The organism is Caulobacter sp. Root1472, assembly GCF_001426985.1.
Lineage (GTDB): Bacteria > Pseudomonadota > Alphaproteobacteria > Caulobacterales > Caulobacteraceae > Caulobacter > Caulobacter rhizosphaerae.
In genome coordinates this window covers 57346-100564 of sequence record NZ_LMFX01000008.1, presented here as the reverse complement: position 1 = coordinate 100564, position 43219 = coordinate 57346, and the positions used below count along the sequence as shown (strand labels likewise).

Here is a 43219-nt window from a genome sequence, read left to right as displayed (position 1 = left end):
CCCTCAACGAAGCGGCTCAACTCCACCTCCCGACTGCTACTCCAGCATCAGGATTCTAGCCGATTTGGCGGTGTTTTCACACAGCCTCGACCCGTTGCTGACGTTCAAGCGAGTGATCTGGCCGCCAGTTGATCCAGTTCATCAGCGAGGTCGTCATGGCCGCCGTGACGCGCAAAGGCGGCAGCGTTGAACGACCCACACATGATCGAGGGATCGGCCCCAGCTAACAAAAGCCTTGCGACGACATCAGGATCACCGTCTCGCGCGGCCACCATGAGCGGGGTAACGTCATCGGCACCTGCGTTCACGTTTGCGCCCCCAACCAACAAAGCGTCGATCACAGGCACGGCTCCAGCCTGAATCGCCAAGATAAGGCAGTTGCTGTCACCGTTCGTCGTGGCGGCATTTGGATCCGCCCCCGCAGCCATAAGAGCAGCGGCGACGGGAGCCTGCTCGCCCACCGCGCCTCTAAAGCAACTCCACAGTGGTGTGTACCCTTTGTGGTCCCGCTCGAAAGGCGATGCGCCTTTCGACAGGCATGCGAGCACGGCATCTAGATCAGCGTCGTAAGCGGCGGCGTGGAGATCACTCATGGGGTGACGATGCCCGGCCTGATGTCCGACATCCACCCCGAGCTGACCTTCCCGGCGTCCGCACTGAGCGCTAGGCGCAACGGCGGCTTTCGCCGACGGCGCCAGATTCCGGACCCAACGCAAATCCGACGTTCAGCGTGGGTAGTCCTCCGAGGCGCTACTTACTCCGTACGTGAGTTCGCGTGTGAAAACCCCGCCAATCACCATTTCAACCTCGGAGGTTTGACTTCTCAGCACCGCTACCGCAGCGCCTTGTCGGGGTAACCTCAGGATACATGCACGGATGGCCGACAACCACCCGTCTCGGACACGCGGAAGGTACGCTTGCCGATGATCTCCCGCGGACTAAGTTCTCCAGAAAAAGGCGCGTGAGGATTTGCGATGCAGGATGCAGTTAGACAGCTCGTAGCCATCGCACCAACGCTCGATGACAGCCTGGACGAAGATCCTCTCAAAGCGGCGGCGGATCTTCTCGATCAGCTCCTTCAACCACTCTCTGAAGACGATGTCAGAGCACTGTTGTCGCTTTTGCCGCCATCAGGCGACACTGCCTTTGGGCTGAATTGGACAATCCTTCATAGGATTGAAGCTGCGCCGAGTTGGCCGATTTGGACCGCTTTGACCGACACCGATAATGAGTGGACGGCTATGTTTCTAACCCGGCTGAAGAATGGTGGGTACATTCAGCCCCTGTCGAGTCCGGACAGCTGAGGTCCGCCAACCACCGCTTGCGACTCTCGGCGGGTCTGCTTGTCGAAGGCCGCATCCGCCCGGCGGATGCGGCCGCGCCCATGTTGGTCCGTTCATCCCGGCGAACGCCGGGACCCAAGGTCTCGACACCCTGCGTTGGCAAGGGCGGGTGTGAACCAATCCCTACGACCGCGCCGCCTCTGTGCGCCGCCCGGTCTCGTCCCGCACCGCTGCGCAGATCGACGACAGCAGATCGATCGGCCGCACCGGCTTGCCCAGGTGGTCGTCGAAACCCATGGCCAGGAAGCGCTCGCGGTCGCCCGACATGGCCGAGGCGGTCAGGGCGATGACCGGGATCGCGGGGTCGCCGCCCTGGCCGGCCCGGATGGCGGCCAGGGCGGTGATGCCGTCCATCACCGGCATGTTGATGTCCATCAGCACCGCGTCGAACGTCTCGACCTTCAGGGCGTCCAGCGCCGCCTGGCCGTCGTCCACGATGGTCAGGACCACGCCCGTGGCCTCCAGCATGGTGCGGACGACGACCTGGTTGATGGCGTTGTCCTCGGCCATCAGGATCCGCAGGTCGCCGAGATCCGGCCCGTCCTGGTCTTCGGCGGCCTCGGGCGGCGCGGCGGGGGCGGCGATGGGGACCGCGCGCAGGGTGAAGAGGAACGCCGCGCCGCCGACGCCGCTTTCCAGGACCAGGTCGCCGCCCATCTGGCGGGCCAGGGCGCGGGAGATGGTCAGGCCCAGGCCGGTGCCGCCGTGGCTGCGCGAGACGGCGTTGTCCGCCTGGGTGAAGCTTTCGAAGATGCGATCATGGACCTGGGCGTCGATCCCGGCTCCCGTGTCGACCACTCTCAGCCGAACCTCCCGCGCCTCGTCGGCCAGGCCCGGCTCCGACGCCGACAACTGGATCGTGAGGCCGCCCTGGCTGGTGAACTTCAGGCCGTTGGAGATCAGGTTCATCAGCACCTGGCGGATCCGCTGGGGGGCGGCCAGGATCCAGGCTGGGGCCGAGGGATCGATCTCCGTGCGCAATTCCAGGCCCTTCGCGGCGGCGGCGTCCCGCCAGGCGTCGCCCGCGGCGTGGACCAGGTCGTGCAGGTTGACGGCCGCCTGGTCCAGGTCGACCCGGCCCGCCTCGATCTTCGACAGGTCCAGCACGTCGTTGAGCACCTGCATCAGGCTGTCGCCCGACTTGATCATCAGCCGCACATGGCGACGCTGGGCGTCGTCGAGATTGGAGCGGTCCAGGGCGTGGGCCATGCCCAGCAGGCCGTTCATCGGCGTGCGCAACTCGTGGCTGGTGACCGCCACGAAGGTGGACTTGGCGCGATTGGCCTCCAGCGCGCGCTCGCGCTCCTCGCGCAGGTTCTGGGTCAGGGCGTCCAGCCGGTTGGCGGCGGCGCGATTGGCCGCCATCACGTTGATCGCCGTCAGCACCACCGCGATCAGGCTCCAGCGCGCGACATTGGCCGCCACGCCGTGGGCGTCGTAGAAGAAGAGCGGAAACGCGATCAGGCTCGTCATCGGCGCCATGGCGCTGACCGCCAGCAGGGCGACGGGCTGGTGCCGGAAGTTCTGGGTGTAGACGATCTGGCCGGCCCAGATGGCGACGGCCGCCATCTTCAGCTCGGGGCCGGGCGCGAACCACAGCAAGGCGCCCAGCGCCGACCAGATCAGGTTGATCGGCAAGGCCGCCAGAACGAAGCCCGCCCGCAGTCCGGGCGAGGCGCGCACGCCGGGCCTGAACCGGCGGGTCGCCAGCCGGGCCAGGCCCTCGGCCCAGGCCAGGGCGGCCAGCCAGCCCAGGGCGAAGGGCGCCCCGACGGCGAAGATCACCGCCACGGTGGTCAAGGCGGCCGGGATCAGGCGTGACGGCAGCAGGCGATAGGTGTCCAGCGCCACCTCGTCCAGCCGGTCGTCGGCCCATATGGCGAACCTGTGCACCCGATTCCAGCCCGTCCGCCGCTATGTCGGCAAGGCGACATGGTAACCATCGCGCGCGGCCTTCGGGTGAACGCAACCTGCGGCCGATCATCGCGGCCTGACAAGCTCCGGGAGGTTCGCCTCCCGGGCGCGGCGCGTTGCGCGGCGAACGCGGCCCCGCTAGCCTCGCCTGAACAACGATAACGGATCGGGAGCGCGCGGCGATGCAGGGCTTGATGCAGCACGGGGCCTTGACGGTCGACAAGATCATCGACCACGCCGCCCAGTGGCACGGCGCGCGCGAGGTGGTCACCCGCTCGGTCGAGGGCCCGATCGTCCGCACCACCTACGCCGCGATCCACGCGCGCGCCAAGCGGGTGTCCAACGCCCTGCTGGCCCTGGGGATCAAGCCGGGCGACCGGGTGGGCACCCTGGCCTGGAACACCGGCCGCCACATGGAGGCCTGGTACGGGATCATGGGGATCGGCGCGGTGTGCCACACCTTGAACCCCCGCCTGTTTCCCGAGCAGATCGCCTGGATCGCCAACCACGCCGGCGACCGCGTGATCTTCGTCGACCTGACCTTCCTGCCGATCATCACGGGCGTCCTGCAGCACCTGCCCAGCGTCGAGCACGTGGTGCTGTTCACCGATCGCGACCACATGCCCGCCGACTTCCGCCCGACCGGCGAGACGCCGAACTTCAAGGGCCTGCTGTGCTTCGAGGACCTGGTCGAGCAGCACCATGCCGACTGCGCCTGGGGCGGGTTCGACGAGGGCACGGCGGCCGGGCTCTGCTACACGTCGGGCACGACGGGCGACCCCAAGGGCGTGCTCTATTCGCACCGCTCCAACGTCCTGCACACCCTGATCACCCTGCAGCCCGACGTGATGGGCCTGTCGCAGAAGGACGTGATCCTGCCGGTGGTGCCGATGTTCCACGCCAACGCCTGGGGCGTGGCGTTTTCGGCGCCCGGGACCGGCGCCAAGATGGTCATGCCGGGCGCGAAGATGGACGGCGCCTCGATCTTCGAGCTGCTGGACGGCGAGGGCGTCACCTTCTCGGCCGCCGTGCCGACGGTCTGGCAGATGCTGCTGCAGCACCTGAAGGAGACGGGGGCCAAGCTGCCCGTGCTGAAGAAGGTGGTGATCGGCGGGGCGGCCTGTCCCGAGCACATCATCCGCGCCTTCCACGACGATTACGACGTCGAGGTGGTCCACGCCTGGGGCATGACCGAGACCTCGCCGGTGGGCACGCTGTCGGTCATGACCGACGAACTGGAAAAGCTGCCCTACGACCAGCAGATGCCCTATCGGCTCAAGCAGGGCCGGCCGCCGCTGGGCGTGGAGCTGAAGCTGACCGACGACGCCGGCCGGCGCCTGCCGCACGACGGCAAGAGCTTCGGCAACCTGAAGATCAAGGGCCCGATCATCGCCGCCGAATACTTCCGCGGCGCCGGCGGCAGGATCCTCGACGACGAGGGCTTCTTCGACACCGGCGACGTGGCCACGATCGACGACCATGGCTTCATGCAGATCACCGACCGGGCCAAGGACGTGGTCAAGTCGGGCGGCGAGTGGATCAGCACGATCGACATCGAGAACATCGCCCTGGGCCATCCCAAGGCGGCGATGACGGCGGTGATCGGCGTGCCGCACCCCAAGTGGGACGAACGGCCGATCCTGCTGGTCAAGCTGAAGGACGGCGAGACCGCGACCAAGGAAGAGTTCCTGACGTTCCTGCATGGCAAGATCGCCAAGTGGTGGACGCCCGACGACGTGGTCTTCGTCGACGACATCCCGCTGGGCGCGACCGGCAAGATCGACAAGAAGCTGATCCGTCAGCGCATGAAGGACTATGTGCTGCCGGCCCTCTCCGCGGCGAGCGTCGCGGAGGGCGCGGCGGAGTTGGAACCCGAACCCGAGCCTGAGCCGTCGGCCGCCGCCCTGGCGGCCGACGACGGGGCCCAGGCGGCGCGGATCTATGCGCCCGAGCCCGAGGCGCCGCTGTCGGAGGCTCCGCCGCTGCCCGAGCCGCAGGTCGTCCAGGCCCTGGCCCAGGCGGACGGCGAACCGCCCGTCGAAGGCGAGGGTAAGGCGGACGGCTTTCCCCTGGAGCCGCTGGACGCCGCGGGTCCCGCGCCGCCGCTCGAGCCCGTGCCGGAGGAGGCCTTCCACGCCGAGCCGGTGTTCGTCGCCGAGTCGCCGCCGCAGGCCATGCCGTCCGCCGCCCCGCAAGAGGACAGGAAGGCCAAGGCGCAGGCGGACAGGGGCGGCGGAGCCTCGGCCCTGCTCGACCTGGCGCTGGTGGTGGCCGTCGTCCCGGCCGTGCTGGTGGCGGTCGGGACGCTGGGTGGGAAGCTCGGGATCCTCCCGCCGGCGCTCGGCCACGACCGGATGACCCTGGACTGGGCCCCCAAGGCCGCCGTGCTGGGCGTCGTCACCGGCGTGCTGGGCCTGTTCGTCGCCGCGTTCGGCGGTGTTCCGCGCTTCTGGAAGAAGGCGCTGCTGGCCCTGGCGATCACCGTCGCCACCCTGGGCCTGATGGCCGCGGCCAATATCCTGGGCGGCGCGCCGACGCGGTGACGGGGAGGGCGCTTCGCGGCGCGGTCAGGCCAGCCGATAAGCGCTGTCCAGCCCCGCCACGCCCTCGCACGTCACCCGGCCCTGCTTCACCAGCAGCAGCATGTGGGCCAGCACCGACATGGCCGCGGCCGGGTGCAGCCGCGGATCGACGGCCGCGTAGAGCGTCGGCACCATGGCCTTGATCGTGGTCGGACCCTGGGCCAGGGCGGCCAGCACCTGGGCCTCGCGCGCCCGGCGGTGGTCGGCATAGGCCTCCAGGAACGGCGCTGCCTCGCGGACCGGCGAACCGTGGGTGGGCCACAGGGTGTCGAAGCCCTCGGCCCGCACCTTCTCCAGGCTGGCGAAGTAGTCGCCCATGTCGCCGTCGGGCGGAGTGATCACCGTGGTCGACCAGCCCATCACGTGGTCGCCGGAGAACAGGGCGTTCTCCTCCTTCAGGGCGAAGCAGACGTGGTTGGAGGTGTGGCCCGGGGTGGTCACCGCCCGCAGCGTCCAGCCAGGGCCTTCGAACAGGTCGCCGTCGGCGATCTCGACGTCGGGCCGGAAGCCCTCGTCCTCGCCGGCCTCCAGCGCCAGGCCCGGCGCCAGCTCGGCCAGGTGCGGCGCGCGGCGGCCGTGGACCGTCGCCCCCGTCGCCCTCTGCAGCGGGCGGGCGAGGGGCGAATGGTCGCTGTGGTGGTGGGTGACCAGGATATGGCTGACCGTCTCGCCCTCCAGCGCCGCCAGCAGCGCCTGGAGGTGGCTGTCGAGGGCCGGACCGGGATCGATCACCGCCACGGTCCCGCGGCCGACGATGTAGGTTCCAGTGCCGACATAGGTGAAGGGCCCCGGATTGTCGGCGATCACCCGGCGGATGGACGGCGAGACCTGGTCGCAGCGGCCATATTCGAACTCGATCTCGCGGACGAAGGGGATCATGGCGGCTTCCTGGGAGGATGGCGGGGAGAAGCGCGGCGCCGGACTTGCGGTAAACGACCCGTTAATCTCCCGGAGTACGGATCATGACCGCCGACGCAGCGATTTTTGTCTCAAAACGGCTCCAGCGCCCGGCGTTCGCCATCCTGTGTCTCATCGCGGCCCAGTTCGTGCTGGCCAGCTGCGAGCCCGAGCCCTCGCCGATGGCGGCCCGGGTCGCCCTGAGCCACCGCTACTAGCGACCCGGCGGGCGCACGGCCCGCCCCTAGGCCCCAAGCACGCCCGACAGGTCGTAGCCGGCTTCCGCGCCCTGGCGCACCAGGGTCGCGCGGTCGGCCGCGCCCGAGGACGCCTGGCCCAGCGACCAGGTGACGATCGAGCGCGTGCCCGAACGGCAGAAGGCCAGGACCGGCCCTTCCGCGTCCTCGACCGCTCGCCGCACCGCCTCGACCTGGTCGGGAGTCGGTCCGCCGCGCACCGGAACATGCAGATAGTCCAGGCCCGCCGCGCGGGCCGCCGCCTCGATCTGGGCGCTGGACGGCTGGCCCGGCTCCTCGTCGTCGGGGCGGTTGTTGATCACCAGCACGAAGCCTTCGCCGGCGGCGCGGTCCAGGTCGTCGACCGCGATCTGGGGACTGACCGAAAGCGAGTCGGTTACGCGTCGGAATACGGTCATGGGTTTGGATCACTCGCGGAGGGCGGCATGGACGTCGCCGAAGCGACGGCCGCATCATCCCGACACTCGGGCGCCCATGCAACGGTCGGTCGCGGCAAAATGTGTCGGAAATTTGAGCGATGCGGCGGGAAAATCTCCCAAGCATCGTCAGTGTTCGGCATTCGATACCGTTACCGAAGCAGTTTCGAGGGGGCTTTTTCTCGAAAGTCAATCTCGCCCAGGGTATTTTGACCGCCGGGACACCTCTCCGCCCGACGCTTGCCGCCGCAAGGTCGCCATGGGTGGAATTTGCCTTTCAGCCCAACAGGATACGGGGGATGAGACCCGCGTTATCCGCCAGTTTGTGGAAGATCTGAGCGGTGTTCGTCGGAAATGAGGCGATCGTGTTGCGATAATGCGACAGCCTAAGGCGATGTTATTACGGATCGGTAATGGGAATTGACCGGCGCGCGGCGCGCCTCCTAACGTCCGTGCAACCGGGGAAATGTTTTCCGGGACACCTAAGTTCTCGTGGTGGAGTTGGGGCAAAAATTCCAGACAGGCCGAACGTAACGTCCCCGAAACGGGCGCGTGCGGGCGGTCGGGATGCTTCGCCATGCAAGAGGGGATACTATGAAGATGATTTCCACCAAGGGCGGCGCGCGCGCGCGTCTCTTGACGTCGACGCTGCTGGCCGGCCTGGCCACCGTCGCCGCGCCGCTGGCCCTGACCGCGGTCGCCACGGCGATCCCGACCCTGGCCAGCGCCCAGGACTACAGCTCCGGTTCGCTGATCGGCACCGTCAAGGATTCGGCCGGCGTCACCGTCCCGGACGCGACCGTCACGGTTAAGTCGCTCGACCAAGGCTTCACCCGCTCCGTCACCACCGACGGCAATGGCCAGTTCCGCGTTCCCCTGATCCCGATCGGCGGCTACTCGGTCTCGATCGCCAAGGAGGGCTACCAGCCGACCAGCGACGGCAACGTTCGCGTCGCCCTGGGCGGTTCGACCGCCTATTCGTTCACGCTGACGGAAGTCGGCGGTTCGGTCAGCGAAGTGGTCGTCACCGCCACCGCCAACCCGCAGTTGGACTTCGCCGCGACGACCAAGGGTCTGACGGTCGATATGGAGACCCTGACCAAGCAAGCGCCGATCGGCCGCTCGCTGACGGCGGTCGTCCAGCTGGCTCCCGGCGTCGTCGTCGGCAGCTCGGCGCGCGTCGGCACGGCCCCCAACGCCGCCAACTTCGGCGGCCAACCGTCGGTCGGCGGCGGTTCGGTCGCTGAAAACGCCTTCTACATCAACGGCCTGAACATCACCAACTTCGACAACTACATCGGCGCCGCGGAAGTGCCGTTCGACTTCTACAAGTCGATCGAAGTCAAGACCGGCGGCTATCCCGCCGAGTTCGGCCGCGCCACGGGCGGCGTCATCAACGCCGTCACCAAGTCGGGCTCGAACGACTTCAAGGTCGCCGTCCACGGCAACTTCGAACTGGACGGCCTGCACGAAGATTCGCCGGACACCTACATCATCGCGAATCACCAGGGCAAGCGGACGCGCAAGAGCGGCACGTTCGAAGTCAGCGGTCCGATCATCAAGGACCACCTGTTCTTCTACGTGCTGAACCAGCAGCGCGACGACACGGACGCCACGGCCTTCAAGACGACGGGCCAGTACGCCGTCGACAAGTCCAACGACCCGTTCTGGGGCGCCAAGCTGGACGCCTACATCACCGACCGTCAGCGCGTCGAACTGACCTATTTCGACACCCAGAAGACGATCGATCGCACCGCCTACGCCTACAACGCCGGCACCGACACCATCGGCGCTCAACTGCCGTCGACGGTTTATCGCCAAGGCGGCGTGAACTACGTGGCGCGCTATACCGGCACGTTCACCGACTGGTTCACCCTGTCGGCGGCCTATGGCCGCAACCGCGACTCCAACAGCGTCCTGCCGGGCAACACGGTCGACCCGCTGGTCCAGGAAGACTACACCACCGGTTCGCTGAACACGATCAGCGCTCAGAAGCAGGGCACGATCGAAACCCGTAAGACCCTGCGGGAATTCTACCGCGTGGACGGCGACTTCTACTTCAACCTGCTCGGCGACCACCACGTCCGCGTGGGCTACGACCACGAAAAGACGACGCTGAACCACGCCTCGATCGACACCGGTCCCGGCGGCAACGGTATCGCCTACATCTATCACCAAGGTTCGGCGAACGACACGTTCGAGGTCCCGACCGGCGTAAACTACGTCGAAATCTCGACGAACCGCTTCGGCGGCGCCCCGGTTCACGGCGTCAATGAAGCCTGGTACCTCCAGGACGCCTGGGATCTGACGCCGAACCTCAGCCTCCAGCTGGGTATCCGCCACGACAACTTCACGCTGGACAACCTGCTCGGCGAACAGGTCCTGAACCTGAAGGACAACTGGGGCCCGCGCTTTGGCGTGACCTGGGATCCGGTGGGCGAAGGCAAGGACAAGGTCTCGGCCTCGTTCGGCCGTTACTACATCCCGCCGGCGTCGAACCTCAGCTACCGCGGCGCCGACCTGGGCTACAGCACGTTCTTCTACGCTCCGGGCTACGTGGTTGGATCGGGTAACACCGCCGCCAACTTCACCCAGGCCGGGAACAACGTTCCGACCGCCCTCGGCGCGCAGATCACGACCACGACCAATCCGGGCCTGCCCGCTGGCACGCTGGTCGGCTGTCCGACCCAGAACATCATCGCCGGCACCGCCGGCGTGCCGGGTTGTACGGTTTCCTTCGGCCTCGGCGTCGCCGAGCCGGCCTATTCCAAGGCCGCCGTGGGCATCAAGGCTTCGCAGGAAGACGAATACACCATCGGCTACGAGCGCCAGATCAACGACCTGTGGAAGGGCGGGGTCAACCTGACCTACCGCAAGCTGAACCGCATCTCGGAGGACACCACGCTCGACCCGTTCGTCGTGAACTGGTGTAACCGCAACACCACCGGCGCTACGCTGGCGGCCTGTACGCTGGTTTACAACAACTCCTGGCAGTACATCGTGTTCAACCCGGGCGAAGATCTGACGATCAATCTGCGTCAGCCCAACCCGCTGATCCACGACGCGGCGACCATTGCGGCCCTGGCCTCGCTGCCGAAGACCCTGACCTTCACCAAGAGCGAGCTCAACTTCCCGAAGCCGAAGCGCGAATACATCGCGCTGGAGTTCACGTTCGAGCGTGCGTTCGACGGCAAGTGGGGCCTGAAGGGCTCGTACACCCTGTCGGAAAGCAAGGGTAACTACGAAGGCACCGTCCTGTCGGACAACAACCAAGCCGACGCGGGTTCGACCGTTCTGTATGACTTCGTTGGCCTGACCGACTACCAGTACGGCCTGCTGCCGAACCACCACGCGCACCAGTTCAAGGCTTTCGGCAGCTACGCCGTGACCGAGAACCTGATGTTCGGCATGAACGCCGCGGTGATTTCTCCGAAGCACCAAGGCTGCCTCGGCGTGCACCCGACCGACGGCCCCTCGGCCGGCTACGGCTCGGCGTCGCGCTGGTGCACGGACTTCGCCACGGGCCAGAAGCGGCCGGTGCCGCGTGGTTCGGCGCTCGAAACCGACTGGGTCACCAAGGTCGACCTGTCGGTCCGTTACACCGTTCCGGACAAGATCTTGCCCCTCGGCGGCAACCTGGTCCTGCGCGCGGACATCTTCAACCTGTTCAACCAGGATGGGGTGACTTCGTTCGAGGAGCGCGGCGAAACCAACACCGGTGGTCGTCGTTCGCAATACGGCCTGCCGATCGCCTACCAAGATCCGCGCTACGTGCGGTTCGGCTTCGACCTGGACTTCTAAGGTCAAGCACTCAGGCGAAAGCTGGAATGGCGGCGGGCTCCTCGGAGCCCGCCGTTTTTCTTTGGGCGTCGCCCTGATTTCGGGAAAGGAGATCTCGCAAGGGAACTCTATCCTCGGCGCATTGGGCAAAAGGTTGGGTTATTTCAATAGCTTGAACTTTCTCGACCCGATTTGATCCTCACCCCTTCAAACCACCCGTATCCTGATCTCACCTGAGAGTATGGGGAGGGCGCACGTACGGCGACCGATGCGGCTTTCAGGGGTGGACGAGCGGGAAGGCCCTGTCCGCCGTGTCTCCTCGGGGACGTCCGGGTCGGTTCGGAGCAGGTTCGCCTCAGTCGCGACGAAGCTTCGGCGCCCGGATAGGCGGATAAGGCCAGCAGGCCCGGGCTGAAATCGCCCGGGCGGTCCGGAGCACGCCAATGCTCCGCCCGTCGGGGGCCTATCGGAGCGGGTTAAAAATCCGCGACCCGAAGGCTTCCGGATAACGGCTCCACGCGAAGCGCTCGAACTTCGTCGAAACGGTACAACACATCAAAGCTCTTCCGGGCGAGGCCCGGGCGCTTCGCACCCTTCCCATCAGCTCAGCGGCTTTCCGCGTGAGATCACACCCACTTGCCCCCACCTGGCGGCTTCGCGGTCTGTCCGCCCCCAGGGGGGGCGGAGCCGCACGGCGCCAGGCTCAGCGCTCTTCCCCCTCTGGGGGAAGACGACCGCGAAGCGGTCCGTAGGGGGCAAGGGCCTGGGCCGCCAGCTAAAGCATCGCCCGCCGCAGGGCGTCTCGCCACCCCGCCAGGATATGCTCGCGGACCTGCGACGTCATGGCGGGCGTGAACACCCGATCCGCGCCGTCGCCCAGCGCCAGGTCGAACCCCAGGCCCCGGGCCGCCAGCCGGGCCGCGCCCAGGGCGCTGACCTCGGCGGTGTCGGGGCGGCGCACGGGGCGGTCGATCAGGTCGGCCAGGAACTGCATCAGCAGGTCGTTGCGCGCGGCGCCGCCGTCGACGTTCAGTTCGGGCAGGACGCCGCCGAGGTCGGCCTGCATGGCCATGAACACGTCGTGGATCTGCAGGGCGACGGCCTCCAGGGCCGCCCGCGCCAAGTGGGCCGGCGTGGAGCCCAGGCTCAGGCCGCTGACCAGGCCCCGGGCCGCGTCGTTCCAGTGCGGAGCGCCCAGGCCGGCCAGGGCCGGAACGACGCAAACGCCGCCGCTGTCGGGAACCGAGGCGGCCAGGGCGGTCAGGGCCGCCTCGTCCTCCAGGCCCAACAGCTGGCCCACGAAGGCGAACGCCTGGCCGGAGACCGAGATGTTGCCTTCCAGGGCGTGCAGGACGCGGGACGACCGGCTCCAGGCGATCGTGCTGGACAGGCCGTGGGCAGACCGGACGCGGGCCCCGGTGACCGTCATCAGCGACGAGCCGGTGCCGCAGGTGGCCTTGACCCTGCCCGGACTCTCCACGCCATGGCCGTAGAGGGCGGCGTGGGAATCGCCGAGGATCGCATGGATCGGCACGCCGGCCGGCAGGGTCGTGGCGCCCGCCGCCGTCTGGCCGAACAGGCTGTCCGAGGGGGCGATCTCGGGCAGGACCGTCAGCGGCACATCGAACAGCCGCGCCATTTCCGGATCCCAGGCCAGGGTCTGCAAGTTCATCAGCTGGGTGCGCGAGGCGTTGCTGTGGTCGGTGGCGTGGCGGCGGCCCCCGGTCAGCTTCCACAGCAGCCAGGCGTCGACCGTGCCGGCCTTGACCTCGCCGCGCCCGGCCCGCTCCCGGAGCGTCGGATCCTGGTCCAGCAGCCAGGCCAGCTTGCCGGCCGAGAACATCGGGTTGAGGGCCAGGCCGGTGCGGGCGACCACCTCGGCCTCATGGCCCTGGGCCTTCAGCGCCTCGCACCGGCTGGCCGAGCGACCGCATTGCCACAGGACGCACGGACCCAGGGGCTCGCCGCTGGCCGTGTCCCAGATCACGGCGGACTCGCGCTGGTTCGACAGGCCGATCCCGGCGACCGCGTGACCGGCGGCCACGACCTCGTCGATGACCGCCAGGACGCCGGCCCAGAGGCCGCGCGCCGACTGCTCGGCCCAGCCCGGACGGGGATAGGACGTCTCCATGGGGCGCGAGGCCCGCGCCAGGATCTCGCCGTCCGGCGCCACCAGCAGGGCCTTGGTGTTGCTCGTCCCCTGGTCGATGGCGAGGATCGCGCCCGCCATGCCCTAGCCGTGCCCGGCGAGCAGGCCGCGGGCCGCCTGGGCGATCCCGTCGGCCGTCAGTCCATGATGTTCCATCAGCCACTCCGCCGAACCGGTGGGCAGGAAGCCCGGAAAGCCCAGGATCCGCATCGGACAGGGAGCCCGGGTCGCGACCACCTCGGCGACGGCGCCGCCCAGGCCGCCGCGCACCGAGTGCTCCTCGACCGTGACGATCGCGCCGGTCGCGGCCGCCTCCAGGATGGCCGATTCATCCAGCGGCGTCAGGGTCGACAGATTGACCACCCGCGCCTCGATCCCGTCCCTGGCCAGGGCCTCGGCGGCGACGAGGGCGCGATGGACCATCACGCCGTTGGCGATCAGGGCCACGTCGTGGCCGGTCCGCAGGATCTCGGCCTTGCCGATCTCGAAGCGGGGCGTGGCCCGCTCAAGCGCCGGCGTCGGCATGCGGCTGATGCGGACGAATACGGGCCCGTCGAGGGCGGCCGCGGCCTTGATCGCCTCGGCCGTCTCCCAGGGGTCGGACGGCACGATCACGGTCAGGTTGGCCATCGGCCGCAGCCAGGCCAGGTCCTCGATCGAATGGTGGGTGGGTCCCAACTCGCCGTAGGCGACGCCGCTGGAGATGCCGCACAGCTTCACATTGGCCCGGGAATAGGCGATGTCGGCCTTGATCTGCTCCAGGGCCCGGGCGGTCAGGAAGCATGCGGCGCCGCTGACGAACGGGATCTTGCCGCCGTTGGCGAGACCCGCCCCGACGCCGACCAGGGTCTGTTCGGCGATGCCGACATTGATCAGGCGTTCGGGAAAGCGCGTCCTGAAACCGTTCAGCTTGCTGGAACCGACGCTGTCATTGACCACGGCCACGATCCGCGGGTCGCTTTCCGCCAAGGCCAGGAGGGTCTGGGCGTAGGCGTCGCGGCAGTCGAACAGGCCGGCGGTCGACGCGGCCTCGCTCATGCCGCCAGCTCCCGCAGCGCCTGGGCGTACTGGTCGGGGGTGGGGCAGCCATGATGCCAGCCCGCCTGGTTCTCCATGTACGAGACTCCCTTGCCCTTGATGGTCGCGGCGATCACGCACAGCGGCCTGGATCCGGGATGCTCCAGCGCAGCGAGCAGGGCGGCCGGATCGTGGCCGTCGACCTCGACGACGTCCCAGCCGAAGGCGCGCCACTTGTCGGCCAGGGGGGCGAGGGCGACGGTGTCCTCGGTGAGGGCGCCCTGCTGCAGCCGGTTGCGGTCGACGATCAGGGTCAGGTTGTCCAGCTTGCGGTGGCCGGCGGTCATGGCCGCTTCCCAGCAACTGCCCTCCTGCAGCTCCCCGTCGCCGGTCAGCACGAAGACCCGATAGTCGGCCGCGTCGATCTGGCCGGCGATGGCGATCCCCACGGCCACCGGAAGGCCGTGGCCCAGCGGACCGGTGCTGGTCTCGACACCGGGCAAGGCGGCGCGGCTGGGATGGCCGTTCAGCCGCGACAGCGGCTGAAGATAGGTCGAAAGCTCGGCCTGCGGGAAGAAGCCGGCGGCGGCCAGCACCGAATAGAAGGCGCCGGTGCAGTGGCCCTTGCTCATCACGAAGCGGTCGCGATCTGGCGCGTCCGGCCGGGCCGGGTCGTGGCGCAGGATATCGAAGTACAGCGCCGCCAGGATGTCGGCGGCGGAAAGGTCGCCGCCCGGATGCCCTTGCCCGGCGTCGAACGTCATCTTCAGGGCGCTGCGGCGGATCCAGTTGGCGCGTTCGGCCACGCGGGCGGCGCGGTTCTCCAGTCGCTGGCTTGCTTCGCTCATCCTCGACCTTCTCGCTGGGCGCCAAGGAGGTCGGTGCGCCGGACCGGAAGGATCCATTCGCCTGACGTTTTTGAGCCGCCCTCAAGCCCAAACTAGCCGTGGGGTCAACGATCGTGCAATGCGATTTATACGTAATATCTTCGAATTCTATCGTTTTAGCTCGGGCCAGCAATTCGGCGTAGCGAATGCCGCTTTGAGTGGAATGCCGGAAATAGCTGGGAAATATCGAGAAATGGCCAAAATATGAAACCAAGATCTTCAATGTGAGACGTGTGATTGACAGGAAAATCGCGCCGTGACACCGTTTGGCGTAAATTCGAAATTATTCGAAGGTAAGCGCTGCAATCGGCGCGGCGGGAGGGCTGGAGTCTTGGCGCAACGAGGCAAGGCAGCGCGCGACTCGATCGCCCGGCGCCGGGTCGGACTGGCGCTGGCGCTGGTCGGGTTGCCTGTTCTGGCCGGGTGCAAGGTCGTGCCCCTCGCCGTCGATCGCGCAGCCCGCGAACGCCTGGCGGGCGCCTTCGACCCCGGCCGCTATGTTGACGCCCTCTGGGACGCCCAGGCCGCGCCCTACTGGACCAAGATCGCCGCACCGCTTCCGGAACTGGCCGCCGCCATTGATCAAGATCTCGATGCGGCGGGCGCTCGCAACGGCCGCCGGGCCGGGGACGGCTCGCCCTGGACGTTCGTGGCCAAGGGGCGAGGCGTGGTCGCCGGCATCGACACCACGGCGCGGGCCGGTCGGGTGATCGTCGCCATGCCCGCCGCTCGTGGTCAGGCTCGCGACGTCCAGATCCAGGTCGGCCCGGTGGTGTCAGGCTCGACGCTGCGTGACAGCCTGCCGTTCGTCACCTTCAACGACTTCTCCAACCAGATCGCCTATGCCGAAGTTGGCGGCGCGATGTCCCGCCGTGCCGTCGTCCAGGCCCGCCCCGTCGCCCAGGGGCTGAAAGTCGGCGATCCCGTGGCCTTTGTCGGCGCTTTCGCCCTGTCCAAGGCCGATGATCCCATCGTGCTCACGCCCGTGCGCCTCGAGCGCGCCCCGGCGGAGCGTTGAACGGTGGCGGTGTTGCGGGCGGAGAAGATCAGCAAGGCCTATGGCGGCGTGGCCGCTCTGGACGGGGTCGACTTCGACGTCCACGCCGGCGCGGTCAACGTGCTGATCGGCGAGAATGGCGCTGGCAAGTCGACCTTGATGAAGATCCTGGCCGGGGTCGAGCAGCCGACGGCGGGGCGGCTGCTGCTGGACGGCGAGCCGGTGCGCTTTTCCTCGGTGCGCGAGGCCGTCGCGGCCGGCGTCGGGATCGTGTTCCAGGAATTGAACCTTTGTCCCAACCTGACGGTGACGCAGAACATCTTCCTCGGCCGCGACCTGACCACGACGCCGGGCGTTCTGGACCACGCCGGCGAACGGGCGCGCGCTCGCGCCGTCCTGTCGCGCCTGGCCCACGCCATCGACCCCGACGCCTTGGTCGGCGACCTGCGGGTCGGCGAGCAGCAGATCGTCGAGATCGCCAAGGCCCTGGTCGACGACGCTCGGGTGCTGATCCTGGATGAACCGACCTCGGCGCTGAGCGCCGCCGAGGTTGAGGTGTTGTTCGGTGTGATCGGGGAGCTGAAGCAGGCCGGCGTGGCGGTGATCTACATCTCGCACCGGCTGGAAGAGCTGATGCGCATCGGCGACCACGTCACGGTGCTGCGCGACGGGCGACTTCAGGCCTCCAGGCCCGCGTCGGAAGCGTCGGTGAGCTGGATCGTCGAGCAGATGCTGGGCGACAAGAGTCGTGACCGGCCCCGTCGTTCGGGCCCTTCCGCCGGTCAGGTGGTGTTGGCGGTCGAGGGGCTGCGGGTTCCGCGTCCGGGTGGCGGCTGGCTGGTGGACGGGGTCACGACGCGCGTCCGGGCCGGCGAGGTGACCGCGCTCTACGGCTTGCTGGGTGCGGGGCGCACGGAGCTGCTGGAAGGCCTGTGCGGCGCTCGACCAGCCCAGGGTTCGATCGTGCTGGCCGGCGAGGACATCTCGGGCCTGAGCCTGGCCGACCGCTGCGCGCGGCGTCTGCGCTTCGCGCCGGAGGACCGCCAGCGCGACGCGCTGTTTCACAATCTTTCGGTGGGCGGCAATCTGGGGCTCTCCAGCCTGTGGGCCTTCGCGCGGCGCGGCGTGATCGGCGGTCCGCGTGAACGCTCGGCGATCGACGCCATGATGGCCCGGCTGGGCGTCAAAGCCGTCTCGGCCGGGGCGCCGATCGGGACGTTGTCCGGAGGCAACCAGCAGAAGGTGGTGATCGGGCGCTGCCTGATGACCGCGCCCCTGGTGCTGCTGCTGGACGAACCCAGCCGCGGGGTCGACGTCGGGGCGCGGGGCGAATTGTTCGAGACCATGCGAGGTCTGGCGGAACAGGGTCTGGCCGTGGTGTTCGCCACGTCCGACCTGGTGGAGGCCCGCGCCGTCGCCGACCGGGTGCTGGTGATGGCCGGCGGCCGGCTGACGGCCGATCTGCCGATTGATCAGGCCGACGAAGCGGCCCTGGTCGCGGCGTCGAACGGCGTAGGGGATCCCTCGTCCAGGTCCATGGAGCTCGCGGGTTGATGGCGACCGAGATTTCCGCCGTCCAGGCTCCCGTCGTCCCGCAAACCCGCGGCGTCCCGGCTTTGCTGCTGAAGCTGCGGGCGCTGATCGCCCTGGCGGTGGTGGTCGCCTTCTTCTCCGTCGCGGCGCCAAACTTCCTGTCGGCGTCCAACTTCCTGATCATGTTCAAGCATATCGCCATCACGGCGATCCTGGCGATCGGCATGACCTACGTGATCCTGACCGGCGGCATCGACCTGTCGGTGGGGTCGATCGCGGGGCTGGGCGGCATGGCGGCCGGGACCTTGATCCTGAATGGCGTAACGCTGCAGCCGCTGGGCGTGGTGGTTTATCCGGGCGTGCCGTTGGTGATCGCGATCGTGCTGCTGCTGGGCGGTTTCGCCGGCTTCCTCAATGGCGTGCTGGTGGCCCGGTTTCGCGTCGCGCCGTTCATCGCCACCCTGGGCATGCTGTACGTGGCGCGGGGCGCGGCCCTGCTGCTATCGGACGGCGCGACCTTCCCCAACCTGGTCGGCCGGACCGGCCTGGGTAACGAAGGCTTTCCGTGGCTGGGATCGGCCAGCGTGCTGGGCCTGCCGGTGACCGTGCTGCTGCTGGCGGCCCTGGCCCTGCTGGCCGGCTTCGTGGCGCGCGATACGCCGTTCGGCCGCTGGGTCTACGCCGTGGGCGGCAACGAGCGCGCCGCCTTGCTGTCGGGCGTGCGCGTCGACCGGGTGAAGATCGCGGTCTATGTGATCTCCGGCGTCTGCGCGGCCCTGGTCGGGATGATCGTCGCCTCAGAGCTGGTGGCGGCTCATCCCGCCAGCGGCGAGACTTTCGAACTCAGCGCCATCGCGGCCGTCGTCCTGGGCGGGGCGTCGCTGTCGGGCGGTCGGGGAAGCGTGGGTGGCGCATTGATCGGCGCCTGCGTGATCGGGGTGCTGGGCGACGGCCTGGTGATGATGGGCGTCAGCGAGTTCTGGCAGATGGTCATCAAGGGGCTTGTGATTATCGCCGCGGTCGTGCTCGACCAGCTCCAAGGGCGTCTGACGGCCGCGGGGAGGACCTGACATGGTCGCCGGCGTCGCCCCGCGAAGGAGCAAGAAAGCCATGGCCAAGTCTGGCCCCAAGGGACCAAGGACGTCCGTTCCGCCGCCCGCCGAGAAGTCGGCCCGGCAGCGCGCCATCGAGGCCGGGGCCGGTCTGCTGGCCGAACCGCGCCGGATGAGAATCCTGGAGTGGCTGCAGGAGGAGGGCAGCGCCCGGGTGCGCGACCTTTCCGACGCCTTTTCGGTGTCGGAAGCCACCATCCGCCAGGACCTGGAACGGCTGGAAAGCGAGGGCCAGATCACGCGCGAGCATGGCGGCGCCTATCTGCGTTCCGTGCCTCAGCAGGTGCGGGCCATGGCGCTGCAGCACATGGTCAACATGGACGCCAAGCGGCGGATCGGCCGGCTGGCCGCCTCGCTCGTCAGCGACGGTGAGACCATCATCCTGGACTCCGGCTCGACCACCACCGAGGTGGCGATGAACTTGCTGGAACGGCAGAACCTCAACGTCGTCACCAACGCCCTGAACATCGCCCTGGCCCTGGGGGCTTTGCCCTCGTGCTCGGTGCATATGCCGGGCGGCCAATTCAAGGCGCCGACCCTGTCGCTGAGCGGCGAGCGGTCGGCGGCGTTCTTCGAGGGGCTCTATGCCGAAAAGGCCTTCCTGGCGACGGCCGCCGTCTCGTTCGAGGCGGGGCTGACCTATCCGTCCCTGGCCGACCTCCATGTGAAGCGGGCGATGATCGCCGCGGCCTCCCAGGTCTACCTGGTGGCCGATTCCACCAAGATCGGCCGCACCTCGTTCTCGTCGCTGGGCGGGGTCGAGATCGTCCACACCCTGATCACCGACCAGGCCATCCGCGACGAGGATCGTCGCGCCTTCGAGGCGCGCGGCATCCACGTCCTGCTCGCCTGACGAGGAGCGTCCGCCGCATGAAGCGCAGCCACCTGATCGCCGCCATCGCCGCCGTAGTCGCGGTCGTGCTGGCGGTCGCCTGGCTGGCGCCCAACGGACGGTCGAACCTTATCGTCATCATCACCCCCTCGATGGACAATCCGTTCTTCGGCCAGGAGGCTCACGGCGCGGAGGCGCGGGCCAAGGCCCTCGGCTACCAGACCCTGAAGTTCTCGCACGACGACGACGCCTTCAAGCAGAGCCAGTTGGTCGACACGGCCATCGCCCGCAACGCCGGGGCGATCATCCTGGACAACGCCGGCGCCGACGCCAGCGCGGCGGCGGTGGCCAAGGCCAAGGCGGCGGGCGTGCCGGTGTTCCTGATCGACCGCGAGATCAACACCCGCGGCCTGGCCACCGCCCAGATCGTTTCCAACAACTACCAGGGCGCGGCCCTGGGAGCCGAGGCTTTCGTTCAGGCCATGGGTGAGAAGGGCGCCTATGTCGAGCTGGTCGGCAAGGAGTCCGACACCAACGCCATGATCCGCTCCAAGGGTTTCCACGAGGTCATCGACCAGTATCCGGACTTGAAGCTGATCAGCCGCCAGACCGCCAACTGGAGCCAGTCGGAGGCTTTCGCCAAGACCCAGTCGATCCTGCAAGCCCATCCCGAGGTGAAGGGCGTGATCGCCGGCAACGACACCATGGCCCTGGGGGCAGTGGCGGCGCTGGAAAGCGTTGGGCGCTCCGACGTCGTGGTGGTCGGCTTCGACGGCTCCAACGACGCCCGCGACGCCATCCGCGCTGGCAAGCTGCACGCCACGGTGCTGCAGCCCGCCTACCGCCAGGCCCAGTACGCTGTGGAACTGGCCGATCGCTACCTGAAGACCGGCAAGACCGGCCAGCCCGAGAAGCAGTTGATGGACTGCTTCCTGATCACCTCGGCCAACGCCGCCGATCTCGACAATTTCAATCTCGTCCGCCGCTAGCCGCCTCGGCGCTGGCGCGGCGGGTCCAGTCTGGAGTAACGCGATCATGAGCAAGCCAAGGTTCGGGGCCGGCATCTGGCACTTCGCCACCTACGTCGACCGCTACGCCACAGACGGCTACGGTCCGCCGGTCAGCCTAATCGAGGCGATCGACAAGGCCGGGCAGGTGGGCGAGCTGTCGGTGGTCGACCTGAACTACCCGTTCGTCGATCCCAAGCTCAGCCTGGACGCGGTCGAGGTCGCGCTGAAGCGCAACAATCTGGGGGTCATCGGGATCACCCCCGAGATCTACACCCGCGAGTTCGCCAAGGGGGCCTTCACCAATCCCGATCCCGGCGTGCGCCGCCGGGCCAACGAACTGATCAACGACGCGGCCAATGTCGTGCGCCGGTTCGGGGCCGACTATGTCAAGCTGTGGCCGGGCCAGGACGGCTGGGATTATCCGTTCCAGGTCGATCATCACAAGCTGTGGCGGATGTCGATGGACGGCGTCGGCGAGCTGGCCAGCCAGAACCCCGACCTGAAGTTCGTCATCGAGTACAAGCCGCGCGAGCCCCGCGTGCACATGAGCTACGATTCGGTGGCCCGCACCCTGCTGGGCATCGAGAAGATCGGCCTGCCCAACATCGGCATCCTGCTCGACTTCGGCCACTCGCTGTACGGCGGCGAGTCGCCGGCGGACGCCGCCCAACTGGCCATCGACCACGGCCGGCTGTTCGGCATGGACGTCAACGACAACATGCGCGGCTGGGACGACGACATGGTGGCCGGCACGGTCCACCCGATCGAGCTGTTCGAGTTCTTCCACGTGCTGCGTAAAAACAAGTGGGACGGCGTCTGGCAGCTGGACCAGTTCCCCTTCCGAGAGGACAGCGTCACGGCGGCCCGCATGGCCATCGACTTCCTCAAGGTGATCGACCGGGCGCTGGACAAGCTGGATTTCGAGGCCCTGCAGGCCGCCCAGGACCGGCAGGACGCCCTGGAGGCCCTGCGCCTGGCCCAGGCCGCGCTGTACTCGTCCTACTGACGATGCGCCGGCGACTCCTGGGCGGGTGTCCAGGGCGTTCGCCTCGACGCTCGAACCGCCGCATGACCGTTCTCCTGGAAACCCGCCGATGACCCGCTCCCTTTCACTTCTGACGGCCGCTGCGGCGATGGTCCTGCTGGGTCTCGGCGCCGTTTCGACCCAGGCTGCGCCCGCCCGGAAGGCCGCCGCGCCGGCTCCGGCGCCCGCCGCGCCCAAGAGCCGGGTGATGATGCTCACCGATATCGGCGGCGATCCCGACGACCAGGAATCGATGGTCCGCTTCCTGCTCTACGCCAACGAATTCGATGTCGAGGGCCTGCTGGCGGTCAGTTCGCGGCACCTGCGCACCGGCGTCCAGCCCGAACAGATCCGCGCTCGCGTGGCCGCCTATGGTCAAGTGCTGCCGAACCTGCGGGCCCAGTCGAGGGACTATCCCGACACCCAGTTCCTGATGGACCGGATCAAGGCCGGCAGCAGCGCGTTCGGCATGGCCGGGGTCGGCGAAGGCAAGGATACGGAAGCCTCGCGCTGGATCATCACGGTGGTCGACAAGCCCGATCCGCGTCCGGTCTATCTGTCGCTATGGGGCGGCGCGGTCGACTTGGCGCAGGCGCTGTGGACCGTCCGCAACACCCGCTCCGCGGCCGAGACCGCGGCCTTCGTCAGCAAGCTGCGCGTCTATTCGATCTCCGACCAGGATAACGCCGGCGGCTGGATCCGCCGCTACTTTCCGGACCTGTTCTGGATCACCAGCATCCACGCCCATCGTCATTACAACCTGTCGACCTGGGGCGGCATGTCCGGCGACCGGTTCTATTATTTCGACGGTCCCGACTTTGGCCTGGTGTCGCGGGAGTGGGCTCGGGAGAACGTCCGCAAGGGACCGCTGGGGGCGCTGTATCCGCTGCCCGAATTCATCATGGAAGGCGATACGCCCAGCTTCCTCTACCTGATCCCCAACGGCCTGGGCTCGCCCGAACATCCCGATTACGGTAGCTGGGGCGGCCGTTACGGCAAGGTGTCGGAATGGGACGGACTTTGGGCCGACACCAGCGACTTCGTGGTTGACGCCCAGGGCAAGCCGCACCAGGACAACAAGGCCACGATCTGGCGCTGGCGCGAGGCCTACCAGAACGATTTCGCCGCCCGCATCCAGTGGACGCTGCAGGAGTCGTACAAGGGCGCGAACCACAATCCGCAACTGGTGCTGAACGGCGTGGGCGGCCGCGAGGCGGTCGAGATCGTCGCCAAGCCCGGCGAGCGGGTCGAGCTGAACGCCGAAGGCTCGCGTGATCCTGACGGCGACAAGGTCGTCTACAGCTGGTGGCAGTACCGGGAATCCGAGGCGCTGAACCGCTCGCCCGAACTGGCGCTTCAGCGCGGGGACCCGATGCACACGCGCTTCACCGTTCCGCAAGTCAGCGAACGCACCCGCTTTCACGTAATTCTCGAGGCCAAGGACGCCGGAACACCGGCGCTCTACGCCTATCGGCGAGCGATCATCACCGTGGAGCCCAAGACATGAGCGCCCGGCTCAGCCGCAGCCTTCGCCTCTCGCGCGGGGTGGAGCGGCGCCTGACGCGGGCGAGGCGTGGGGAGGCTGGCGCGTGGGGTGTTCGCGCGCCCTTTAGGGCGCGCGGCCATGTCCAAATCCACGATCTGGACTTCGAGCCCGCCTTGCTCCAGTTTCCGGACATGGCGCTTCGCAAGTCAAACGAAGGGCTGGTCGCCGCGCCGATCGTCAAGCGCAAGCTGTCCGACCATGTCCTCGACCGCCTCAAGGCGATGATCACCTCGGGAGAGTATCCTCCGGGGCATGCCTTGCCATCGGAACGCGAGCTGATGGCCAGCTACGGCGTCGGCCGACCGGCGATCCGCGAGGCCATGCAGGCCCTGGCCAATATGGGGCTGATCACCATCAAGCACGGCGAGCGGGCCCGGGTGCGGCCGCTGTCGGCCAAGGCCGCGGTCGGCCAGATCGACCTCGTCGCCCAGTTGATGCTGTCGGCTTCGCCGACCATGCTGGAGAATCTCAAGGACGCCCGCCGGTTCTTCGAACGCGGCATGGTCCGGGAGGCGGCCCAGAAAGCCGATTCGGCCGACATTGAGGAGCTCGGCCAGCTGGTCGAGGAGCAGGCGGCTGTTGTCGGTGACGCCGAGGCCTTCATCGCCGCCGACCGGCGCTTCCACGGCAAGATCGCCGCCATCTCGCGCAACGCCATCTTCGACGCGGTCTCCGAGGCCATGCTGGGGTGGCTGCGCGATCACCAGGTCGAGCCCAGCGCGACAATCGCCCAAAGGCGCCTGGCGCTTCAGGCGCACGCCGCGATCGTCAACAGCATCAAGGCCCGCGATCCGGACGGCGCCGAAGCGGCGCTTCTGCGCTATCTCGATCAATCGGACGCCTAGGGCGTTTACGATCGAAGTCTTCCGCTTTGAAACGGCGACCTTGATCGCGCCGCCGTCCGCCGCCTATGCAGGTGTTTTCGGCTTGGTTGCATCATGAGTCCTTCTCGTCCCCCGATCCGGCCAGCGGCCGAGCGTAATATCGCTTCGTATGCGGTGGACCTGGCCGCGGCGCTGGGCGTCCGCGCAGCCTTTACCCTGACGGGCGGGATGGCCATGTACTTGAACCGGGCGGTCTCGACCCATCCCGGACTGACCGCTGTCTACAACCAGCATGAGCAGGCCTGCGCCGGCGCGGCTGAAGGCTACGCCAAGGCGACCGACTATCGGGTCGCCGGTCTGGCGGTGGTCACGGCGGGGCCGGGCGTGACCAACACCATCACCAGCCTGTGCTCGGCCTATGGCGACAGCGCCCCGGTCATCGTCCTGGCCGGCCAGGTCAAGACGGCCGACATCGACAGCTTCGGCACGCGCACCCACGGCGCCCAGGAAGTCCGTTCCCGCGACTTGGTCAGCCCCTGCGTCAAGCGCTTCGTCCGCGTCACTGCGGAAGGCTTTCGCGATGAACTGGTCGAGACCTTCGCCGAGGCCTTCACCGGCCGGCCGGGACCGGTGTTCGTCGAACTGCCGCTCGACGTCCAGAACCTGGTGATCGACTATGTGGCCGAAGATGTACTGGCGGCCGCCCAGGCGGTACGCGACCGGATCGCCGGCGACGCCGACCCGTCCGACGCCGCCTCGCTGGCCGAAGCCCTGACCTGGCTGCTGGGCGGCCGCCGGCCGCTGGTTTATGTCGGCAATGGCTGCCGCGTGGCCGGGGTCGGCCAAGTGGTGCGCGCCTTCCTGGAGGCGCACGGCGTTCCGGCGGTGTTCTCTTGGCTGTCGGCCGATCAGTTGCCCGCGCACCATCCGCTGAACTTTGGCGCGCCGGGCGGCCTGGCGCCGCTTTCGGCCAACCAGATCCTCTACCAGGCCGACCGCGTGTTGTTCCTGGGCGCGCGGCTGGACCTGGGCACCACGGCCTTTCAACGTCACGACTTCGGAGCCCAGGCCGAGCGGCTGATGGTCGACGTCGACGCCGGCGAACTGGCCAAGTTCGTGGGCCTGCCCGATACCCACGCGCTGAAGGCCGACCTGTCCGCCCTTCCGGCCGCCGTCCAGGCCACCTCGGCGGCGGCCAGCGCCATGGCCGCCGACTGGCGCGCCTGGTGCGAGGCCCGCCGCGCCGAATATCTGGCTGACGAGCGCCAGCGCCTGACCGTCGATAGCCTCAACGTCTTCGGCGTGGCTCAGCGACTGTCGGCCTGGTCGGCGGGCAAGGTGTTCGTGCCCACCGGCTCGGGCTCGGCGATCGAAGCCTTCATCCGCTTTTTCGCTCCGGGCGAGGACAGCCGCTGCTTCTTCGGCGCCTCGCTGGGCGCCATGGGCTTGGGCCTGCCGCAAGCGATCGGCGCGGCCTTCGCCACCGACCGTCGGGTGGTCTGTGTCGAGGCCGATGGCGGGCTGATGCTCAACATCCAGGAACTGGCGACCCTGAGCCACTACGCGCCAAAGGGCTTCGTACTCTTCGTCCTGAACAACGACGGCTACACCTCGATCCACGCGTCGCAGAACCGCCACTTCGGCGCGGTGGGCGGGGCGGGCCGCGAGTCCGGCGTGTTCATTCCCGACTATGGCCAGGTCGCCCCGGCCTTCGGCCTGCGCTACGCCCGTGTCGACAGCCTGGCCGCCCTGGACGCCCTGCTGCCGGCCCTCGACGCCGAGGCCGCGCCGATCTTCGTGGACCTGATCATCGATCGCGCCGAATCTCGGGGCCCGACGGTCAAGACGGTGATCTCGCCCGACGGCAAGCTGTCCTCGACGCCGCTGTCCGACATCCAATGGTAGGCCCCACGCTGGCCCGGCTGTTCTCGCTGGAGGGCAAGGTCGCCCTGGTGACCGGCGCGTCGCGGGGCATCGGCGCGGCCTTGGCCGACGGCCTCGCCGGCGCCGGCGCCCGCGTTGTCGGCGTGGCGCGCTCGCCGGCGCCGCGCGATCCGTTTCGCCAGCCGGTCCGCTATGTGTCAGCCGACGTGGCCGCGGGGCTGGATGCGCTGGTCGCCGGGATCGTCGCCGAGCACGGTCGCATCGACGTGCTGGTCAACGCCGCCGGGGTCAGCGTTTCGGCCGCGCCGGATCAGGCCCTCGCCGCGTTCGACACGACGCTGGACGTCAATCTCCGCGCCGCCTACGCCGCCTGCCTGGCGGTGGCGCCGCACATGGCGGCCCAAGGCGAAGAGGGGGGCGGATCCATCGTCAACGTCACCAGCATCAACAGCCTCGTCGGCTTTCCCGGCAACCCGGGCTATGTGGCGGCCAAGGGCGGCTTGCGGCTGCTGACCAAGGCCCTGGCGGTCGATCTGGGGCCGCGCGGCATCCGGGTCAACGCGCTCGCCCCCGGCTATATCCACACCGACATGACCGCCGCCAGCTTCGCCGATCCCGAACGCCACGCCGCCCGCGCCCGCCACACCTGCCTGGGTCGCTGGGGCGAGGTCGAGGACCTGGTGGGGGCGGCGATCTTCCTGGCGTCGGACGCGTCGCGCTACATGACCGGGCAGGACCTGGTGATCGACGGCGGCTGGACCGCCAAGGGGCTGACATGAGCGACCGGGCCCGCCGCATCGGCTTCATGCAAGGTCGGCTGTCGCCGCAGATCGACGGCAAGATCCAGGCCTTTCCCTGGCCCTATTGGCGTGACGAGTTCCCGCTGGCCCGGGACTTGGGCTTCGCGCGGCTGGAGTGGACGCTGGATCACGACGATCTGGCCGCCAATCCGCTGATGACCGCCGAAGGCCAGGCCGAGATCATCGCCCTGTCGACCGCCCACGGCGTCGCCGTCTCGTCGATCACGGGCGACTGCTTCATGCAGGCGCCGTTCTGGAAGGCTGCGGGCGCTGCCCGGACGGCGCTGGTCGAGGAGATGGCGCGCGTGATCCGGGCTGGCGCGGCGGTCGGCGCCTCGGTCGTGGTCGTGCCGCTGGTCGACAATGGCTCGGTGGCGACGCCGGCCGAGGAAGCGGCCCTGGCCGAGGGCTTGGCCCAACTGACGCCGTTGCTGCGTGAACTGGGCGTACGGATCGCCTTCGAATGCGACTATCCGCCAGCCCGCTTGGCGCAGTTCATCGCGGGCTTTCCCGCCGACGCCTTCGGGATCAATTTCGACATCGGCAACAGCGCCAGCCTGGGTTGGGCGCCGGCCGAGGAAATTCCGCTGCTCGCGCCCCGGCTGATCAATGTGCACGTCAAGGACCGGGTGCTGGGCGGCACGACCGTGGCCCTGGGCGAGGGCGACGCCGACCTGCCGGCGGTCTTCAGGCTGCTGGACGAGGTCGGCTACGACGGCTTTCTCATCCTGCAGACCGCCCGGGCCGCCGACGGGGACCACCTGGGCGCGGCGCGGACCTATCGCGATCTCGTCCTGAGCCTGGCGGTGGGGTCATGAAGCTGCGGCTCGACGGCAAGGTCGCCCTGGTCGGCGGCGCCAGTCGCGGCATCGGCCTGGCCATCGCCAAGACTCTGGCCGCGGAGGGCTGCACGGTGGTCCTGTCAGCCCGGGGGCAGGAGGGTCTCGATGCGGCCGTGATCGAGGTCGGGCGCGCAGCCTGGGGCCACGCCGCCGATCTCTCCGACCCGGAGGATTGCGAGCGCCTGGTCGCCGCCGTCCAGGCCCGGCTGGGGCGGCTGGACGTCCTTGTCGCCAACGCCGGCTCCGGAGCCTCCGTGGCGCCGGGTTGCGAAACGCCGGACGAATGGCGGCGGGTGATGGAACTGAACCTGTTCACGGCCACCAACCTGATCGGCGCGGCGAGGCCCCTGCTGGCGCGAGAGGGCGGCGGGGCGATCGTCTGCGTTTCGTCGATCTGCGGTCGCGAGGCGCTCGGCGCACCCGTGACCTATTCCGCCGCCAAAGCCGCGCTGGACGCCACTATCAACGGCCTGTCGCGTCCGTTCGCCGCCGAAGGGATCCGCATCAACGGCGTCGCGCCGGGCAACATCCTGTTTCCAGGCGGGACCTGGGACCGCAAGTCGGCTGAAAATCTCGAAGCGGTCGCGGCCATGCTGGCCCGCGACGTGCCGCAGGGCGTTCTAGGCCGGCCCGAAGACGTAGCCGACGCGGTGGCCTTTCTGGCCTCGCCACGCGCCGGCTTCGTCACGGGCGCTGTGCTGGTGGTCGATGGCGGCCAAACGCGGACGTGAGGAGCCTGCAATGACGCAACCCGTCGGCCTCGCCGCCTTCGACCTGACCGGCAAGACCGCCCTGGTGACCGGCGCCGGCGGGCTGCTGGGTCGGGAGCACGTCGCCGCCTTGGCGGAGATCGGCGCCACGGTGATCCTGACCGATCTTGACCTGGCCGCGGCGCAGGCCGCCGCCGCATCGCTCCGCGGGACTCACGGCGACCGCGTCGTCGCCGCCGCCTTGGATGTCACGTCCGAAGACTCCATCCGCGCCGTGCTCGAAGCGCAGGGTCCGATCGACGTGCTGGTCAACAACGCCGCCGTCGACCCGAAGGTCACCGCCGCCGGCGGGCCGGAACTGAGCCGCCTGGAGCACTTTCCACTGGAAAGTTGGGATTTCCAGATCGCCGTCGGTCTGACCGGCGCCTTCCTCTGCGCCCGGGTGATGGGGGCCCAGATGGCGCGGCGGGGCGGCGGGGTGATCCTCAACATAGCTTCGGACCTGTCGGTGATCGCGCCGGACCAGCGCCTGTACCGCAAGGATGGGGTCGCGGAGCGCGATCAGCCCGTCAAGCCGGTGACCTATTCGGTGGTCAAGGCCGGGCTGGTGGGCTTGACCCGCTACCTCGCCGGCTACTGGGCGGGGCAGGGAGTGCGGGTCAACGCTCTGTCGCCGGGCGGCGTGTTCAACGACCATCCCGACGACTTCGTCGGGCGGCTGAGCCAGCTGATCCCGATGGGCCGCATGGCCGGGGTCTCGGAGTACCGGTCGGCCGTGCAGTTCCTGTGTTCGCCCGCCTCCAGCTACATGACCGGCCAGAACATCCTGATCGACGGCGGGCGGACCGTGCTGTGAACATCGCCGAGCGCTGCATCTGCTGTGACGGTGATCGGCTGCATCGATCGCCCGCGGTGCTGATGCCGTTTGTCGCCAACCGGGTATTCGGCTGGGAACCGGTCGAGATCACACCGGCCTGGGGTATGCAGACGCTGAGCTTGGGCATGGCCTACCCTCTGTGCAAGTCGCTGCAGTGCGAGGTTTGCGGGATGCTGTTTCTCGACATGCGGTTCAGCGACGCCGAGATGGACCGGCTCTACAGCGGTTATCGCGGATCCGAATACACGGCCACGCGCGAGCGGTTCGAACCGGGTTATGCCGCCCGCAACAATCTTCTGATGGAGCGCGCGGCCTATCTTTCCCAGGTCGAGGCGATGATTGCGCCCTATCTGGCGGGCCCGCCGCATGTACTGGACTGGGGCGGCGATACGGGGCTGAATACGCCGTTCCGCGACAGCGCCGCCAGCGTGTCGGTCTTCGATATCTCGGGTTTGGCTACGGCCGAGGGGGTCAAGCCATTGACCCGCGCGGACTTGGCGCGATCGGATTTCGACCTGGTGGTCTGCAGCAACGTCCTGGAGCACGTGCCCAGTCCGGCCGACCTGTTGGACGAGATCGGCGCGGTGATGACATCGCGGACGCTGCTTTATCTGGAGGTTCCGTTGGAGGCCTATGTGGCCGAGAATCTCGGCGTCGAGAATTTGGCCACTGGCAAGAAGCACTGGCACGAGCACGTGAATTTTTTCACCGAGACGGCCCTTCGGACCTTGATCTCGCGCCGAGGTCTCGTCGTCGTCCATCTCGAAGTCATCGAAACCCAGATCTACGGCCGCCTGGGCCGGCAATTCTGCGTGCTTTGCCGGCGGGCCTAGAGGTACTGAACCTCACTGTTGGGGTAGGCTTGCCGAAAGCCCTCCGCCAGGTCCGAAAACTGCGAGACGGTGCAGACGATCAGGGCTCCGTCGATCCGGGCGATCTCGCTCGGATCCATGAATTGGAACGCGCTCCGGCTGCTGGTCGCCAGGGTCGCCGCGTTGCGATCGATCACGGCGATGATGTTGCCTTCCAGGCCATGCAGCGGCCCGCCCGGCGAGAGGCTGCGATGGAAATTATCGCCGAAGCCGTAGATGAAGAATCTCCGGCCGTGGAGTTGCGCGCGGATGTCGGCCCAGCGCTGCGCTTCGGCCTGGAGATAGGCGTCGATCGCTTCAGGGACGGCTTGTTCGTGTCGCCGGTTCTGCAGCACGACGTATTGAGCGGGATAGAAATCCCCCAAGGCGTAGGGCATGCGATACGTCCCGCCGATCAGGACATCGAATCCTTGGGGCGCGATCTTCAGCAGCGCGCGCTGCGAGAAGTGGTTGATGTGCAGCCTGTCGACATAATAGCCGAAATGCGGCTGTGGGACGCTGATGTAGTGCTTGGGGTCCGGCATCTCGATGTGGACAAGGCCGTCTTCGCCGACCAGATCGAACAACGCTTTGATCTGGCTGATGTCGGCCATGTGCTCGATGACATGACTGAGGATCACCAGGTCGTGGCCGTCTTGCGGAAACTGGTCGGTGAACCTCAGGTTCGGCAGGTCCGAGGGGAAGTTGGCGTTTACGTCGAAACCCAGGAACCGGACCTGCGGAAAGCGCTCGGCCAGGACGTGTAGCAGCCCGCCACCGCCACAACCGAAGTCCAACACCGAGCGGATCGGCCGCGAGCCGATCAGGTTCGCCAGGATGTCGGCCTGGGGATGATTGCGATACTGGCCGTGCCGCTGGGCTGTGTCATTGGCGACGGCGGCATAGTAGTCGCGATAGCCGAAGGGATCGCGCGGCCAGGTGAAGGCGAAGTCGCAGTCCGCGCAGCCATGCAGGGTGATGGCGCTTGGCAGGTGCGGCTTGTCGCCGAAGCACAGCCCGGCGATCGCGCTGCTGGCCTCGCGACCGCAGATCGGGCAGGGCGGTGTCAGGGCCATGACCTCACGGCGCCGTAGAGCGGGTGCACGTCTCCGAGGCGTTCAGCCCGCTCTTCAACGGCGGCGATGCTCCGAATGGTCGGTTGCGGCGCGAACGGTCGGATCTGGCTGTCTGCGAGGGCGCACTTGAGTTCGGGCATGGGCTCTCTCGCTGAAGGTCAGGCGGACGCCGGCGCGCGGGCGCGGCAGAAGTCGTGGATGATGTCGAGCATGTAGGCGATGTGGTCGGCGCCGAGACCGGGATAGACCCCGATCCAGAAGGTTCGTTCCATGATCGCGTCCGCCACGGTCAACTCGCCGGCGATCCGGAAATTGCGGCCGGCCATATAGGGCTGGCGCACCAGGTTGCCACCGAACAGGAGGCGCGTGCCGATGCGGGCGTCCTCGAGGCGGCGGGTCAGCTCGTTGCGCGTGAACGGCGCTTCGGGCCTGACGGTGATGGGAAAACCGAACCAGGCCGGATCGCTGTTCGGTGTCGCCTCCGGCAGCACCAGGAATGCCTGCAGGTCGGCAAGGCCGGCCTTCAGGGCGGCGAAATTGCGCCTGCGCGCGGCGATGAAGCTGTCCAGGTGGTCCAACTGCGTCAGGCCCACCGAGGCCTGCATGTCGGTCATCTTCAGGTTATAGCCGAGGTGACCGTAGATATACTTGTGGTCATAGCCGCGCGGCAGATCGCCCATCTTCCAGCCGAACCGCTTGCCGCAGGTGTTGTCCTGACCCGGTGCGCAGAAGCAGTCCCGGCCCCAGTCGCGGAAAGACTCCGCCAGCCGGCGCAGGAACTCGTCGTTGGTGAATACCGCCCCGCCTTCGCCCGTGGTGATGTGGTGGGCGGGATAGAAGCTGAGCGTGGCCAGGTCGCCGAACGTGCCGACCTGCCGGCCGTCATAAGTCGAACCCAGGGCGTCGCAGCAGTCTTCGACCAGCCACAGGCCGTGATCGTCGCAGAGCTTGCGGATGGCGGCCAGGTCGAACGGGTTGCCCAGGGTGTGGGCCGCCATGATCGCCCTGGTCTTGGGGCCGATGGCGGCCGCGACCTTGTCGGGGTCGAAGTTGTAGGTGGTCGGCAGCATGTCGACGAACACCGGGACCAGACCCGCGCCCAGCAGCGGGTTTACCGTGGTCGGAAAGCCGGTGGCGGCGGTGATCACTTCGTCGCCGGGCTTGAGCTGGCGGGCCTTCAGCTTGGGCGAGGTCAGGGCCGACAGCGCCACCAGATTGGCCGACGAACCGGAGTTGACGGTCAAGGCGAACCGCGCCCCCAGGCGTTGAGCCAGCCTGGCCTCGAACGCGTCGTTGAAACGGCCGGTGGTCAGCCAGAAATCCAGGGCGGAATCGACCAGGCTGCGCATGTCCGAGGCGTCGTAGATCCGGCCAGACACTGGGACGGGCGATGCGCCCGCCTCGAACGGCTTCGGCCCATGGGCCAGCGCGTGATACTCCTCGACCAGGGCGAGAATCCTGCCGCGAAGCGCCGCGGTTTCCTCCGAAGGTTCCTGAAACGAGATGACGCGCTCTCCGATCCGCCAGCGATCGACGACCTTGCTGCTCCGCTCGGGCGGAGACGATGATTATCGCCGATTCGGTCCAGGGGCGGCGCGTCAAACTGCCGTGCGCGCTCGGTGGGAATCCCGGTCGGCTTTGGGGACGTCATGACCATCGGCATCGGCGAGGACTTCTGGCGCGGGCGGCGAGTGCTGTTGACCGGCCATACCGGCTTCAAGGGCGGCTGGATGAGCCTCTGGCTGGAGCGGCTGGGCGCGACGGTGCGCGGCGTGGCGCTGCTCCCCGACAGCCAGCCGAACCTGTTCGAGGCGGCGCGCGTCGCCGAGGCGCTGGACAGCATGATCGCCGACGTGCGCGATCCCGATGCGATGGACGCCGCCGTTCTGGATTTCGCGCCCTCGGTGGTGATCCACATGGCCGCCCAACCTCTGGTGCGTCGCGGCTACGAGGCGCCTCGGGAGACTTTCGCCACCAATCTGATGGGCACGGTCAACCTGCTGGACGCCGTGCGTCGCCAGCCGCGTCCGGCCGTGACGCTGATCGTCACCACCGACAAGGTGTATGAGAACCTTGAGCATGGCCAAGCCTATCGGGAGGACGATCGTCTCGGCGGCCGAGATCCCTACGGCGCCAGCAAGGCCTGCGCCGAACTGGCGGTGAGGGCCTATTTCGCCTCCTTCCTGGAAGGTGTCGGCGCGGCGGTGGGAGTCGCGCGGGCGGGGAATGTGATCGGCGGCGGCGATTGGTCGCGCGACCGGCTGTTGCCGGACGTCCTATCGGCCTTTGCGCGGGGCGAGGCGGCGGTGCTGCGCAATCCTGCGGCCGTGCGCCCGTGGCAGCACGTGCTGGAGCCATTGCAAGGCTATCTCCTGGCGGTCCAGACCCTGGCCGCCTCGCCGGCGAGCGGGCTGCGGGCCTGGAACTTCGGTCCCGACGCGGATGGCGCCCGTCCAGTCGGCGACGTGGCTCGGATCGCTGCGGAAATGTGGAGCGGGGACGCGCGGCTGGTCGAGCGGATCGACCCTTCCGCGCCCCACGAGGCGGGCCTGCTGACCTTGAATTCCGACTTGGCCAAGGCTGAGCTGGGCTGGAGGCCGCGCCTGGACCTTGAGCAATCCGTCGCCCTGACGATCGACTGGTGGCGCGAGGCCCTGGCCGGTGGCGACCTGCGCGAGACGACTCTGGCGCAGATCGATCGCTACGTTTCGTCTAACGCGCCCGTCGCCGCCAGGTAAGCGACCGTGTCGGCCACGGTCCGCGCCAGCGGTGTCGGATGCTCGCCACGGCGGAAGAGGGCGCCTTGATAGCGTCGGCCGTCGCCGACGTACCAGTCGCCTGGACCGTCACCAGGCTCCTGGCGTTCGATCGGCGGATCACTTCGAACCAGGGCCTGGCCGACCGCCCTTGCTAGCGCGCCCAATTCGACGACCTCAGCGCCGCCCACATCGAACGGCTCGGCCGACTGCGCCTCGTCCACCGCCATGTCGAGGATCACCCGCGCCATTTCCGAGACGTGGACGAAGCTCCTGAACACCGGATCGGCGGCGCCTATGGTGATCCGGCCCCGCCGTGCGAGGGCCAGGATGAACGCCCCCAGGGCGTAGGCCTCGGTGTGGTTGATGAAGGGGCCGCCGAGGTTGAACACGCGTGGAAGCAGGACGGATTTGCCGGTCCGGCGGGCCCAATCCGCAACGACCGCCTCGTGCTCGCGTTTCATGACGGTATAGGCCACGCGATCCGGCGGACCCATATCAGGGCGGCCGACGGCGCCCGACGAGACTGTGACCAGTCGTCGCGTGTCGGCCATATCAGCCAGGGCCAGAACCCGGCCCAGCAGGGCGTCGTTGCGACGTCGCATTTCCTGTAGATCGCCGCCGTCGACCCGGTCGCCGCCGACGATGGCGGCGTGGAGGATCAGCCATTCGCCGTTTCCGAGGCCAGACAAGGCGTCCAGCGGTTCGATCAGGGGCCGCTGATCCCGAAGTTGCAGGGGACGACGGGATGAGCCGAACAGCCGCAGGCGATCGGGCGGAAGGTCCGGACAGACCGCCAGAACATGGTCGGTCAGCGCCATCCCGATCCAGCCGGACGCCCCGACGATCGCCACGCAACTGGAGGGGCGCGCTAACCATGCGGCGAACTTGCACCTAGGCATTATCGCCGACTCCATTCTAGACAAGGGAACTTAGATCAAGGCCGCAGCAGGATCGGCCGCGATAGATATACCAGCCCGCGCTGGAGCCAAGAGCCCTCGCGGCGGCTTCCGCGCTTCCGAAGGCGATGTCCCGGACGTCGTTCTCCGTACAACAGGACCCGGACCATGCAGACCGTCGACGCCTCGATAAACAAGGCGCTTTCCGTGGAGAACATGGCCACGGAGCGTCTGGCTTCGATCCCGTGGCCGCTGGCGGACCGTCCCTTCGTGATCGCCGAGATCGGCATCAATCATAACGGCGATCTCGAGGTCGCCAAGGCCCTGATCCGAGCCGCCAAGGAGGCCGGGTGCGACGCGGTGAAGTTCCAGAAGCGGACGATCGACATCGTCTACACGCCCGAGGTGCTTGCCGCGCCGCGCCAGAGCCCCTGGGGCGAAACCCAGCGCGCCCAGAAGGAGGGCCTGGAGTTCGGCGAGGCCGAGTACGAGGCCATCGACGCCTATTGCCGTGAACTGGGCCTGGCCTGGTTCGCCTCGGCCTGGGACGTGCCCAGCCAGTCGTTCCTGGCCAAGTACGACCTGCCCTACAACAAGCTGGCCTCGGCCATGCTGACTCATCGTCCGCTGGTCGAGGCGGTCGCCGCCGAGGGCAAGCTGGTGTTCGCCTCTACCGGCATGTGCACCTTCGAACAGATCGACTCGGCGGTGGAGATCCTGCGCGCGGCGGCCTGCCCGTTCGTGCTCATGCATACGGTCTCCACCTATCCGACCCCGCCCGCCGACCTGAACCTGATGGCGATCGACACCCTGCGTCGCCGCTATGGCGCGCCGGTCGGCTACAGCGGTCACGAGGCTTCGGTGGAGCCCAGCCTGGTGGCCGCCATGCTGGGCGCTGTGGCCATCGAACGCCACATCACCCTGGATCGGACGATGTACGGCTCGGATCAGTCGGCCTCCCTGGAGCCGAATGAACTGAAGGTGCTGGTCTCGCGCCTGCGCGACCTTCGCGAATGGCTGGGCGACGGCGAAAAGCGCATCACGCCCGGGGAGGCGTCGGTCGCCGAGAAACTGCGCTACTGGTCGGGAGACGCGACCTAAGGCCTGGCCGGGGCTACCAGGATTTCCACGGCGCGCCCCGGAGCCACAGGTCTTCGAGGTGGAGCTTCTCGCGCAGCGTATCCATGGGCTGCCAGAATCCGTCATGACGGAAGGCCCGCAACTGTCCGCTCCGGGCCAGGCGCTCCAGCGGAGCTTGTTCGAACACCGTCTCGTCGCCTTCGATCAGGTCCAGCACCTTGGGTGACAGCACGAAGAACCCGCCGTTGATCCGCCCGCCCTCCGCCGAGGGCTTCTCGACGAACCGCTCGACGGTGTCGCCCTTGATCTTCAGGGCGCCGAAGCGGGCGAGGGGGCTGACAGCCGTGATCGTCGCCTGGGCGCCGTGCGCCTCGTGGAAGCGGACCAGGGCGCCGATGTCCACATCCGACAGGCCGTCGCCGTAGGTCAGGCAAAAATAGGGGGAATCGGCCACGTAGCGGCCCACCCGCTTGATCCGCCCTCCGGTCATGGTCTCGTCCCCCGTGTCGACCAGGGTGACGGTCCAGGGCTCGGCATGATGCTGGTGAACCTCGACCTGGCCATTGGGCGAGATCGTCAGGTCGGCGTTCTGGTAGGCGTAGTTGAGGAAGTACTCGCGGACCTTGTCGCCCAGGTAACCGCAACAGATGACGAAGTCGTTCAGGCCATGGGCGCTGTAGGACTTCATGATGTGCCAGATGATCGGCCGGCCGCCGATCTCCACCATCGGCTTGGGACGCACCTGGGTTTCTTCGGCGATCCGCGTGCCCTTGCCGCCGGCGAGGATGACGACCTTGGTCTTGGTGTTCTGCGCCATGCGACCGCTTTCGACGGGAATCTCCGGTGAACTCTACCGAAGTTGGAGGCCGGAAACAGCACCGTTCGCAGACGGTCGCCGCGCCTTGTGGTCTGGAGAAATGGCGTCTGGACGGATCGCGACGGCCTGCTAAACTCCACCTATAAGTTCAGTGGGCGAATTGATCTCCCAATCCGCGTAACCTTGACTGTAGGCCGAGATCCCGAAGTTGCGGGATCTGCGGCGCGGCGCGGCGCGAAGGCCGCGTCGGTGAGGAACTGTCGTTCTCGATCCCGGTCGACATCGGCCATTGATCGACCTGCGTACCCGAACTGTCCGGGAGAGTTCCGCGTCACCTGAGTTCTCAAGGAGGGGCCATGAGCGCCTATCGCGGTTTCATCGTGTTGGGGGCCGGGGTCGTCCTGGTCCTGTTGCCGTTCCTGATCTTCGTCGCCGCCGGCTGGCCGGGCAGCCCGGACAGTTGCATGGCCGCGACGCCCAACACCTGCTTCTGCGAGGCCTTCGACCCGGCCGACGTTATCGCCCACGCCCGAGGCGTCCGGCAACCGGTCAACACCTGGTTCAATCTCTACTCGATCCTGACCGCCGGCCTGGTGGCCTTCACGATCTATCTGGATCGCAAGGATGGCGCGCGCGGCGAGAACGTGATGCGGTCCGACAACTTCATCGCCGACCTCTACGTCTTCGCGGTGCTGTTCCTGGGGCTGGGCAGCATGTGGTTCCACGCGTCCATCGTTGGCTGGGCGGGAAACTTCGACGGTCTGTCGATGTATGTCTATGCGGCCTTCCTGGTGTTCTACACCCTGCGCCGCCTGGTTTCTGCAGACTGGGTGTTCTGGGTTTTCTATCCGATCACCGTCGTGGTCTTCCTGATCATCCACGCCCTTTGGCAGTGGGAGTTCAAGTCGCTAATCCTGATCATCGCCTTGGTGGCGGCGTATCTGGCGCTGGAGATCGTCGCCTGCGTGCGGGAGGGCAAGCCGTGGCAGGGCAGGTGGCTAACCATTCTGCTCTGGTGGCTGGCCGTGGGCTGTATCATCGCCGCGACCGTGTTCTGGGCGCTGTCCCAGACCGGCGAGCCAATGTGCCACCCCAAGGACTTCTTCCAGCCGCACGGCATGCTCTGGCACCCGTTGGCCGGTGCGATGGCGGTGCTGCTCTACTTCTATTGGCGAGAGGAGAATCGAACATGAGCACGACTTCGGCGCCCGTGGGCCTGGTCGTGGTCTTCGCGTCGGAGGGGCGGCTCTAGGGCGTCGCAAGGCTTTGCCATGATAGGGGCCGCCGCCCAATGATCTCGCGCCGGGCTTCAGACCGGCGCCCAATGCGCCCTTCTACAACTTGTGCGTTCGTTTTCCGTTTTAAAAAAAGCAAATAAAGGCGCTTTTTGTCGCGCCAAAACACAGTGCGAATTGTAACTAAAATGGCGATATCTCTACTATTTTTGATAAAGTTTGCGTTTGTCTGAAAATCTAATTTAATAAGGCGGTGGTGATAAGTGGTCATCGCTCATCGATGCCTCATGCCTTGCGTTTTTCGCTTAACTAAACGTTGTGATATTTGGAGAAAATTCTTCCGGCAAATATATCTACTCAAAAAACGTTGAAATCCGAGCTTCCCATTTGCGCGTAATTGGGCCTAAGTATGGATTGACGTCTTTGGGTTGTACCCGAGGGGTGGCCGGAAATGACCGAGGGGCTGGAGGAAACGACGCGGGATCTGATCGGCTGGACCCAGGCGGTCTTGCCGGGGCGAGCCGTGGTGGCCCGGTCCCTCAGCGATCGCGATTGCGGTGAAGGGGTCGACCTCCGCCTGATCGGCCTGGCGCCCCAGGCGACGCCCCGTGCGGCTGCGCCGCCGCTGATCCTGACCGCCGACTATTTGGTCACGGTGCGCGCCGCCGATCCCATCGTCGAACAGACCGGCGCCATCGCCTTGATGTTCGCGGCCATGGAGCACGATGAGGCCGAGGTGGCGCTGGACCGCGACGCGCTGAAGCTCTGCGCCGACTTGGACCTGCCGCCGGGACCCGGTTTCGTGCTGCGGGCCACGGTCTCGATCGCGCGGCGGCGGGCCGTCGCCCGGGCCGCTCTGGTTCGCTTTCCGCTCCGGATCGACTCCGGCGAGCTCGGCCTGCTCCAGGGCTCGGTCCTGGGACCCGGCGACACGCCGGTCGCCGGCGCCGTGGTGCGCGTCGAGGGCGTGGATCGCACCGCCCAGACCGATGCATTCGGCCGCTTTCGCCTTCACGGACCGGTCGGCGGCAAGGGCGCGCCGATACGCCTCAATGTTCGCGCCCGCGGGATCGAGATCGACCGCGAGGTCGAGACCGGCAGCCCCGTGATCCTTCGTCTACCGCTGGAGATTTGACATGCCGTCCTATTTGAGCCCCGGCGTCTACGTCGAGGAGATCGACTCTGGAACTCGCCCGATCGAGGCGGTGGGAACATCGACGGCCGGCTTCGTCGGGACCGCGCCGAACCCCGACGCCTTCATCGACGAGGCGGTGGCGATCAACAATTGGAGCGAGTTCAGGCGACGTTACGTGCGCGACGGCGACAAGGGCACCGACCTGGCCAACGCCGTCTACGGCTTCTTCCTGAACGGCGGCTCCCGCTGCTATGTCGTCAACACCAAGGCCGACGGGGCGATCGCCGGCAAGGGGCGGGGGCTGGACGCCCTGGCGGCGATCGATGAGATCGCCATCATCGCCGCCCCCGGTCGCACGGACCCGGCCTCGCACGGGGCCTTGCTCGATGCGGCGGAGTCGCTGAAGGATCGCGTGGCGATCCTGGACGCCCCGCCTCGCGTCGACGATGTCGAGGTGCTGACCCGCGCGGCCGACGGGAGCGCGGCTCCATCCCCGACGCCCGCCGTCGAGGGCGATGCGGCCCCGGCTGCGCCGCGCGGACGGGGCCCCAAGCCGGGCCTGCGCCCCCGGGATTCCGACGGCGGCTACGGCGCCTGCTACTTCCCCTGGCTTCGGGGCCGCGACGCTGTCGATCCGGACAGCCTGGCCCAGATCCCGCCTTCGGGCCACATGGCCGGCATCTATGCCCGCACCGACAGCGAGCGCGGGGTGCACAAGGCTCCGGCCAATGTCACGATCCGCGGCGTCGAGGGGCTCACCCAGATGCTGTCGCGGGCCGAGCAGGACGTGCTCAACCCGGTCGGCGTCAACTGCATCCGCTTCTTCACCCGCGAAGGCGTTCGCGTCTGGGGCGCCCGGACCCTGGCGCCCAGCGCCAGCAACTGGCGCTACCTGAACGTCCGGCGGCTGTTCAACATGATCGAGGAATCGATCGCCATCAGCACCCGCTGGGTGGTGTTCGAGCCCAACGCCGGTCCGCTGTGGAAGGACATCCAGCGCGATGTCGGCGCCTTCCTGACCTTGCTCTGGCGGCAGGGCGCCCTGGCGGGAGCGCGGCCCGAGGACGCCTTCTTCGTCAAGTGCGACGCCGAGACCAACCCGCCCGAGGTGGTCGACGCCGGCCAGGTGGTGGTGGTCATCGGCATCGCGCCGGTGAAGCCCGCCGAGTTCGTCATCTTCCGCATCGGCCAGACGGCGGTCGGATCCACCGTCGAGACCGCCTGACCCCCAAACCTTGAAGAGGATCCGTCATGGCCAACAAGCCTGAAGAAGCAGCGGCGGCGCCCAAGGTCGGCGCGCTTCCCGACGTCTATCGCAACTATAACTTCATGCTCTCGTCCCGCGAGATGGGTGATGTCCGGTTCACCGAGTGTTTCGGGCTGGGCGTGCGGATTCATCCGATCCGCTACCGAGAGTCCGGCAGCGGCCAGATCGTCCGGACCCTCCCCGGACCGGTGGAATACGCCGAGGTCACGCTGCGATACGGCCTGACCAAGACCCCGGCGCTTTGGGACTGGCTCAAGGAGGTGCTGGCCGGGGGCACGCCTCGCCGCAACATCTCGATCGCGATGATGGACGTGAAGGGCACGGCCGAGGTCCTGCGCTGGAACCTCGACAACGCCTGGCCCTGTGAATGGAGCGGGGTGTCGTTCGACGCCCTCGGCCGCGAGGTGGCGATCGAGGAGCTTAAGCTGTCCTTCGACACCCTGACCCGGGCGTAGGCCATGGCCCTTCGCCGCCTGTTTTCGGGTTGGCTGGGCGCCCTGGCCGCCCTGGCCCGTTCTGTCGCTCAGGCCCTGGAGCACGCCGCCGAGGATCGTTCCGCGCCGGCGCCGAACCCAGTCATGGACGCCCTGGCCGAACGGTATCCGGGCGCGCCGGCCCACTGGCTGGCGCACGTCGCGGAGCGGACGTCCCGACTGGCCGAGGCGGGCGAGGTCCCGTTGTCCCTGAACAGTGACCCGGCGACGTGGCCGCCGGCCCAACCCCAGGCCGCGCCGCCGCCGGTCGAGACGATGGCCCGCGCGCCGGTCTCACGCGATCCGGCCCCGACCGGGCCGTCGTCCCGCCGCGAGGCGGCCGTCCCGACCCTGGCGGCGCTGCGTGAGCGACCCTCCGAGACATGGCGACGGCCCGACCTCGCGCCGAAGGGGCGATCAAGGCCGGTGTTCGCGTCTTCGGTTTCGACCGTCAGGTCCGAACCCTCGGCCCATGCTGCGCCTGGGCCGAACGCCGACGCCGTCCGCCGTCCACGCTCGCCGCTGTCGGTCAGGGCTGACATGCCGTCTCGACCGACCTCGGAGACGTCGCGGGCGACGGGTTCCGAAGCGACCGCGCCTCCCGAAGAGATCGTGCGACAGGCCGCGTGGGCGGATGCGCCACGCAACCTCGTCGAGGGTCCAGGGACGGCTCCGGTCCGGCCCATCAAGACGCCGTCAATGGGGGCGGATCCCAGCGTCTGGACGGGCGCTGAGGAGCGAGCGATCCGTGACCCCGGGGCCCATGCTGACCGGACCCGGCCGACGATCCTATCCCGCGATCCCAGACCGTCGACTTTGGGAAGGGTCGTGCAGAGGTCGGTGCGTGTCGCGCGGTTCCTTGCGCCCCGTCCGAAGCCCGTGAAGCGGGCTGAGGCCGCAGACGCCTGGACCGTCGACCGGGGAGGCGCCGTGGAGCACGGATCCGCGGCCCGCGTCGCAGGACCCTCGCCGAGCTCCCCGCGGGCAATACGGGACCTCACGCCCAGTGCGGTGCACGCCTCCTTGCCCCACCCGCGAGGCCTGATCTTTCGAGCGCTCGCCGCCGTCCAGGCGCGATCCCGCGCCAAGCGCGCTCCGGCCGCCGATCCGACTGTGAGGTCAACGCCGCCGTCGGCCGGCTTGATGTCTGTCGATGCGCCCTGGCGGGCGTCCTCGGCGGGTTCGGAACCGCCAACAGCGCCTGTTCCCGCCCGTCGCGCGCCGGCTGTTCCGCGCAGAGGCCACGGCGGGTCGACAGCCCCTGTCCGTGCGGCCCAGCCCAGGACGCGGCGGGTGGGCCATGGGGGGGCCGCCGTCGAACGCACCGCCCTTGCCTTGAATGGCCAGACGACCGAGCGGGCCAAACGACCGACCTTCACCCCATCCGGTGCAGCTTCGCCAAAGGGCTTCATGCACGGGTTAGCCAATTCGCCGCCGGAAGACCGTTGGCCCTCGCTGCCGCCGGCGACCTTCGCGTCGCCGCAGGGCGTCGCCGCCCCGCCGCCGCGCTGGGAGGACCTGGCCCGTGAACAGGAGGAGGGTCGATGGAACGTGTAGCCTTCCTGCTGGAGCGGTCCGGCGAGCGGATCTCGTGTCTGCTCAATCCAGAGAACCTTGAGGCGCGGCGCACGGCCGGTGTGCGGACGCGGTTGGCCGGCGGCGGCTTCCTGACCGGCGTCGCGCGCTCGGAGGATCCGCTGATCGCCACCGGCGGCGGGGTCACGGAGTACGACCTGAACCTGCTGTTCGACGTCGAGGTCGCCCGCGAGGGCCGCTCGCCGACGGCTGCGGAGGACGGCCGAGGACCGGCCGAGGACGACGACGTCCGCGCCCTGACCCGACCGCTGTGGGACCTGACCGAGAACGCCGTGGCGGCCGACGGATTCGCCGCTCCGCCCACGGTTCGGTTCATCTGGGGCAAGTCCTGGAACATTCCCGGCGTGGTGCTGCACGTCGCCGAGCGTCTCGAGCGGTTCAACGCCGACGGGGCACCCCGACGGTCATGGCTCAGCCTGCGCCTGCGTCGCGTCGAGGATTCCGAGCCGCGCCCGGCCCCCGGCCGGCCCGTCACGCCGCAGTTCGAGGCGCCGTCGGAACTCGACGGCGAGTCCGTCGACCAGGCCTCCGCCGTCGACATGCCGGTCGACAACGACGGCCTGCCGCTGAAGCGCTTCGACCAGGTCGCCGACGACGGCTATGGCGACCCCACCCTGTGGGCCGACTTGGCGGCCTACAACGGCGTCGACGATCCCCTCAACGTCCCGGAGGGCACGACCATCGTGTTGCCGTCCCTGGCGGTTCTATTGGGGGCGCGGGCGTGACCTCGATCTTCGCCAACCGCCCCTTGCGGGTCCGCCTTGAGAACGCGCCGCTGGATCCCGACCTGGGACGTCACGC

The 43219-nt window shown here is 68.0% G+C and carries 39 protein-coding genes (1 of these 39 cut by a window edge); 26 read left to right on the top strand and 13 right to left on the bottom strand.

All coding sequences use genetic code 11. The features are described from left to right. Positions 1-104 precede the first annotated feature (104 nt). The 3 genes from ASD47_RS26045 to ASD47_RS07660 all read right to left on the bottom strand — a co-directional run bounded on the left by ASD47_RS26045 (position 105) and on the right by ASD47_RS07660 (position 3236). Positions 105-593, bottom strand: coding sequence for an ankyrin repeat domain-containing protein (locus tag ASD47_RS26045; protein ID WP_082564518.1), 489 nt, complete (start codon positions 591-593; stop codon positions 105-107). A gap of 345 nt (positions 594-938) precedes the next feature. Further along, positions 939-1082 (bottom strand): hypothetical protein, encoded by a 144-nt coding sequence (locus ASD47_RS26575; protein WP_156402156.1) that lies wholly within the window; start codon positions 1080-1082, stop codon positions 939-941. A 384-nt stretch (positions 1083-1466) separates the two neighbouring features. After that, positions 1467-3236 (bottom strand): ATP-binding protein, encoded by a 1770-nt coding sequence (locus ASD47_RS07660; protein WP_056753912.1) that lies wholly within the window; start codon positions 3234-3236, stop codon positions 1467-1469. A gap of 203 nt (positions 3237-3439) precedes the next feature. Between ASD47_RS07660 and ASD47_RS07655 the strand changes: the two genes are divergently transcribed. Next, entirely contained in the window at positions 3440-5800 is a 2361-nt protein-coding gene (locus ASD47_RS07655) for a long-chain-fatty-acid--CoA ligase (protein ID WP_369800266.1), read from the top strand. A 24-nt stretch (positions 5801-5824) separates the two neighbouring features. Here ASD47_RS07655 and ASD47_RS07650 read toward each other — a convergent pair whose 3' ends face one another. Next, the gene (locus ASD47_RS07650) at positions 5825-6718 is read right to left on the bottom strand and encodes an MBL fold metallo-hydrolase (RefSeq protein ID WP_056753910.1); all 894 of its coding nucleotides are present in this window, start codon (positions 6716-6718) and stop codon (positions 5825-5827) included. Between the two features lie 83 nt (positions 6719-6801). On the opposite strand from ASD47_RS07650, the gene ASD47_RS26570 reads away from it, so the two are divergent. Further along, entirely contained in the window at positions 6802-6954 is a 153-nt protein-coding gene (locus ASD47_RS26570; protein WP_156402155.1) for a hypothetical protein, read from the top strand. A gap of 26 nt (positions 6955-6980) precedes the next feature. On the opposite strand, the gene ASD47_RS07645 is transcribed toward ASD47_RS26570, so the two are convergent. Further along, a complete protein-coding gene (locus tag ASD47_RS07645; protein ID WP_056753908.1) occupies positions 6981-7391 on the bottom strand; it encodes a TIGR01244 family sulfur transferase in 411 nt (136 codons plus the stop codon). Positions 7392-8003: 612 nt separating this feature from the next. Here ASD47_RS07645 and ASD47_RS07640 point away from each other — a divergent pair. Next, complete coding sequence (locus ASD47_RS07640; RefSeq protein ID WP_056753907.1) at positions 8004-11210, top strand: TonB-dependent receptor; 3207 nt, start codon at positions 8004-8006, stop codon at positions 11208-11210. 754 nt (positions 11211-11964) lie between these two features. On the opposite strand, the gene ASD47_RS07635 is transcribed toward ASD47_RS07640, so the two are convergent. From ASD47_RS07635 to ASD47_RS07625, 3 genes are read right to left on the bottom strand one after another with little or no spacing between them, the layout of a single operon-like run. Next, the gene (locus ASD47_RS07635; RefSeq protein WP_056753904.1) at positions 11965-13419 is read right to left on the bottom strand and encodes an FGGY family carbohydrate kinase; all 1455 of its coding nucleotides are present in this window, start codon (positions 13417-13419) and stop codon (positions 11965-11967) included. A gap of 3 nt (positions 13420-13422) precedes the next feature. Continuing rightward, positions 13423-14376: a transketolase family protein gene (locus ASD47_RS07630; RefSeq protein ID WP_056753901.1), complete on the bottom strand. Its 954-nt coding sequence runs from the start codon at positions 14374-14376 to the stop codon at positions 13423-13425. Next, entirely contained in the window at positions 14373-15203 is an 831-nt protein-coding gene (locus ASD47_RS07625; protein WP_056753898.1) for a transketolase, read from the bottom strand. The genes ASD47_RS07630 and ASD47_RS07625 overlap by 4 nt, the downstream gene beginning before the upstream one ends. Before the next feature lie 370 nt (positions 15204-15573). Here ASD47_RS07625 and ASD47_RS07620 point away from each other — a divergent pair, with 370 nt between their 5' ends. From ASD47_RS07620 to ASD47_RS07555, 14 genes are all read left to right on the top strand, one after another. Then, the gene (locus ASD47_RS07620) at positions 15574-16260 is read left to right on the top strand and encodes a DUF2291 family protein (protein WP_056753893.1); all 687 of its coding nucleotides are present in this window, start codon (positions 15574-15576) and stop codon (positions 16258-16260) included. A gap of 3 nt (positions 16261-16263) precedes the next feature. Beyond that, a complete protein-coding gene (locus ASD47_RS07615) occupies positions 16264-17793 on the top strand; it encodes a sugar ABC transporter ATP-binding protein (RefSeq protein WP_056753890.1) in 1530 nt (509 codons plus the stop codon). After that, a complete protein-coding gene (locus ASD47_RS07610; protein WP_056753889.1) occupies positions 17793-18842 on the top strand; it encodes an ABC transporter permease in 1050 nt (349 codons plus the stop codon). Before ASD47_RS07615 ends, ASD47_RS07610 begins: the two co-directional genes overlap by 1 nt. Positions 18843-18882: 40 nt before the next feature. Beyond that, positions 18883-19737, top strand: a complete 855-nt coding sequence (locus tag ASD47_RS07605) for a DeoR/GlpR family DNA-binding transcription regulator (RefSeq protein WP_156402154.1) — start codon at positions 18883-18885, stop codon at positions 19735-19737. A 17-nt stretch (positions 19738-19754) separates the two neighbouring features. Next, positions 19755-20705 (top strand): D-ribose ABC transporter substrate-binding protein, encoded by a 951-nt coding sequence (locus tag ASD47_RS07600; protein ID WP_056753885.1) that lies wholly within the window; start codon positions 19755-19757, stop codon positions 20703-20705. 46 nt (positions 20706-20751) lie between these two features. Continuing rightward, positions 20752-21732, top strand: a complete 981-nt coding sequence (locus ASD47_RS07595) for a sugar phosphate isomerase/epimerase (RefSeq protein ID WP_056753882.1) — start codon at positions 20752-20754, stop codon at positions 21730-21732. Between the two features lie 88 nt (positions 21733-21820). Further along, positions 21821-23257, top strand: a complete 1437-nt coding sequence (locus tag ASD47_RS07590; protein ID WP_056753879.1) for a DUF1593 domain-containing protein — start codon at positions 21821-21823, stop codon at positions 23255-23257. A 152-nt stretch (positions 23258-23409) separates the two neighbouring features. Then, complete coding sequence (gene nanR, locus ASD47_RS07585) at positions 23410-24141, top strand: transcriptional regulator NanR (RefSeq protein WP_200945240.1); 732 nt, start codon at positions 23410-23412, stop codon at positions 24139-24141. Between the two features lie 93 nt (positions 24142-24234). Further along, positions 24235-26025: a thiamine pyrophosphate-binding protein gene (locus ASD47_RS07580; RefSeq protein ID WP_082564516.1), complete on the top strand. Its 1791-nt coding sequence runs from the start codon at positions 24235-24237 to the stop codon at positions 26023-26025. Continuing rightward, positions 26019-26783 (top strand): SDR family oxidoreductase, encoded by a 765-nt coding sequence (locus tag ASD47_RS07575; protein WP_056753875.1) that lies wholly within the window; start codon positions 26019-26021, stop codon positions 26781-26783. Before ASD47_RS07580 ends, ASD47_RS07575 begins: the two co-directional genes overlap by 7 nt. Beyond that, entirely contained in the window at positions 26780-27622 is an 843-nt protein-coding gene (locus ASD47_RS07570) for a sugar phosphate isomerase/epimerase (protein WP_056753870.1), read from the top strand. Before ASD47_RS07575 ends, ASD47_RS07570 begins: the two co-directional genes overlap by 4 nt. Further along, positions 27619-28377 carry an SDR family NAD(P)-dependent oxidoreductase gene (locus ASD47_RS07565; RefSeq protein ID WP_056753867.1) on the top strand — a complete coding sequence of 253 codons (759 nt, stop codon included), beginning with the start codon at positions 27619-27621 and terminating at the stop codon, positions 28375-28377. Before ASD47_RS07570 ends, ASD47_RS07565 begins: the two co-directional genes overlap by 4 nt. 10 nt (positions 28378-28387) lie before the next feature. After that, positions 28388-29212 carry an SDR family oxidoreductase gene (locus ASD47_RS07560; protein WP_056753865.1) on the top strand — a complete coding sequence of 275 codons (825 nt, stop codon included), beginning with the start codon at positions 28388-28390 and terminating at the stop codon, positions 29210-29212. Then, complete coding sequence (locus ASD47_RS07555) at positions 29209-30066, top strand: class I SAM-dependent methyltransferase (protein WP_200945239.1); 858 nt, start codon at positions 29209-29211, stop codon at positions 30064-30066. The genes ASD47_RS07560 and ASD47_RS07555 overlap by 4 nt, the downstream gene beginning before the upstream one ends. Here the strand turns inward: ASD47_RS07555 and ASD47_RS07550 are convergent. Both ASD47_RS07550 and rfbH read right to left on the bottom strand, forming a co-directional pair. Further along, positions 30063-31160 (bottom strand): class I SAM-dependent methyltransferase, encoded by a 1098-nt coding sequence (locus ASD47_RS07550; protein WP_056753860.1) that lies wholly within the window; start codon positions 31158-31160, stop codon positions 30063-30065. The genes ASD47_RS07555 and ASD47_RS07550 overlap by 4 nt on opposite strands. Before the next feature lie 158 nt (positions 31161-31318). Continuing rightward, the gene (gene rfbH / locus ASD47_RS07545) at positions 31319-32608 is read right to left on the bottom strand and encodes a lipopolysaccharide biosynthesis protein RfbH (RefSeq protein WP_235525820.1); all 1290 of its coding nucleotides are present in this window, start codon (positions 32606-32608) and stop codon (positions 31319-31321) included. A gap of 201 nt (positions 32609-32809) precedes the next feature. Here rfbH and rfbG point away from each other — a divergent pair, with 201 nt between their 5' ends. After that, positions 32810-33898, top strand: a complete 1089-nt coding sequence (rfbG, locus tag ASD47_RS07540) for a CDP-glucose 4,6-dehydratase (protein WP_056753855.1) — start codon at positions 32810-32812, stop codon at positions 33896-33898. Here rfbG and ASD47_RS07535 read toward each other — a convergent pair. Further along, positions 33862-34818 carry an NAD(P)-dependent oxidoreductase gene (locus ASD47_RS07535; protein ID WP_235525815.1) on the bottom strand — a complete coding sequence of 319 codons (957 nt, stop codon included), beginning with the start codon at positions 34816-34818 and terminating at the stop codon, positions 33862-33864. The two genes, rfbG and ASD47_RS07535, sit on opposite strands and share 37 nt — an antisense overlap. A 165-nt stretch (positions 34819-34983) precedes the next feature. Here ASD47_RS07535 and ASD47_RS07530 point away from each other — a divergent pair, with 165 nt between their 5' ends. Beyond that, positions 34984-35916 (top strand): N-acetylneuraminate synthase family protein, encoded by a 933-nt coding sequence (locus ASD47_RS07530; RefSeq protein WP_082564514.1) that lies wholly within the window; start codon positions 34984-34986, stop codon positions 35914-35916. Between the two features lie 13 nt (positions 35917-35929). On the opposite strand, the gene rfbF is transcribed toward ASD47_RS07530, so the two are convergent. Beyond that, on the bottom strand, positions 35930-36712 hold the full coding sequence (rfbF, locus tag ASD47_RS07525; RefSeq protein ID WP_056753849.1) for a glucose-1-phosphate cytidylyltransferase: 783 nt from the start codon (positions 36710-36712) through the stop codon (positions 35930-35932). A gap of 356 nt (positions 36713-37068) precedes the next feature. Here rfbF and ASD47_RS07520 point away from each other — a divergent pair, with 356 nt between their 5' ends. The 4 genes from ASD47_RS07520 (at position 37069) to ASD47_RS07505 (ending at position 40804) form a co-directional block, all read left to right on the top strand. Further along, entirely contained in the window at positions 37069-37905 is an 837-nt protein-coding gene (locus ASD47_RS07520; RefSeq protein WP_056753846.1) for a hypothetical protein, read from the top strand. A gap of 493 nt (positions 37906-38398) precedes the next feature. Next, positions 38399-39082: a carboxypeptidase-like regulatory domain-containing protein gene (locus tag ASD47_RS07515; RefSeq protein ID WP_056753843.1), complete on the top strand. Its 684-nt coding sequence runs from the start codon at positions 38399-38401 to the stop codon at positions 39080-39082. Between the two features lies 1 nt (position 39083). Then, positions 39084-40307: a phage tail sheath C-terminal domain-containing protein gene (locus tag ASD47_RS07510; protein WP_056753841.1), complete on the top strand. Its 1224-nt coding sequence runs from the start codon at positions 39084-39086 to the stop codon at positions 40305-40307. A gap of 26 nt (positions 40308-40333) precedes the next feature. After that, positions 40334-40804 carry a phage tail protein gene (locus tag ASD47_RS07505; RefSeq protein WP_056753838.1) on the top strand — a complete coding sequence of 157 codons (471 nt, stop codon included), beginning with the start codon at positions 40334-40336 and terminating at the stop codon, positions 40802-40804. Between the two features lie 68 nt (positions 40805-40872). Here the strand turns inward: ASD47_RS07505 and ASD47_RS07500 are convergent, their stop codons facing one another. Next, a complete protein-coding gene (locus ASD47_RS07500) occupies positions 40873-41364 on the bottom strand; it encodes a hypothetical protein (protein ID WP_056753835.1) in 492 nt (163 codons plus the stop codon). 868 nt (positions 41365-42232) lie between these two features. Here ASD47_RS07500 and ASD47_RS26565 point away from each other — a divergent pair. The 3 genes in view from ASD47_RS26565 to ASD47_RS07490 are tightly spaced (each overlapping or abutting the next) and all read left to right on the top strand, a layout consistent with a single transcriptional unit that may run on beyond the window. Continuing rightward, a complete protein-coding gene (locus ASD47_RS26565) occupies positions 42233-42379 on the top strand; it encodes a hypothetical protein (protein ID WP_156402153.1) in 147 nt (48 codons plus the stop codon). Continuing rightward, a complete protein-coding gene (locus ASD47_RS07495) occupies positions 42367-43143 on the top strand; it encodes a hypothetical protein (RefSeq protein ID WP_056753833.1) in 777 nt (258 codons plus the stop codon). Before ASD47_RS26565 ends, ASD47_RS07495 begins: the two co-directional genes overlap by 13 nt. Then, a protein-coding gene (locus ASD47_RS07490; RefSeq protein WP_056753830.1) for a phage baseplate assembly protein V crosses the window boundary here: on the top strand, positions 43140-43219 show its start. 1435 nt of this gene lie beyond the right edge of the window; 80 of the gene's 1515 nt are visible here — the first part of the coding sequence; the start codon lies at positions 43140-43142; the stop codon falls past the right edge of the window. The genes ASD47_RS07495 and ASD47_RS07490 overlap by 4 nt, the downstream gene beginning before the upstream one ends.

Bases quoted from the DNA above. Each gene is read 5' to 3' on its own strand.
- ASD47_RS26045 (WP_082564518.1), bottom strand. From the start codon at position 593: ATGAGTGATCTCCACGCCGCCGCTTACGACGCTGATCTAGATGCCGTG.
- ASD47_RS07655 (WP_369800266.1), top strand. From the start codon at position 3,440: ATGCAGGGCTTGATGCAGCACGGGGCCTTGACGGTCGACAAGATCATC.
- ASD47_RS07650 (WP_056753910.1), bottom strand. From the start codon at position 6,718: ATGATCCCCTTCGTCCGCGAGATCGAGTTCGAATATGGCCGCTGCGAC.
- ASD47_RS26570 (WP_156402155.1), top strand. From the start codon at position 6,802: ATGACCGCCGACGCAGCGATTTTTGTCTCAAAACGGCTCCAGCGCCCG.
- ASD47_RS07645 (WP_056753908.1), bottom strand. From the start codon at position 7,391: ATGACCGTATTCCGACGCGTAACCGACTCGCTTTCGGTCAGTCCCCAG.
- ASD47_RS07640 (WP_056753907.1), top strand. From the start codon at position 8,004: ATGAAGATGATTTCCACCAAGGGCGGCGCGCGCGCGCGTCTCTTGACG.
- ASD47_RS07635 (WP_056753904.1), bottom strand. From the start codon at position 13,419: ATGGCGGGCGCGATCCTCGCCATCGACCAGGGGACGAGCAACACCAAG.
- ASD47_RS07630 (WP_056753901.1), bottom strand. From the start codon at position 14,376: ATGAGCGAGGCCGCGTCGACCGCCGGCCTGTTCGACTGCCGCGACGCC.
- ASD47_RS07625 (WP_056753898.1), bottom strand. From the start codon at position 15,203: ATGAGCGAAGCAAGCCAGCGACTGGAGAACCGCGCCGCCCGCGTGGCC.
- ASD47_RS07610 (WP_056753889.1), top strand. From the start codon at position 17,793: ATGGCGACCGAGATTTCCGCCGTCCAGGCTCCCGTCGTCCCGCAAACC.
- ASD47_RS07605 (WP_156402154.1), top strand. From the start codon at position 18,883: ATGGCCAAGTCTGGCCCCAAGGGACCAAGGACGTCCGTTCCGCCGCCC.
- ASD47_RS07600 (WP_056753885.1), top strand. From the start codon at position 19,755: ATGAAGCGCAGCCACCTGATCGCCGCCATCGCCGCCGTAGTCGCGGTC.
- ASD47_RS07595 (WP_056753882.1), top strand. From the start codon at position 20,752: ATGAGCAAGCCAAGGTTCGGGGCCGGCATCTGGCACTTCGCCACCTAC.
- ASD47_RS07590 (WP_056753879.1), top strand. From the start codon at position 21,821: ATGACCCGCTCCCTTTCACTTCTGACGGCCGCTGCGGCGATGGTCCTG.
- ASD47_RS07580 (WP_082564516.1), top strand. From the start codon at position 24,235: ATGAGTCCTTCTCGTCCCCCGATCCGGCCAGCGGCCGAGCGTAATATC.
- ASD47_RS07575 (WP_056753875.1), top strand. From the start codon at position 26,019: ATGGTAGGCCCCACGCTGGCCCGGCTGTTCTCGCTGGAGGGCAAGGTC.
- ASD47_RS07570 (WP_056753870.1), top strand. From the start codon at position 26,780: ATGAGCGACCGGGCCCGCCGCATCGGCTTCATGCAAGGTCGGCTGTCG.
- ASD47_RS07565 (WP_056753867.1), top strand. From the start codon at position 27,619: ATGAAGCTGCGGCTCGACGGCAAGGTCGCCCTGGTCGGCGGCGCCAGT.
- ASD47_RS07560 (WP_056753865.1), top strand. From the start codon at position 28,388: ATGACGCAACCCGTCGGCCTCGCCGCCTTCGACCTGACCGGCAAGACC.
- ASD47_RS07550 (WP_056753860.1), bottom strand. From the start codon at position 31,160: ATGGCCCTGACACCGCCCTGCCCGATCTGCGGTCGCGAGGCCAGCAGC.
- rfbG (WP_056753855.1), top strand. From the start codon at position 32,810: ATGACCATCGGCATCGGCGAGGACTTCTGGCGCGGGCGGCGAGTGCTG.
- ASD47_RS07535 (WP_235525815.1), bottom strand. From the start codon at position 34,818: ATGCCTAGGTGCAAGTTCGCCGCATGGTTAGCGCGCCCCTCCAGTTGC.
- ASD47_RS07530 (WP_082564514.1), top strand. From the start codon at position 34,984: ATGCAGACCGTCGACGCCTCGATAAACAAGGCGCTTTCCGTGGAGAAC.
- rfbF (WP_056753849.1), bottom strand. From the start codon at position 36,712: ATGGCGCAGAACACCAAGACCAAGGTCGTCATCCTCGCCGGCGGCAAG.
- ASD47_RS07520 (WP_056753846.1), top strand. From the start codon at position 37,069: ATGAGCGCCTATCGCGGTTTCATCGTGTTGGGGGCCGGGGTCGTCCTG.
- ASD47_RS07515 (WP_056753843.1), top strand. From the start codon at position 38,399: ATGACCGAGGGGCTGGAGGAAACGACGCGGGATCTGATCGGCTGGACC.
- ASD47_RS07510 (WP_056753841.1), top strand. From the start codon at position 39,084: ATGCCGTCCTATTTGAGCCCCGGCGTCTACGTCGAGGAGATCGACTCT.
- ASD47_RS07505 (WP_056753838.1), top strand. From the start codon at position 40,334: ATGGCCAACAAGCCTGAAGAAGCAGCGGCGGCGCCCAAGGTCGGCGCG.
- ASD47_RS07500 (WP_056753835.1), bottom strand. From the start codon at position 41,364: ATGTCAGCCCTGACCGACAGCGGCGAGCGTGGACGGCGGACGGCGTCG.
- ASD47_RS26565 (WP_156402153.1), top strand. From the start codon at position 42,233: ATGCACGGGTTAGCCAATTCGCCGCCGGAAGACCGTTGGCCCTCGCTG.
- ASD47_RS07495 (WP_056753833.1), top strand. From the start codon at position 42,367: ATGGAACGTGTAGCCTTCCTGCTGGAGCGGTCCGGCGAGCGGATCTCG.